68 protein-coding genes (2 of these 68 running past the window's edge) are annotated in these 54,427 nt (G+C 59.0%); 10 read left to right on the top strand and 58 right to left on the bottom strand.

Annotated features, from left to right (window positions below):
• Positions 1–25, bottom strand: the 5' end (the start) of a protein-coding gene (locus tag KTN04_RS11140) for a GGDEF domain-containing protein (protein WP_217335305.1). It extends 1,265 nt beyond the left edge of the window; the window shows 25 of its 1,290 coding nt (coding positions 1–25); its start codon is at positions 23–25; its stop codon lies beyond the left edge, outside the window.
• Positions 1–255, bottom strand: the 5' portion of a protein-coding gene (locus KTN04_RS11135; RefSeq protein WP_217335304.1) for a hypothetical protein. Its footprint begins 48 nt before the window's first position; 255 of the gene's 303 nt are visible here — the first part of the coding sequence; its start codon is at positions 253–255; the stop codon falls past the left edge of the window. The genes KTN04_RS11140 and KTN04_RS11135 overlap by 73 nt, the downstream gene beginning before the upstream one ends.
• 242 nt (positions 256–497) lie before the next feature.
• Between KTN04_RS11135 and KTN04_RS11130 the strand changes: the two genes are divergently transcribed.
• Complete coding sequence (locus KTN04_RS11130) at positions 498–1,220, top strand: metal-dependent hydrolase (protein ID WP_254262512.1); 723 nt, start codon at positions 498–500, stop codon at positions 1,218–1,220.
• Positions 1,221–1,864: 644 nt separating this feature from the next.
• Here the strand turns inward: KTN04_RS11130 and KTN04_RS11120 are convergent.
• From KTN04_RS11120 to clpB, 3 genes are all read right to left on the bottom strand, one after another.
• On the bottom strand, positions 1,865–3,397 hold the full coding sequence (locus KTN04_RS11120) for an ATP-binding protein (protein WP_217335302.1): 1,533 nt from the start codon (positions 3,395–3,397) through the stop codon (positions 1,865–1,867).
• A 337-nt stretch (positions 3,398–3,734) separates the two neighbouring features.
• Positions 3,735–4,028 carry a hypothetical protein gene (locus KTN04_RS11115; RefSeq protein ID WP_217335301.1) on the bottom strand — a complete coding sequence of 98 codons (294 nt, stop codon included), beginning with the start codon at positions 4,026–4,028 and terminating at the stop codon, positions 3,735–3,737.
• A 149-nt stretch (positions 4,029–4,177) separates the two neighbouring features.
• On the bottom strand, positions 4,178–6,754 hold the full coding sequence (gene clpB / locus KTN04_RS11110; protein ID WP_217335300.1) for an ATP-dependent chaperone ClpB: 2,577 nt from the start codon (positions 6,752–6,754) through the stop codon (positions 4,178–4,180).
• Between the two features lie 231 nt (positions 6,755–6,985).
• On the opposite strand from clpB, the gene KTN04_RS11105 reads away from it, so the two are divergent.
• Positions 6,986–8,905 carry a PhoX family protein gene (locus KTN04_RS11105; RefSeq protein WP_217335299.1) on the top strand — a complete coding sequence of 640 codons (1,920 nt, stop codon included), beginning with the start codon at positions 6,986–6,988 and terminating at the stop codon, positions 8,903–8,905.
• A 228-nt stretch (positions 8,906–9,133) separates the two neighbouring features.
• Entirely contained in the window at positions 9,134–9,466 is a 333-nt protein-coding gene (locus KTN04_RS11100; protein WP_217335298.1) for a glycine zipper domain-containing protein, read from the top strand.
• Between the two features lie 35 nt (positions 9,467–9,501).
• Here the strand turns inward: KTN04_RS11100 and pgeF are convergent, their stop codons facing one another.
• Positions 9,502–10,230 carry a peptidoglycan editing factor PgeF gene (pgeF, locus tag KTN04_RS11095; protein ID WP_217335297.1) on the bottom strand — a complete coding sequence of 243 codons (729 nt, stop codon included), beginning with the start codon at positions 10,228–10,230 and terminating at the stop codon, positions 9,502–9,504.
• Positions 10,227–11,195, bottom strand: coding sequence for a 23S rRNA pseudouridine(1911/1915/1917) synthase RluD (rluD, locus tag KTN04_RS11090; RefSeq protein ID WP_217335296.1), 969 nt, complete (start codon positions 11,193–11,195; stop codon positions 10,227–10,229). Before rluD ends, pgeF begins: the two co-directional genes overlap by 4 nt.
• Before the next feature lie 134 nt (positions 11,196–11,329).
• Here rluD and KTN04_RS11085 point away from each other — a divergent pair, with 134 nt between their 5' ends.
• On the top strand, positions 11,330–12,310 hold the full coding sequence (locus tag KTN04_RS11085) for an outer membrane protein assembly factor BamD (protein ID WP_217335295.1): 981 nt from the start codon (positions 11,330–11,332) through the stop codon (positions 12,308–12,310).
• 78 nt (positions 12,311–12,388) lie between these two features.
• Here the strand turns inward: KTN04_RS11085 and KTN04_RS11080 are convergent, their stop codons facing one another.
• The 8 genes from KTN04_RS11080 to murJ form a co-directional block, all read right to left on the bottom strand.
• On the bottom strand, positions 12,389–14,017 hold the full coding sequence (locus tag KTN04_RS11080) for an NAD+ synthase (RefSeq protein WP_217335294.1): 1,629 nt from the start codon (positions 14,015–14,017) through the stop codon (positions 12,389–12,391).
• Positions 14,018–14,034: 17 nt separating this feature from the next.
• The gene (gene thiO, locus KTN04_RS11075) at positions 14,035–15,141 is read right to left on the bottom strand and encodes a glycine oxidase ThiO (protein WP_217335293.1); all 1,107 of its coding nucleotides are present in this window, start codon (positions 15,139–15,141) and stop codon (positions 14,035–14,037) included.
• A gap of 66 nt (positions 15,142–15,207) precedes the next feature.
• Entirely contained in the window at positions 15,208–15,747 is a 540-nt protein-coding gene (locus KTN04_RS11070) for a GspH/FimT family pseudopilin (RefSeq protein ID WP_217335292.1), read from the bottom strand.
• A gap of 79 nt (positions 15,748–15,826) precedes the next feature.
• Positions 15,827–16,261, bottom strand: coding sequence for an FKBP-type peptidyl-prolyl cis-trans isomerase (locus KTN04_RS11065; RefSeq protein WP_217335291.1), 435 nt, complete (start codon positions 16,259–16,261; stop codon positions 15,827–15,829).
• Positions 16,262–16,276: 15 nt separating this feature from the next.
• Positions 16,277–16,783 (bottom strand): signal peptidase II, encoded by a 507-nt coding sequence (gene lspA / locus KTN04_RS11060; RefSeq protein WP_217335290.1) that lies wholly within the window; start codon positions 16,781–16,783, stop codon positions 16,277–16,279.
• Positions 16,783–19,599 carry an isoleucine--tRNA ligase gene (gene ileS, locus KTN04_RS11055; RefSeq protein ID WP_217335289.1) on the bottom strand — a complete coding sequence of 939 codons (2,817 nt, stop codon included), beginning with the start codon at positions 19,597–19,599 and terminating at the stop codon, positions 16,783–16,785. The genes lspA and ileS overlap by 1 nt, the downstream gene beginning before the upstream one ends.
• A gap of 24 nt (positions 19,600–19,623) precedes the next feature.
• On the bottom strand, positions 19,624–20,562 hold the full coding sequence (ribF, locus tag KTN04_RS11050) for a bifunctional riboflavin kinase/FAD synthetase (RefSeq protein WP_217335288.1): 939 nt from the start codon (positions 20,560–20,562) through the stop codon (positions 19,624–19,626).
• An 81-nt stretch (positions 20,563–20,643) separates the two neighbouring features.
• Positions 20,644–22,137, bottom strand: a complete 1,494-nt coding sequence (gene murJ, locus KTN04_RS11045; RefSeq protein WP_254262515.1) for a murein biosynthesis integral membrane protein MurJ — start codon at positions 22,135–22,137, stop codon at positions 20,644–20,646.
• 251 nt (positions 22,138–22,388) lie between these two features.
• Between murJ and rpsT the strand changes: the two genes are divergently transcribed.
• A complete protein-coding gene (gene rpsT / locus KTN04_RS11040; RefSeq protein WP_217335286.1) occupies positions 22,389–22,655 on the top strand; it encodes a 30S ribosomal protein S20 in 267 nt (88 codons plus the stop codon).
• 64 nt (positions 22,656–22,719) lie between these two features.
• On the opposite strand, the gene proB is transcribed toward rpsT, so the two are convergent.
• From proB to rplU, 4 genes are all read right to left on the bottom strand, one after another.
• Positions 22,720–23,823, bottom strand: a complete 1,104-nt coding sequence (proB, locus tag KTN04_RS11035; protein ID WP_254262511.1) for a glutamate 5-kinase — start codon at positions 23,821–23,823, stop codon at positions 22,720–22,722.
• A 36-nt stretch (positions 23,824–23,859) separates the two neighbouring features.
• Positions 23,860–25,059: an Obg family GTPase CgtA gene (gene cgtA / locus KTN04_RS11030; RefSeq protein WP_217335284.1), complete on the bottom strand. Its 1,200-nt coding sequence runs from the start codon at positions 25,057–25,059 to the stop codon at positions 23,860–23,862.
• 149 nt (positions 25,060–25,208) lie between these two features.
• Positions 25,209–25,466, bottom strand: coding sequence for a 50S ribosomal protein L27 (gene rpmA, locus KTN04_RS11025; protein WP_217335283.1), 258 nt, complete (start codon positions 25,464–25,466; stop codon positions 25,209–25,211).
• A 24-nt stretch (positions 25,467–25,490) separates the two neighbouring features.
• Positions 25,491–25,802, bottom strand: coding sequence for a 50S ribosomal protein L21 (gene rplU / locus KTN04_RS11020; protein ID WP_217335282.1), 312 nt, complete (start codon positions 25,800–25,802; stop codon positions 25,491–25,493).
• A gap of 277 nt (positions 25,803–26,079) precedes the next feature.
• Here rplU and ispB point away from each other — a divergent pair, with 277 nt between their 5' ends.
• Complete coding sequence (gene ispB / locus KTN04_RS11015; protein WP_217335281.1) at positions 26,080–27,048, top strand: octaprenyl diphosphate synthase; 969 nt, start codon at positions 26,080–26,082, stop codon at positions 27,046–27,048.
• 6 nt (positions 27,049–27,054) lie between these two features.
• Here the strand turns inward: ispB and KTN04_RS11010 are convergent, their stop codons facing one another.
• Positions 27,055–27,672, bottom strand: a complete 618-nt coding sequence (locus KTN04_RS11010) for a thiopurine S-methyltransferase (RefSeq protein ID WP_217335280.1) — start codon at positions 27,670–27,672, stop codon at positions 27,055–27,057.
• Positions 27,673–27,796: 124 nt separating this feature from the next.
• On the opposite strand from KTN04_RS11010, the gene fabA reads away from it, so the two are divergent.
• Complete coding sequence (fabA, locus tag KTN04_RS11005; protein ID WP_217335279.1) at positions 27,797–28,312, top strand: 3-hydroxyacyl-[acyl-carrier-protein] dehydratase FabA; 516 nt, start codon at positions 27,797–27,799, stop codon at positions 28,310–28,312.
• A 73-nt stretch (positions 28,313–28,385) separates the two neighbouring features.
• Positions 28,386–29,603: a beta-ketoacyl-ACP synthase I gene (fabB, locus tag KTN04_RS11000; RefSeq protein ID WP_217335278.1), complete on the top strand. Its 1,218-nt coding sequence runs from the start codon at positions 28,386–28,388 to the stop codon at positions 29,601–29,603.
• A gap of 99 nt (positions 29,604–29,702) precedes the next feature.
• On the opposite strand, the gene KTN04_RS10995 is transcribed toward fabB, so the two are convergent.
• From KTN04_RS10995 to moaA, 7 genes are all read right to left on the bottom strand, one after another.
• Positions 29,703–30,455, bottom strand: a complete 753-nt coding sequence (locus KTN04_RS10995; RefSeq protein WP_254262509.1) for a lysophospholipid acyltransferase family protein — start codon at positions 30,453–30,455, stop codon at positions 29,703–29,705.
• A 1-nt stretch (position 30,456) separates the two neighbouring features.
• Entirely contained in the window at positions 30,457–30,708 is a 252-nt protein-coding gene (gene moaD, locus KTN04_RS10990) for a molybdopterin converting factor subunit 1 (RefSeq protein ID WP_217335277.1), read from the bottom strand.
• Positions 30,705–31,190, bottom strand: coding sequence for a cyclic pyranopterin monophosphate synthase MoaC (gene moaC / locus KTN04_RS10985; RefSeq protein WP_217335276.1), 486 nt, complete (start codon positions 31,188–31,190; stop codon positions 30,705–30,707). Before moaC ends, moaD begins: the two co-directional genes overlap by 4 nt.
• Positions 31,187–32,308 (bottom strand): 1-acyl-sn-glycerol-3-phosphate acyltransferase, encoded by a 1,122-nt coding sequence (locus tag KTN04_RS10980; RefSeq protein WP_217335275.1) that lies wholly within the window; start codon positions 32,306–32,308, stop codon positions 31,187–31,189. Before KTN04_RS10980 ends, moaC begins: the two co-directional genes overlap by 4 nt.
• 75 nt (positions 32,309–32,383) lie before the next feature.
• On the bottom strand, positions 32,384–33,580 hold the full coding sequence (locus tag KTN04_RS10975; RefSeq protein WP_217335274.1) for a molybdopterin molybdotransferase MoeA: 1,197 nt from the start codon (positions 33,578–33,580) through the stop codon (positions 32,384–32,386).
• Positions 33,577–34,071 (bottom strand): molybdenum cofactor biosynthesis protein B, encoded by a 495-nt coding sequence (moaB, locus tag KTN04_RS10970; RefSeq protein WP_217335338.1) that lies wholly within the window; start codon positions 34,069–34,071, stop codon positions 33,577–33,579. Before moaB ends, KTN04_RS10975 begins: the two co-directional genes overlap by 4 nt.
• Before the next feature lie 55 nt (positions 34,072–34,126).
• Positions 34,127–35,122, bottom strand: a complete 996-nt coding sequence (gene moaA / locus KTN04_RS10965) for a GTP 3',8-cyclase MoaA (RefSeq protein WP_217335273.1) — start codon at positions 35,120–35,122, stop codon at positions 34,127–34,129.
• A 125-nt stretch (positions 35,123–35,247) separates the two neighbouring features.
• Between moaA and KTN04_RS10960 the strand changes: the two genes are divergently transcribed.
• Positions 35,248–35,622: a SirB2 family protein gene (locus tag KTN04_RS10960; protein ID WP_254262508.1), complete on the top strand. Its 375-nt coding sequence runs from the start codon at positions 35,248–35,250 to the stop codon at positions 35,620–35,622.
• Positions 35,623–35,643: 21 nt separating this feature from the next.
• On the opposite strand, the gene rfbD is transcribed toward KTN04_RS10960, so the two are convergent.
• Both rfbD and ssb read right to left on the bottom strand, forming a co-directional pair.
• The gene (gene rfbD / locus KTN04_RS10955; RefSeq protein ID WP_217335271.1) at positions 35,644–36,555 is read right to left on the bottom strand and encodes a dTDP-4-dehydrorhamnose reductase; all 912 of its coding nucleotides are present in this window, start codon (positions 36,553–36,555) and stop codon (positions 35,644–35,646) included.
• A gap of 178 nt (positions 36,556–36,733) precedes the next feature.
• Positions 36,734–37,264 (bottom strand): single-stranded DNA-binding protein, encoded by a 531-nt coding sequence (ssb, locus tag KTN04_RS10950; protein ID WP_217335270.1) that lies wholly within the window; start codon positions 37,262–37,264, stop codon positions 36,734–36,736.
• A gap of 144 nt (positions 37,265–37,408) precedes the next feature.
• Here ssb and uvrA point away from each other — a divergent pair, with 144 nt between their 5' ends.
• Positions 37,409–40,234, top strand: a complete 2,826-nt coding sequence (gene uvrA, locus KTN04_RS10945) for an excinuclease ABC subunit UvrA (protein WP_217335269.1) — start codon at positions 37,409–37,411, stop codon at positions 40,232–40,234.
• Between the two features lie 108 nt (positions 40,235–40,342).
• Here uvrA and rplQ read toward each other — a convergent pair whose 3' ends face one another.
• The 29 genes from rplQ to KTN04_RS10800 form a co-directional block, all read right to left on the bottom strand.
• Entirely contained in the window at positions 40,343–40,738 is a 396-nt protein-coding gene (gene rplQ / locus KTN04_RS10940; RefSeq protein WP_217335268.1) for a 50S ribosomal protein L17, read from the bottom strand.
• Between the two features lie 38 nt (positions 40,739–40,776).
• On the bottom strand, positions 40,777–41,781 hold the full coding sequence (locus KTN04_RS10935; protein WP_217335267.1) for a DNA-directed RNA polymerase subunit alpha: 1,005 nt from the start codon (positions 41,779–41,781) through the stop codon (positions 40,777–40,779).
• 25 nt (positions 41,782–41,806) lie between these two features.
• Entirely contained in the window at positions 41,807–42,427 is a 621-nt protein-coding gene (rpsD, locus tag KTN04_RS10930; protein WP_217335266.1) for a 30S ribosomal protein S4, read from the bottom strand.
• A gap of 15 nt (positions 42,428–42,442) precedes the next feature.
• The gene (gene rpsK, locus KTN04_RS10925; protein ID WP_010324082.1) at positions 42,443–42,832 is read right to left on the bottom strand and encodes a 30S ribosomal protein S11; all 390 of its coding nucleotides are present in this window, start codon (positions 42,830–42,832) and stop codon (positions 42,443–42,445) included.
• A gap of 19 nt (positions 42,833–42,851) precedes the next feature.
• Complete coding sequence (gene rpsM / locus KTN04_RS10920; protein WP_217335265.1) at positions 42,852–43,208, bottom strand: 30S ribosomal protein S13; 357 nt, start codon at positions 43,206–43,208, stop codon at positions 42,852–42,854.
• A gap of 140 nt (positions 43,209–43,348) precedes the next feature.
• Positions 43,349–43,465 (bottom strand): 50S ribosomal protein L36, encoded by a 117-nt coding sequence (rpmJ, locus tag KTN04_RS10915; RefSeq protein WP_007021200.1) that lies wholly within the window; start codon positions 43,463–43,465, stop codon positions 43,349–43,351.
• 17 nt (positions 43,466–43,482) lie between these two features.
• On the bottom strand, positions 43,483–44,808 hold the full coding sequence (secY, locus tag KTN04_RS10910) for a preprotein translocase subunit SecY (RefSeq protein ID WP_217335264.1): 1,326 nt from the start codon (positions 44,806–44,808) through the stop codon (positions 43,483–43,485).
• Positions 44,809–45,243, bottom strand: a complete 435-nt coding sequence (gene rplO, locus KTN04_RS10905; protein WP_217335263.1) for a 50S ribosomal protein L15 — start codon at positions 45,241–45,243, stop codon at positions 44,809–44,811.
• 13 nt (positions 45,244–45,256) lie between these two features.
• The gene (gene rpmD / locus KTN04_RS10900; RefSeq protein WP_217335262.1) at positions 45,257–45,439 is read right to left on the bottom strand and encodes a 50S ribosomal protein L30; all 183 of its coding nucleotides are present in this window, start codon (positions 45,437–45,439) and stop codon (positions 45,257–45,259) included.
• A 3-nt stretch (positions 45,440–45,442) separates the two neighbouring features.
• Positions 45,443–45,946, bottom strand: a complete 504-nt coding sequence (gene rpsE, locus KTN04_RS10895) for a 30S ribosomal protein S5 (protein ID WP_217335261.1) — start codon at positions 45,944–45,946, stop codon at positions 45,443–45,445.
• Between the two features lie 11 nt (positions 45,947–45,957).
• A complete protein-coding gene (gene rplR, locus KTN04_RS10890) occupies positions 45,958–46,308 on the bottom strand; it encodes a 50S ribosomal protein L18 (RefSeq protein WP_217335260.1) in 351 nt (116 codons plus the stop codon).
• A gap of 9 nt (positions 46,309–46,317) precedes the next feature.
• Positions 46,318–46,851: a 50S ribosomal protein L6 gene (gene rplF / locus KTN04_RS10885; protein ID WP_217335259.1), complete on the bottom strand. Its 534-nt coding sequence runs from the start codon at positions 46,849–46,851 to the stop codon at positions 46,318–46,320.
• Between the two features lie 11 nt (positions 46,852–46,862).
• Complete coding sequence (gene rpsH / locus KTN04_RS10880; RefSeq protein ID WP_217335258.1) at positions 46,863–47,255, bottom strand: 30S ribosomal protein S8; 393 nt, start codon at positions 47,253–47,255, stop codon at positions 46,863–46,865.
• 80 nt (positions 47,256–47,335) lie between these two features.
• Entirely contained in the window at positions 47,336–47,641 is a 306-nt protein-coding gene (gene rpsN, locus KTN04_RS10875; RefSeq protein WP_217335257.1) for a 30S ribosomal protein S14, read from the bottom strand.
• A gap of 14 nt (positions 47,642–47,655) precedes the next feature.
• Positions 47,656–48,195, bottom strand: coding sequence for a 50S ribosomal protein L5 (rplE, locus tag KTN04_RS10870; RefSeq protein ID WP_217335256.1), 540 nt, complete (start codon positions 48,193–48,195; stop codon positions 47,656–47,658).
• 14 nt (positions 48,196–48,209) lie between these two features.
• Positions 48,210–48,533 (bottom strand): 50S ribosomal protein L24, encoded by a 324-nt coding sequence (gene rplX / locus KTN04_RS10865; protein WP_217335255.1) that lies wholly within the window; start codon positions 48,531–48,533, stop codon positions 48,210–48,212.
• Between the two features lie 102 nt (positions 48,534–48,635).
• Entirely contained in the window at positions 48,636–49,004 is a 369-nt protein-coding gene (gene rplN / locus KTN04_RS10860; protein WP_010324094.1) for a 50S ribosomal protein L14, read from the bottom strand.
• Between the two features lie 88 nt (positions 49,005–49,092).
• Entirely contained in the window at positions 49,093–49,356 is a 264-nt protein-coding gene (gene rpsQ, locus KTN04_RS10855) for a 30S ribosomal protein S17 (RefSeq protein ID WP_106591412.1), read from the bottom strand.
• Positions 49,353–49,547 carry a 50S ribosomal protein L29 gene (gene rpmC, locus KTN04_RS10850; protein ID WP_217335254.1) on the bottom strand — a complete coding sequence of 65 codons (195 nt, stop codon included), beginning with the start codon at positions 49,545–49,547 and terminating at the stop codon, positions 49,353–49,355. Before rpmC ends, rpsQ begins: the two co-directional genes overlap by 4 nt.
• The gene (gene rplP, locus KTN04_RS10845; protein WP_091826405.1) at positions 49,547–49,960 is read right to left on the bottom strand and encodes a 50S ribosomal protein L16; all 414 of its coding nucleotides are present in this window, start codon (positions 49,958–49,960) and stop codon (positions 49,547–49,549) included. Before rplP ends, rpmC begins: the two co-directional genes overlap by 1 nt.
• Before the next feature lie 11 nt (positions 49,961–49,971).
• Positions 49,972–50,652, bottom strand: coding sequence for a 30S ribosomal protein S3 (gene rpsC, locus KTN04_RS10840; RefSeq protein WP_217335253.1), 681 nt, complete (start codon positions 50,650–50,652; stop codon positions 49,972–49,974).
• A 25-nt stretch (positions 50,653–50,677) separates the two neighbouring features.
• Complete coding sequence (rplV, locus tag KTN04_RS10835; RefSeq protein WP_456085651.1) at positions 50,678–51,010, bottom strand: 50S ribosomal protein L22; 333 nt, start codon at positions 51,008–51,010, stop codon at positions 50,678–50,680.
• Between the two features lie 8 nt (positions 51,011–51,018).
• A complete protein-coding gene (gene rpsS, locus KTN04_RS10830) occupies positions 51,019–51,297 on the bottom strand; it encodes a 30S ribosomal protein S19 (RefSeq protein WP_010324100.1) in 279 nt (92 codons plus the stop codon).
• Between the two features lie 12 nt (positions 51,298–51,309).
• Positions 51,310–52,137, bottom strand: a complete 828-nt coding sequence (gene rplB / locus KTN04_RS10825; RefSeq protein ID WP_217335252.1) for a 50S ribosomal protein L2 — start codon at positions 52,135–52,137, stop codon at positions 51,310–51,312.
• 14 nt (positions 52,138–52,151) lie between these two features.
• The gene (gene rplW, locus KTN04_RS10820) at positions 52,152–52,448 is read right to left on the bottom strand and encodes a 50S ribosomal protein L23 (protein ID WP_217335251.1); all 297 of its coding nucleotides are present in this window, start codon (positions 52,446–52,448) and stop codon (positions 52,152–52,154) included.
• Positions 52,445–53,050 (bottom strand): 50S ribosomal protein L4, encoded by a 606-nt coding sequence (rplD, locus tag KTN04_RS10815; RefSeq protein WP_217335250.1) that lies wholly within the window; start codon positions 53,048–53,050, stop codon positions 52,445–52,447. Before rplD ends, rplW begins: the two co-directional genes overlap by 4 nt.
• Before the next feature lie 11 nt (positions 53,051–53,061).
• On the bottom strand, positions 53,062–53,700 hold the full coding sequence (gene rplC, locus KTN04_RS10810; protein ID WP_217335249.1) for a 50S ribosomal protein L3: 639 nt from the start codon (positions 53,698–53,700) through the stop codon (positions 53,062–53,064).
• A gap of 111 nt (positions 53,701–53,811) precedes the next feature.
• Entirely contained in the window at positions 53,812–54,123 is a 312-nt protein-coding gene (gene rpsJ, locus KTN04_RS10805) for a 30S ribosomal protein S10 (protein ID WP_181736727.1), read from the bottom strand.
• Positions 54,124–54,322: 199 nt separating this feature from the next.
• Positions 54,323–54,427, bottom strand: a 105-nt coding sequence (locus KTN04_RS10800; RefSeq protein WP_456085652.1) for an EF-Tu C-terminal domain-related protein, incomplete at its 5' end; no start/stop codon positions are given.

Raw genomic sequence — 54,427 nt, 5'->3', positions numbered from 1 at the left:
GATCATACTGACTTCGATATGCCATTCTGCAACGACAGCCTCGACAATATTGAACGGGCTTTCACTATATTCGCTCAGCTCGGCAAGCTCCACAGGCAGATGTCGCACCCACCAGACATCCAGCACTGCAACACATTCGCTTTCGTACAGATCAAGATCGATGCCGCGCAGGGCGTGAACCTGCACCTCCCCCATCTGATAGCTCTTGGTGACACCTTGGGCGTGGAAAACAGGGTTTGAAGCAGAAGCTTTCAAGTCGGGTTTCCGTATACGCTGCATCCAAGAGTGAATGCATGAACCTCATCGCCAGAGCGCGCGACTAGATACAGTGTAGTTGGTGACTGCGAGGATGCTTTCTTTTCAAGACGGTCACTCTCTTTGGAGCACGACTTGTAGAGGCTAAGAAGGTTGTTAGGGGACCGCCCCCCTTTTTCCCCGAACAAGAGTGGCTTAACGTGGTCTCACCGCATGTCGCGGCGACAGCGCGGCGACTGATTATGGCAGGGCTGCCCGCCGGGACAGGCCCCGAGATGGAACACGATATCCAAATGGCTAATTTCAATACACATTTCTTCGGCGGTGCCGTTACATCCTGTGTGCTGACCTCCACCCTACTGCTGACCGGATTATTTACGCCCGGTCAGGGCATGAGTCTCTGGGTCGCGGGAACGGTCGCCAGTCTGGCACCTGACCTCGACTCGGATACCACCGGCATTCTGAAAGGACTCTTCAGCGCTCTTGGCGTCATGGCATCTTTTGGTGTTCTGTTCAGCTTCCCGGATCTGCCGTTACTGCACCTGTGGGGCGCCATGCTCGCCGCCTTCATGCTGGTCCGCTTAGGCCTGCTGCAACTCTTCGCCCATCTGACCGAACATCGTGGCTCATTTCATTCTCTGCTGGCGGCCGTCAGCTTGGGACTGCTGGCCGCTTTCCTGTGCTGGCGCTTCACCACCCAAGGCATCGATTTTTCATGGGCACTGGGCGTGATGGTGGTTGCCGGCTATCTGGTGCACCTCATTCTTGACGAATGCTATGCCATCAACCTGGCCGGTCTGGAGTTCAAACGCTCCTTCGGAACCGCCTTAAAACCGGTGAGCCTCGATAATTGGTGGGCCAGCGGCATCTTTCTTGTGATCGCCATTTACTGCGCACTTCAGTTGCCGCTGCCTCATAAACTGCCGAGTGAAGTTCTCAGAATCGCCAGTGCTGATCTGGCGTGACGGTTAGCAATACGGGCTGGTTTGTTACCACCTCAATAGGCGCATGGTCATCACAATGACCATAACTAAAAGGGGTCTGCCCCCTTTAAGTTATCTCCCTTGTCTTCCGGGCGATCTCTCGCGGGTAGTGCATCATGAAAGTTGTCAGATGTCTTCCAGGCAGGAACTGGCGGTGTGTAGTCGGCCTTTGGAGCCGTACACAGAATATTCAACAAGCTGCATTTTGTGAATGTATCGTGGGCAATTGGGAAAGATCCGTTCCGCTTTAACGCGAATAATGAACACGGATCCCGGATACTCTGCCCGTAGCGGGTCGTCAGCGCTTACCTGCGCTTTGCCATTGACCCGAATTCTCTGTGCATTTTCGAAGTCGATAAACAGTAACCCAATGTAAGGATTCAAATCCGCCTTCCTCTCATGTGGGCAACATCTAAATTAATCTATACCCCGACTAAAATAGAATAAAATATATACCTCTCCTTTTAACCCAAAAGTTTTCAAGAAGAGTCACCAATACTAACAAAAAAGAGAGCAGAAAAGCCGCTAAAATGCGGCTTAAACCTAGTACCTACGAGAGACATGTGTCAGATTAATACTGTCACTGTGCATATATATAATTAAAATTTAAAAGTAACATATGCAGATTATTTATCTTTAATCACTCGAGTTATTTCATTCATGTACACATTTAGCTTTTTTAAAACATAATCAGCAACAACATGTGGCTCTGATCGATTAGTGTGATGAAACTCAATACAAACTTGCTTATGGGGCATATCTACAAAAATATCAGGTATAATATTTTTAAGCCAAGGGTGTTTCCGATCCGATTCATATTCATATGGCCCCAAATCACTCATTGCTTCCGCAATCGATTTATTAATAACTTTATCACTACCCCCAGTAGACGAACCCACCCACTTTGCAATTTTTTCAAATGCAGGTGCTGATTGTTCAAGAGCAACTGCAGCAGGCCCCCCTCTTCTTTTACCTGCTGCAATAACTTCACCAATAATTTGCCCATACATAGGTGATTTTTCTAATGTCCTTTTTGCTTTTGACTTATTCTTCCAGCCTATAGGAACGCCTTCGCGCTCAATAATTTCAATTAACTCAGAGCTGCTTGAATAAGAATAAGCACATGATACTAATGTATTGGTTGGTAGATACATGATCCTGGTTTTAATAGAACCATAAAGTGCTAACTGTAAACGAGATGCATCCCACTGAGCACTGCGCTGGTTATCACGAATATATTCATAGATTTTATCATGGATAACAGACCAGTTATCTTCCAGGCGGTCAGTACGCCTCGAAAACCCTGAAACTACACTTTCTGCTAATGGATAAGAAAAAACAAACCAAACCTCTGTACTTTTTGGTATGTTTTTCCTTAGTTTATCTTGATAACCTGATTCAGTTTTCCACTTATCACGAACCATTTCTATATATTCTCTCATGGTTCTTTCAATACGTGGTCTTTTAAGTAAGTTTTCTTGCAGTTCTGCAAGAGTATCATAAGTCAAGCCAAACTCAGCAAGTTCCTTGCCATCATTTAATACACTAATTGTGCGAGAGGTTATGTCTTTGAACTTTTCAAAGCTAGGACCAGAGAAATTTACAACCTCATTCCCTCTAACAAAGATTGACCTTGATATTTCATATGAATATGACTGCATTAGATCAACATCTTCTTGCCTAGTAACTGGCCACAAGATGAGCATTGGCGAGTTACGGAGAACAGCGTTCAGTTGTCGGAAAAATCCGCGAACATCTTTATCTTCAAAGTCATCAATAGTTTCAAGATAGTTGATTATCAAGCAAGTTGGACCACGATCTCGCTTTGTTCTAGCTTCAGTTTCATACTTCTTTATTTCTAGGAGAAGACCTCTTAGACCATCAATCGTATAGTCATTAGCATTTAGATCAATTACATCACGCAGACCGATATGTTTTTTCCAAGAAATAGACTTCAGAAACGTAGATTTTCCAGAACCAGGTTCACCAAGAATAAACGCCAGTTTTCCTGCAGTTCCAGAAGATTTTGCTAATAGACTTATCTGTTGCTCAACATCTGGAAGCGGCTCAATAAACTGCATAAGTTTATTGTTAAGATCTCCAGACTCAAGCTGGGAAGATATTTCTTCAAATGTTGAGAATAGCACTAGATCAGTCATCTAAAATCCCTTTTTAAAACCACGAAAAATTTAAAAAACCTAATCTTATAAAATCTTCAAAGACAGATACTTTTGCCTTAAAATAAGAAATAATTCAATACTATACCTAAAGCTAGCCTAAACCCCAATACTCACCAGGCAGCCGAGTATCATAGACTTACAGGGTTTAAGGAGCATGACTGTTTGAGCCACGCAGGGAAGCCGCAGGCCTGCCCCGTGGGGGTGTCTTTTCTTTTGGATACTTTTCTTTGGACAAGCAAAGAAAAGTCTCTCGTCCCGTCAGGGGCGAAACGCAGACAACAAAAAGCCCACCGATCTCTCAGCAGGCTTTTTCTCCCTAAGCGGATAGCTGTTCCGGCTCATACTCCCCGGCCAGGCGCCGCACAGCGACAAGGGACGGTGCCCTTACATGGCAGTAGCATTCAGCGTCCTCATGATTACCGGCCTTGTGCGCGGCCATGCCTTCATCGTGCAGCTGCATGACCTTGCTGCGCACGTCGTCGCTCACCTGGATATTGGCAAGTCCGTTCTCGATCGCTTTGGCATCCTGCGGACAGTGGTAGGCCAAAGCCGGTGCAGACAGAGCGGACGCCACCAGTGCGGTAACGAACATGGTTTTTATTCTGGACATGATTCACCTCTCATTCGAGTGATAATCAGCCATTTGAGTATAATGCAGCTGACCCTGCCCCCGTTTCAGTACCGCTTTAACGTAAAAAAGCCCACCGATCGCTCGGCAGGCTTTTTCTCTTCGGGCGGATAGCGGTTCAGGCAAAAGCCTTACCGGAAGGTAAACTCCCCGGCCTCTACATCCACCACGATCTCCCGACCGGGCTCGTACTCACCAGCCAGCAACCGCTGCGCCAGCGGGTTCTCGATCCACTGCTGGATCGCCCGCTTCAGCGGACGCGCGCCGTAGATCGGCTCGAAGCCCACTTCCACCAGCTTGTCCATGGCGGTGCCGGTCAGCTTGATGCTCAGCTCGCGCTCGGCCAGGCGACGACGCAGACGGTCCAGCTGGATCTCGGCGATCCCGGCCACCTGTTCCTTGCGCAGGCTGTGGAATACCACCACCTCGTCGATACGGTTGATCACCTCGGGACGGAAGTGAGTGCCCACGGCTTCCATCACCGCCTGCTTCATCAGGGTGTAGTCGTCGTCATCGCTGTAGTTCTGGATCAGGTCAGAACCCAGGTTGGAGGTCATCACCACGATGGTGTTGCGGAAGTCCACGGTACGACCCTGACCATCGGTCAGGCGACCGTCTTCCAGCACCTGCAGCAGGATGTTGAACACATCCGGGTGCGCCTTCTCCACCTCGTCCAGCAGCAGCACGGAGTACGGCTTGCGACGCACCGCTTCGGTCAGGTAACCGCCCTCTTCGTAACCGACATAGCCCGGAGGCGCCCCGATCAGACGCGCGACGGAGTGCTTCTCCATGAACTCGGACATGTCGATGCGCACCATGGCGTCCTCGGTATCGAACAGGAAGCTGGCCAGCGCCTTGCACAGCTCGGTCTTACCCACCCCGGTCGGGCCGAGGAACAGGAAGGAGCCGTTGGGGCGGTTGGGGTCCGACAGACCGGCACGGGAGCGGCGCACGGCGTTGGATACGGCCACCACGGCTTCCGCCTGACCGACCACGCGCGTGTGCAGTTCATCTTCCATGCGCAGCAACTTCTCGCGCTCGCCTTCCAGCATCTTGTTGACCGGGATGCCGGTCCAGCGTGAGACGACCTCGGCCACCTCCTCTTCGGTCACCTTGTTGCGCAGCAGCTTGTGCTCTTCCGCCTGCTGTTCAGTGCTGTCGGCGGCCTGCAGCTGCTTCTCCAGCTCGGGAATGCGGCCGTACTGCAGCTCGGACATCTTGCCCAGATCACCGGCGCGGCGCGCCTGCTCCATCTCAACACGGGCCTGGTCGAGCTGCTCCTTGATCTGCTGCGAACCCTGCAGACTGGCCTTCTCGGCCTTCCACACCTCTTCGAAGTCGGCGTACTCCTTCTCCAGGTTTGCGATGTTGTGCTCCAGCTCTTCCAGACGCTTGCGTGAGGCTTCGTCCTTCTCCTTCTTCAGCGCTTCACGCTCCATCTTCAGCTGGATCAGGCGGCGGTCGAGACGGTCCATCTCTTCCGGCTTGGAGTCCATCTCCATGCGGATGCGCGAGGCGGCTTCGTCGATCAGGTCGATCGCCTTGTCCGGCAGCTGGCGGTCGGTGATGTAACGCTGGCTCAGCTTGGCCGAGGCGATGATGGCGGAGTCGGTGATATCGACACCGTGGTGCACCTCATAGCGCTCTTTCAGGCCACGCAGGATGGCGATGGTGTCCTCTTCGGACGGCTCATCGACGATCACCTTCTGGAAGCGGCGCTCCAGCGCGGCGTCCTTCTCCACGTACTGGCGGTACTCGTCCAGGGTGGTGGCACCGACGCAGTGCAGCTCGCCGCGCGCCAGCGCCGGCTTGAGCATGTTGCCCGCGTCCATGGCACCTTCGCCCTTGCCCGCGCCAACCATGGTGTGTAGCTCGTCGATGAACAGGATGACCTGCCCTTCCTGTTTGGCCAGTTCGTTCAGCACCGCCTTCAGGCGCTCCTCGAACTCGCCGCGGAACTTGGCCCCGGCAATCAGCGCGCCCATGTCCAGCGACAGCACTTTCTTGCGCTTGAGCCCTTCCGGCACTTCACCGTTGACGATGCGCTGCGCCAGCCCTTCGACGATGGCGGTCTTGCCCACGCCGGGCTCGCCGATCAGCACCGGGTTGTTCTTGGTGCGGCGCTGCAACACCTGGATGGTACGGCGAATCTCGTCGTCACGGCCGATCACCGGGTCCAGCTTGCCGGACTCGGCGCGTTCGGTCAGGTCGATGCAGTACTTGTCCAGCGCCTGGCGGGTCTCTTCCGCATTGGGGTCGCTCACGTTCTCGCCTCCGCGCATGTTGTTGATCGCATTTTCCAGTGACTGACGATTCACGCCGCAGTCTTTCAGCACCTTGCCAGCATCGCCCTTGTCGTCCAGCATGGCCAGCAGCACCAGCTCGCTGGCGATGTACTGGTCGCCGCGCTGCTGCGCCAGCTTGTCGGTCAGGTTGAACAGGCGCGCCATGTTCTGTGACAGGCGGATCTCGCCGTCCGGGCTGCTCACTACCGGCAGGCGGTCGAGGGCTTCGCCGACCTTGGCGGTCAGGGTCATGCGGTCGGCACCGGCCTGGCGCAGCAGCGGTGCCACCGAACCGTTCTGCTGCTGCAAGAAAGCGGCCAGCAGATGGATCGGTTCCATCATGTTGTGGTCCTTGCCCACCGCCAGTGACTGGGCGTCGGACAGGGCTTCCTGAAGTCGTGAGGTAAATTTGTCGGGTCGCATGAGGTCTCCTGTGGATCTCTCTGTGCCGGGGTCCGACACACGCAGTCAGACGTTTCGGCGTTTCTGTTACCTCTATAGATAGGGCCAGTTGTTGCCGCTTCAAGATGACGCGGCAATTAAATTAGTCATTTCTTATACAGAGGTCGACTTTCTTATTTCTGTAATAGCACACTGCTACAACATTGCGCTGATCAATGGCTGAACGCCTCAACCCAACACAGGAACCGTGACATGAGTCAGCACGACCACTTTGACCCCGAAGATCATCCGGAACTGGAACAAACCGATTTCGACCGCCTGACCGCCAAGGGCGCGAGCCGTCGCAACTTCCTGCGCGGTGGTGCGGCGGCCATGGGCCTGTTCCTGGCCGCCAGCCCGCTGGCACAGGCCGTAGCCGCCGCCACCCGTCCCGAACCGAGCAAGCTGATCGGCTTCAAGGCGGTTCCGGCCAGCACCGCCGACACCTTTGTAGTCCCCGAAGGCTATGTCGCCAAGCCGCTGATTGCCTGGGGCGACCCCATCCTCAAGGGCGCCCCCGCCTTTGACGCGTCCGGCACCCAGAACGCCGCCGCCCAAGCTGGTCAGTTCGGCGACAATACCGATGGCATGAGCTTCTTCCCGCTGGGTGACGACCGTGCCCTGCTGGCGGTGAACAACGAGTACACCAATCAGGAGTACCTCTTCGCGCATCAGGGCAAGCAGGCGCTGACCGCCGACGAGGTGAAAAAATCCCAGGCGGCGCACGGCGTGTCCATCTTCGAGATCCGCCGTAACGCCAAGGGCGAATGGCAGGTGAATCGGGATTCCGACTACAACCGCCGCATCACCGCCTACACGCCGATGGATCTGACCGGGCCGGTGGCGGGCCATGCCCTGATGCAGACCGCCGCCGACCCCAAAGGCACCCGCGCGCTGGGCACCTTCAACAACTGCGCCAACGGCGAGACCCCCTGGGGTACTTACCTGACCTGCGAGGAGAACTTTCACAAGTACTTCGCTTCGGCGCAGGATGACGTTGAGCTGCCCCAGCGCGACACACGCTACGGCCTGAAGGCGAGCAACCGCGACTATCAGTGGTACCGTCACGACGAGCGCTTCGACCTGGCCAAGCACCCGAACGAACCGCACCGTTTCGGCTGGGTAGTCGAGATTGATCCGATGGACCCGACTTCGACCCCGAAAAAGCGCACCGCACTGGGCCGTTTCAAGCATGAGAATGCGGCGCTGACCATCGACCCGTCCGGTCATGTGGTGGTGTACCTCGGTGACGACGAGCGCGGCGAGCACCTGTACAAGTTCGTCTCCAAGGGCACGTACAACCCGGACAACCAGCAGGCCAACCGTGATCTGCTGGAAGAGGGCACCCTGTACGTGGCACGCTTCTCGGCCAACGATGGCGAGATCAAGGGCCAGGGCGAGTGGATCGAGCTGACGCACGGCAAGAACGGCCTGACCGCCGCCAACGGCTTTGCCGACCAGGCGGAAGTGCTGATCTTCGCCCGTGAGGCCGCCACTCAGGTGGGCGCCACCACCATGGACCGCCCGGAATGGGTCGCGGTACACCCCGACAACAAAGCGGTGTTCTGCACCCTGACCAACAACAAGCACCGCGGCGTGGCAGGCAAAAACCAGCCGGTGGGCGGCCCCAACCCACGCGCCAACAACAACTATGGCCAGATCGTGCGCTGGTGGCCGCATAACGCCAGCCATGTGGACAGCCGCTTCGACTGGGATCTGTTCGCCATCGCCGGTAACCCGACCGTTGCCGACGGTCTTTATGCCGGCAGTGACAACATCACCGCCGACAACATGTTCAACAGCCCGGATGGCCTTGGCTTCGACAACGCCGGTCGCCTCTGGATTCAGACCGATGGCAAATACTCCAACAAGGGCGAGTTCGCCGGCATGGGCAACAACCAGATGCTCTGCGCCGATCCGCAGACCGGCGAGATCCGCCGTTTTGCCACCGGCCCCATCGCCTGCGAGATCACCGGCCTGGCGTTCTCGCCGGACCAGCGCAGCGTGTTCATCGGCGTGCAGCACCCGGGCGAAAAAGGCGCTCCGTCCCATTTCCCGGCAGGCGGCAATAGCAAGCCGCGTTCCACCATCATGGTGGTCCAGCGCAAGGATGGCGGCGTGATCGGCGCCTGATTCCCTACCTGCCCTCCCAGGCCGCCCGCTGGGCGGCCTTTTAGGTGATGGAGGCCACCACACCAGCCACACGGATCGATCTCTTCATCCGCAATTCAGTTGCGCTGTTGTTTCATGTCCTCGATCCACCACGGCCGGACAGGGACGGATGGCCGTGCCTGACGATTGCACGACATCCACCAACCCTCAGGCCCGCACACTGTCGGTGCCGATCAGGAGAACGTATTTGTGAACAAAGCAATGATTGCGGCCGCCGTATTGGCCCTGCTGCCCGGTATGGCCCTGGCCGATAACCTGACCCGTGATTCCGCCATCGGTGGTGCCGTGGGCGGTGCCATTGGCGGTGCCATTGGTGCAGAACTGGGCGGTCGTGACGGTGCCGTTGTCGGCTCCGGCGTGGGTGCCGCGGTAGGAACCGCCATCAACACCCGCGAGTACCGCGATGATGACCGCCGCGATGATTATCACCGCGACCGTCACTATGAAGATCGTCGTTACGAAGACCGTCGCTACCGCTCAAGCTTTTGCCCGCCTGGACAGGCCAAGAAGGGCCGCTGCTGAGCAGCCCTGACCGCCGCATCCCAATACGGCCGCGTCTATTCGATCCAGATCAGGCTGGCCATGCGGCCGGTCTGACCGTCACGGCGGTAGGAAAAGAACTGTTCCGGTTCATCATGCGTGCAGGCATCCCCGCCCCGGATGCTGCCGATGCCCGCCGCCAACAGACGGCGACGCGCCAGCGCATAAAGGTCGGCCAGCCAGCGCCCCTCATGCCCCGGTGAGGGCTGAAAAGCCAGTTCGGCTCCGGCATCAACGGCCAAAAACGCATCCCGCACCTCTGCCCCCACCTCGAATGCTGCCGGCCCGATGGCCGGCCCCAGCCAGGCAGTCACCTGCTCTGGCGCATCGAACACCGCCAACGTGGCTTCGAGCACACCGTTGAGCAGCCCGCGCCAACCGGCATGCGCCGCCGCCACACAGTGCCCGTCCACCGCGGCAAACAGCACCGGCAGACAATCCGCCGTCATCACTGTACACACCACGCCGGGCGTGCGCGTCCAGCAGGCGTCGGCTTCACGCACCATGCCATCACTGTGCGCTTCAACCACCTGCACGCCATGTACCTGGCGTAGCCATTGCGGCGTCTGAATCCCCAGCACTTGCGCCAGCCGGTGCCGGTTTTCAGCCACGGCCGCCGGGTCATCCCCGACGTGGTCACCCAGGTTGAGGCTGTCCCAGGGCGGCCGACTGACGCCGCCGTCGCGGGTGGTATTCAGGGCCTGAACGCCGGGGGCGAGCGGCTGCAAGGGACGGATCAGCTTCATAGTTCGTAGTCGTACTCGTCGGCGTCACGTTTCAGCACCGCCAGCAGGTGCTGCATGTCTTCAGGCAGGTCCACTTCCCAGGACACTAGCTCTCCGGTGCCCGGGTGCCAGAGCTCCAGTCGCTTGGCATGCAGCGCCTGACGGCGGAAGTTGCGCAGCGCCTTGTGCATGGCCGGGCTGCAGCCCTTGGGCAGGCGGAAACGGCCACCATACAGCGGATCGCCCACCAGCGGGTAGTTGATGTGTGCCATATGCACGCGGATCTGGTGGGTACGGCCAGTCTCCAGCTTCAGTCGGATATGGGTATGGGCCCGGAACTTCTCCAGCACGCGGTAGTGCGTGACCGCTTCCTTGCCCAGCCCGACCACAGCCATCTTCTGGCGGTGCTTGGCATGGCGCCCCATGGGCTCGTCAACGCAGCCACCACCGGTCATGACACCATGCACCACGGCTTCATACTCACGCCCCATGCTGCGTTCCTGCAGCTGGGATACGATCTCGGTCTGGGCCGCGATGGTTTTGGCCACGACCATCAGGCCGGTGGTGTCCTTGTCCAGACGATGGACAATGCCGGCACGCGGTACCTGGGCAATATCCGGGCAGTGATGCAGCAGTGCGTTCATCAGCGTACCGCTGTCGTGCCCTGCCGCCGGGTGGACCACCAGTCCGGCCGGCTTGTTGATCACCAGGATATCGTCATCTTCGTGGATGATATCCAGCGGTATAGGTTCGGCTTCGTGATGCTCGATACGCGCCAGTTCGGTGCGCACCTCGATCCGTTCACCGCCGTTGAGCTTGTCACGCGTACGCTTGACCTCGCCATCAACCTTGAGTGTCCCCTCCTTGATCCAGCCCTGAATGCGCGAGCGGGAATAGTCGGGAAAAAGCTGGGCGGCGGCCTGGTCCAGGCGCATGCCGAACATCTCGGCCGGTACCTGTACATCGAGTTGTAGCTGTTCTGACATCTGTATGCTTCTTCGTCGGCGGGTGTTTTGGCATGGGCTCCGGTTATGTTTAAATAGACCGGAAACTATTGGCCAGTATAACTGAATCCGGCCAGTCACGCCGAGTCCGGCTCCAGTATCAGGAACGATCAATCATGCGACCCTTGAAAGTCTTCGCCACAGTGGTGCTTTTCAGCCTGCTCTCTGCCTGCTCCGGGTTGGGAGGGGACAAGGAAGTGGTGGCTCCGGATGTGCCCGAGCAACAGTTATACGATGATGCCCTGAGCGCGCTGCAGGCCGATAACTACAGCCTGGCCATCGAAAAGCTGCAGCTGCTGGAAGCGCGTTATCCGTTCGGTCGCTACTCCGAACAGGCTCAGCTGGAACTGATCTACGCCTACTTCCGCAACTATGAACCGGAATCCGCCCGCGCCGCGGCCGACCGCTTCATTCGTCTGCATCCCAACCATGACAACGTGGATTATGCCTACTACCTCAAGGGGTTGACCGCCTTCGAGGAAGATCGCTCCTTCTTCGAGAAGTACCTGCCGATCGATGTCAGCCAGCGCGACCCCGGTGCTGCTCTGGACTCCTTCGAAAGTTTTTCCACCCTGCTCAACCGCTATCCCCAGAGCGAGTATGCGCCGGATGCCCAGAAGCGCATGCAGTATCTGAAAAACCGTCTGGCCACCCACGAGATCCACGTGGCGGCCTACTACATGAAACGTGAAGCCTGGGTGGCCGCCGCCAACCGGGGCCGCTATGTGGTGGAAAACCTGCAGGAAACTCCGGCCGTACCCGATGCACTGGCAATCATGGCCGAAGCCTACACCGAGCTGGGCATGCATGACCTGGCCAACAACGCACGCGAAGTGCTGACGTTGAACTACCCGGATTACCGGGTGCGTCCGTTCAAGAAGGAGCGCGCTACCCTGACGCAGGCCGCTACCTTCGGCCTGCTCGGCGGTGAAGAACCGGCCGAGCCGGCCCGGCCAATTCCGCTGGCGGACCGTCAGCGTGCCGAAGCCCGCGAACGTGCTGCCGCTGACGAGCAGCAGGAAGAACGCTCCCTGTTCAGCCGCATGACCTTCGGTGTCTTCGATGACGAGGAACAGGACGAAGACAGCACCCGGTAAGCGGCCTGCCCCGAATCCCCCCACCCAACGCAAAAGGGCCAGCATCTGCTGGCCCTTTTGCGTTGGGTGGGTTGCGGATCAGATCCCCGCCTTCCAGCCCGAGGTGATCGGATAGCGGCGATCACGGCCGAAGCCGCGCTGGGTCACGCGCGGGCCGATCGGTGCCTGACGGCGCTTGTACTCGTTGATATCCACCAGACGGATCACCCGGTTCACATCAGCCGCATCGAAGCCTTCATCGATGATCGCCTGGGCGGAGTAATCACGCTCCACGTACAGCTCCAAAATGCGGTCCAGCACGTCGTAGTCCGGCAGGCTGTCCTGATCGGTCTGATCCGGCGCCAGCTCGGCCGAGGGCGGCCGGTCGATGACCCGCTGCGGAATCACCGGCGACAGCGTATTGCGGTAGCGCGACAGCTGATATACCAGCGTCTTGGGAATATCCTTGAGCACATCGAAGCCACCGGCCATGTCACCGTAGAGCGTGGAGTAGCCCACGGCCATCTCGCTCTTGTTGCCGGTGGTGAGTACCAGGTAGCCCTTCTTGTTGGAGATCGCCATCAGCAGCACGCCGCGACAGCGCGCCTGCAGGTTTTCCTCGGTCGTATCCGGGGCATAACCCTTGAGCTGCGGCTGCAGCTGCTGCATAAAGCTGTCGTACAGCGGCTCGATGGAAATGACGTCGTACTGGATGCCCAGGGCATTGGCTTCGGCTTCGGCGTCTTCCAGACTCATGGAAGAGGTCCAGCGGAACGGCATCATCACCGCTTCCACCCGATCGGCACCCAACGCATCCACCGCGACAGCCACGGTCAGCGCCGAGTCGATACCACCGGACAGGCCCAGCACCACGCCCTTAAAGCCATTCTTGTTGACGTAATCACGCACCCCGGTCACCAGCGCCTGGTAGACACTGGCATCGCGGCCCAAGACGGGTTGAGAGGGCTGTTCCGCACTCAGCGTGCCCGAAGCGGGATCGAAGCAGGCCGTATACAGCGCCTCCTCGCAGTGAGCACCGCAGAACAGGGTTTCCCCCGTGGCGGAGACCAGCAGCGAGTTGCCATCGAAAATCAGCTCGTCTTGTGCTCCGGTCTGGTTGAGGTACACAATCGGTGCCTGCAACTGCTGCGCGCGCTGCGCCACCACATCGGCACGCTGCTCAGGCTTGCCCATATGATAAGGCGAGGCGTTGAGGCTGAGCACCAGATCAACATCCGCCTGGGCCAACTGTTCGGTGGGCGCACTGTGCCAGATATCTTCACAGATGCTCAGACCGATACGCACACCCCGGTGCTCGAACACACCGGGCTGACTACCGGCGACGAAGTAACGCTGCTCGTCGAATACCTGGTAATTGGGCAGGCACTGCTTGGCATATTCGCCGATCAGCTCGCCGTCACGGATTACGCCCGCCATGTTGTAGAGGGCACCCTCCACGTAGCGCGGATACCCCAGCACCAGCGTAATGCCCTCTACTTCGGCCTTGATCCGCGCCAGTGCCTGCTCGATGCGCGGCTCTAGGCTGGGGCGCAGCAGCAGGTCTTCCGGCGGGTAGCCGCTCAGGGCCAGCTCAGGAAAGAGCACGAGATCAGCCTGGTGCTCATCCCGTGCCTTGAGGGCGGTGTCTATAACGCGGCTGGTATTGCCGGGGATATCCCCGACCAGCAAGTTCAGCTGGGCCATCAGGACCCGTATCGGTGTGCTCATCGATCTCCCGCTACTTCTCAGCGTGCTGTTAAACGTCCAGCCGGAGAGTATGCATCAGGATCGATCACGGGTGAACGCTCCAGCAGCAGATCGGCCAGCAATCGGGTCGAGGCCGGGGCCAGCACCAGGCCGTTGCGATAGTGGCCGGTGTTCAGGTGCAGCCCCTGCCAGCCCGGCACCGCACCGATGAACGGCACGCCTTCCGGCGACCCCGGGCGCAGCCCGGCCCAGTGGTGCTCCACTTCGTAGTCGGCCAATTCCGGCACGATACGGGTGGCGGTATCGAACAGCGAGCGGCTGGCCTCTTCGGTGGTAGTCTTGTCGAAGCCGACATGTTCCAGGGTGCTACCCACCAGAACCCGGCCATCGCTGCGCGGGATCACGTAGCGCCCGTCCAGCATCACCACCCGATCGACGACGCCGGGTACGGCGTTGAACACCATCATCTGGCCGCGCACCGGCTCCACCGGCAGGCTCAGGCCCAGCTGCGCCAACAGCTCGCCGCTCCAGGCACCACCGGCCAGAATCACCTCCTTGGCCTTGTGCTCGCCCTGCTCAGTCTTGACGCCGGTGACGCGCTCGCCAAAGGTGCTGAACCCGATCACTTCGCTGTCTTCGCACAGGGTGATGCGCGGGTTGTCCTTGACGCTCAGGCGCAACGCCTGCCCCAGGCGCGGATTGCGAATGCTGGCCACTTCCGGCATCCACAGGGCCGACTCGAACCCCGGCGCCACGTGCGGCTCGGTGCGGTAGATGAACTCGGCATCGACCTTGGTCAGCGGACGGTGGAAGCGGCGTGCCCAGTCCAGCGCGGTCTGTTCCTCGCCGTCTTCCACGTTCAGCATCAGCATGCCCTTCTGGCGCAGTTCCGGGTCACAACCGGTTTCGTCCAGCAACTCTTGCGACAGGTGCACATAGCTGCTCTGTGACCAGAGCGCCAGCGCGGTAATTTCATCCCGGTAACGCCAGGGATACAGCGGCGATACGATGCCGCCGCCGGCCCAAGAGGCTTCACGGGCGCTGCGGCCACGCTCGATCACTTTGACACTGGCTCCGGCCTGCGACAGCAGACGAGCCGTCATCAGGCCGATAACACCGGCCCCTACAATCAGAAAATCGGACATGAATCGACGCTCCCTCATTACGTCTATGCCGGACCGTACCCCTTGTACAGTCCCTGTTGATCAAGTTCAGGGGGCTTTGCGCACCACACGGGCCCGCCCGAGCAATGACACCACAACCTGATGTTCGTGGTCGGTATTGGGGGCGCGGATGACAAAGGTGCCGTTGGAACCACCCAGCGCCGTGCCATCCGGCTGGTAAACCAGCGAGTCGCCCCGATTCCAGAGTATGGTCGCAGCTGATGAAAAGTTCGCAACGTAAAACACCGTTTCGTCATTACTCACTATCCGGTTCTGATCCAGATCAACGAACAACAGGGCACCGGTCCAATTGCGGCTGCCCTGCCGACGGCTGCCCTGGCATTGCGCGCCGTCATCGCTGGCACACATGACCACTCGACGGTTGCGCATCAATGCGGCCGAGCGGGCTTGGGACAACAAGCTGACGATATCGGCTTCGGTCGCGCCCAGGCGGCTAGATGCCACCAGCTGGGTAAAGGATGGGGGACCCAGCGCGGCCAGAATGCTGAGAATGGTTACGGTGAGCAACAGCTCGACCAGCGTCAGTCCCCGCTGGCGGGGGACGGACGGCTTGGGCTGATCTTCCATGATCAACGTCTCCTGTGGGTAATGAAGCGGCTTGTCCTTAAGCCGCACCCTCAGAGACTGGTTAAATTACACTCAGCTGTCAAGCCGCCTCGATGGCCTTAATTTCGACCTCGAAGATCAGGGTTTTGCCGGCCAGAGGGTGGTTGAAATCCACGGTGACCTTGTCGTCGTTGAAGTCAGTGATCACGCCGGGCAGTTCACCGCCCGGCTCCTGGAAAGAAACCACCAGGCCCGGCTCCAGATCCATGTCCTTGAACTGGCTGCGCGGCATCACCTGAATATTGCTCGGGTTGTGCATGCCGAAACCACGCTCCGGGGCGATGGTCAGCTCAGCATGTTCACCGGCCTTGAGCCCCAGCAGGGCCTGTTCGAAGCCTTCCGGAATATTGCCATCGCCAAAGGTAAAGCTCACTGGATCGGCATCAAAGTTGCTGTCGATCAGCTGGCCGTCTTCCAGTTTAATGGCGAAGTTCATCGTAATGGCCGTATCCGGACCAATAACGGTGTCTGTCATGCGTTGGTTCCTGTCTCAGTCAGTCTCGTTGCCGCCCAAAAAGAACATGTCGATCAGCAGCAAAATGGTGCCCAGCGTGATGGCACAGTCGGCAATGTTGAACGCGGGAAAGTAATACCCGGACCAGTGCAGCGAAATAAAATCGATCACGTGGCCATGTACACTACGGTCAAACAGGTTACCCAGAGCACCGCCCAGCACCAGTGCCAGGCCGGTGGCCAGCGCCGTTTGCGTGACCGGCGTACGCCGCATCCAGTGCAGCAGGAAGGCGCTCATGCCCACGGCGATGGCGACAAACAGCCAGCGCTGCCAGCCCCCGGCCGAGGCCAGGAAGCTGAACGCCGCACCGGTGTTGTACAGCAGGGTCAGATCGAACACCGGCAGCAGCGGCACCGGGTCGGCATAGCTCAGTCGGGTGTCGGCCAGATACTTGCTGGTCAGATCGACCACGATCACCAGCAGCGTGAGCCAGAGCCAGCGCAGTGCGCTGGCCCGGAGGGCAAGGGGGGCTGCAGCGTTCATCAGGCGAAGTCGCGCTGTTCGCCTTCGCCGTCCACGTTGCTCACGCAGCGGCCGCACAGATCCGGGTGCCCCTCGTGGCGGCCCACGTCTTCACGGTGGTGCCAGCAGCGGCCACACTTGGCATGACCGGATGCGGCAACAGCCACTTTCAGGCCTTCCACGTCGGTCACACGGGCGTCACCGGCTTCGCTCAGCGGCTTGAGGGTCGCTTCGGAGGTGATCAGCACGAAGCGCAGTTCGTCACCCAGACGGGCCAAGTCGGCATGCAGGTCGTCATCCACGTACAGAGTCGCTTCCGCGGCCAGGGAGGCCTTCACCAGCTTCTCGTTGCGGGCGTCTTCCAGACACTTGTTGACCGCATCCTTCACGCTCATCACGCGCTGCCAGAACTCACGGCCGAAGGGATCGTCCTCGGCCAGCTCGAACAGGTCTTCATACCAGGTGGCCAGCAGCACAGAATCCTTGCGCTCGCCCGGCAGCACTTCGTAGATCTCTTCGGCGGTGAAGCTGAGGATCGGCGCGATCCAGCGCACCAGCGCCTGCGCGATATGGAACAACGCGGTCTGGCAGGAACGGCGCGCCAGAGAATCGGCCTGGGTGGTGTACTGACGGTCCTTGATGATGTCCAGGTAGAAGCCGCCCAGCTCCTGCACGCAGAAGTGGTGCACCTGCTGGTAGACATCGAGGAAGCGGTAGCTGTCGTAGGCCGCGATTACCTTCTGCTGCAGACGTGCTGCGGCATCCACCGCCCAGCGGTCCAGCGCCAGCATCTCTTCCGCCGGCAGGCTGTCGCGGGCCGGTTCAAAGCCGTTCAGGTTAGCCAGCAGGAAGCGCGCGGTGTTGCGGATACGGCGGTAGCTGTCGGCGGTGCGCTGCAGGATTTGCTTGGACACGGCCATCTCACCGGAGTAATCGGTGGAGGCCACCCACAGGCGCAGGATGTCGGCGCCCAGGCTGTCGGTCACTTCCTGGGGCGCGATCACGTTGCCCAGCGACTTGGACATTTTGTAGCCCTTCTCGTCGACGGTAAAGCCGTGGGTCAGGACCTGTTTGTAGGGTGCGCAGCCGTTGATGGCGATGGAGGTTTTCAGCGACGACTGGAACCAGCCGCGATGCTGGTCAGAACCTTCCAGGTACAGGTCCGCCGGGAACTTGAGGCCATCACGGGTGCGCAGCACTGCGTGGTGGGTGACACCGGAGTCGAACCAGACATCCAGGGTGTCGGTGACCTTGTCGTAGTCGGCCGCTTCATCGCCCAGCAGCTCCGTGGCATCCAGCTCGAACCAGGCGTCGATGCCGCCCTGCTCGATCTTCAGCGCCACCTGCTCGATCAACTCGGCGGTACGCGGGTGCAGTTCACCGCTCTGCTTGTGAGTGAACAGGGTGATCGGTACGCCCCAGGTACGCTGACGGGACACACACCAGTCCGGGCTCTGATCGACCATGGATTCGATGCGGTTCTGGCCCCATTCCGGGAACCACTGCACGCCCTTGATGGCGTCCATGGCCTGACCTTTCAGCTGCTTGGCATCCATGGAGATAAACCACTGCGGCGTGGCACGGTAGATCAGCGGGGTTTTGGTGCGCCAGCAGTGCGGGTAGCTGTGCTGGAAGCGCTTCAGATGCACCAGTTTGCCTTCACGCTCCAGCGCATCGCACACCGGGCCGTCCGCCTTGTAGACGTGGACGCCGGCAAACTCGCCGGCGGCATCGGTGTAGGTACCGTTGGCCTGCACTAGGTTCAGCGTTTCAAGGCCGTACTGCTGACCGACCACGAAGTCTTCCATACCGTGATCGGGCGCGGTGTGAACGGCACCGGTACCGGCATCAGTGGTGACGTGATCACCTAGGATCAGCGGCACCTGCTTATCATAGATCGGGTGCTTCAGCTGCAGCAGTTCCAGCGCGCTGCCGTTGCAGGTGGCCAGCACGTCGAACTTGTCCACACCCCAGCGTGCCATGATGTCGTCAACCATCTCCGCCGCCAGCACCATGCGATCCACGCCCTGCTCGGTATGGGCTTCCACCAGCGCGTAATCCAGCGCACCGTTGACGGAAACGGCCTGGTTGGCCGGGATGGTCCAAGGGGTGGTGGTCCAGATCACCACGGAGACCGGTGCGCCACCTGCAGCGGTACCGAACAGTGCCAGTACCTTGTCCTGATCAACGAAGGTGAAGCGCACATCGATGGCGGTGGAGGTCTTGTCCTGATACTCCACTTCTGCTTCGGCCAGCGCGGACTGGCCCACGACACTCCAGTACACCGGCTTGTAGCCTTTGACCAGATGACCGTTTTCGATGATCTTGCCCAGGGCACGCACGATGTTGGCTTCGGTGTCGAAGTTCATCGTCAGGTAGGGGTTGTCCCAGTCGCCCAGTACGCCCAGACGGATGAAATCGGCCTTCTGACCCGCGACCTGCTCGGCGGCATACTCGCGGCACTTCTGACGGAATTCACGGTAGGGCACCTTCTCGCCGGCCTTGCCGATGAGGGTTTCAACCTTGTGTTCGATGGGCAGGCCGTGGCAGTCCCAGCCCGGCACGTAGGGGGCATCAAAGCCACTCAAGGTCTTGGACTTGATGATCATGTCCTTGATCACCTTGTTGACCGCATGACCGATGTGAATGTTGCCGTTGGCATAGGGAGGGCCGTCATGCAGGATGAACGGCTCTCGGTCCTTGCCCGCTTCACGCAACTGACGATACAGGTCGATTTCATTCCAGCGCGCCAGACGAGCCGGCTCACGCTTGGGCAGGTTGCCACGCATCGGGAATGCCGTTTCCGGCAGATTCAGTGTTGCTTTGTAGTCGGTCATAACAGGTCGCTTCCAGAGGTAGGGTCAGTCCCGGCCCGCCCGGTCGAACCAGGCGCGGACATGTTCAATATCGGTTTCGATCTGGGCCTTGAGCGCGTCAAGGCCGTCAAAGGCGCGTTCGTCACGGATGAAGTGCAGAAATTCGACCCGCATCAGGCGGCCGTAGATTTCTTCACCGTGGTAGTCCAGCAAGTGGACCTCCAGTACCGGCTGGCGGCCATGAACCGTGGGCCGCATGCCCACGTTGCAGACACCGGCCAGGCGCTGACCATCGAAATGGGCATGCACGGCAAACACCCCGCGCAACGGGCAAGGATGGCGGTGCATGCGCACATTGGCGGTGGGCACACCCAGCTGACGGCCAAGCTTCTGGCCGTGCATCACCCGTCCGGTCACGGCATAACGCCAGCCCAGCAGATGTTCGGCCAGGTCGAAGTCGTTGCGCTGCAGGGCCGCCCGAATGCGCGTGCTGCTGACACGCTCATCGGCAATGGCAAAGGTGGCCGTGTTGGCCACGCTGAAACCGTGACGCTCCCCGGCCTCGCACAGCATGTCAAAATCGCCGCGGCGATCGCAGCCGAAGCGGAAGTCGTCGCCCACCACGAAGTGCTTCACCGCCAGTCCCTGCAGCAGCAACTCATCGATAAAGGCTTCCGCGGACAGATTGCGCAGGCGGGTGTTGAAGGTCAGGCACAGCACCCGGTCGACCCCTTCAGCTGCCAGCAGGCGCACCTTCTCATCAAAACGGGTCAGGCGCGGCGGCACCTTGTCACCACCGAAGAACTCACGCGGCTGCGGTTCGAAGATGATCGCCACGCTGGGCAGCCCCAGCGCGGCGGCCTTGGCCTTGACCTGAGCCAGCACCTTGCGGTGCCCCAGGTGCACGCCATCGAAGTTGCCGATCGTGGCAACGCAGCCACGGTGTCGGTCACGCAGATTGTGTAAGCCTCGTATCAGTTCCATGCAGTTGCTGAGCCAGCGCCAGAAATATGGACTGCGCAGTATATCGTACTCTGGCCACGGCGAGTACCGCTCACAAAGTGTTCAGCCACGCAAGTGATGCAGGCGCAGACCGGTGGCCACCAGAGACAGGCCGTAGGCCCCCCCGCCAGCCAGCACCAGCAGCGTCATCCACTGTACCCGAGTCCAGAGATCGGCCGCCAGCCAGTCGCCCAACTGGTATTGAATCAGTAGCAAGGTGCCTACCAGTACAGCCGATGCACTGAGCAGGCGAAACAGCATCTGGCCCCAGCCCGGCTGCCAGCGGAACACGCCTTCCTTGATCAGGCCATGCAGCAGCCAACCGGCATTCATAAACGCCGACAGCGAAGTCGCCAGCGCCAGCCCAGCGTGATCCAGCGGCCAAACCAGGATCAGGTTGAACACCATGTTGGCGACCATGGCCTTCACCGCAATGCGCACTGGCGTGCGCGTATCCTGGCGGGCAAAGTAACCCGGCGCCAGCACCTTGATCAACATGAACGCCAGCAGGCCGAAGGCATAGGCCCTCAGACTCATGGCTGCCATGAGCACGTCACGGTCGGTCATCTGCCCGTAGTGGAACAGCGTCGCGATCAGCGGCTCCGCCAGCAGCGCCAGCGCCAACGCCGCGGGCACGCCGATCAGCAAAATCATGCGGATGCCCCAGTCGAGCATCTGCGCGAAACGCTCGGGGTTCTGCGCCGCATGGGTACGCGACAGGCTGGGCAGGATCACCGTGGCGATCGCAATGCCGAACACCCCCAACGGCAGCTCGGACAGGCGATCGGAGTAATACAGCCAGGACACGCTGCCGGTCTGCAGGAAAGATGCCAGCACCGTATCCAGCAACAGGTTTATCTGCGCCACCGAGACACCGAACAGCGCCGGCAGCATCAGCCTGAGGATGCGGCGCACGCCCTCGTCACGAAAACCGGGCTGAGGCACCGGTAGCAGGCGCAACCGGGCCAGAAACGGCAGCTGGAACAGCAGCTGCACCGCTCCGGCCATGAGCACGCCCCAAGCCAGCGCCATCACTGGCGTCTCCAGCAGCGGGCTGAGCCAGACCGCCGAGCCGATCAGACAGAGGTTGAGCAGCACCGGGGTAAAGGCCGGTACAGCAAAGCGTTCGTAACTGTTAAGAATGGCACCGCAGAAGGCGGTCAACGAAATCAGCAGCAGGTAGGGGAAGGTGATTCTGAGCATGTCGGCGGCCAGCGTGAACTTTTCACCACCGGCCATGTAGAAACCGGGGGCAAACAGCGCCGCCAGCAACGGGGCGCCAATCACAGCCAGCACGGTGACCGCGACCAGCACCGACCCCAGCGCCCCGGCCACCCGATGCACCAGCTGCTGCACCGCTGCCAGATCACGCTGGGTGCGGTATTCCGACAGTACCGGCACGAAGGCCTGGGAAAACGCCCCCTCGGCAAACAGGCGGCGCAGGAAGTTGGGAATTTTGAAGGCTACGAAGAAGGCGTCAGCACTACCGCTGGCGCCAAAATAGCCGGCGATCACCACATCACGCACCAGCCCCAGTACGCGCGACAGCAGGGTCATGATCCCGACCACGCCGCTGGAGCGCAGCAACCCTGCACCTGCTTTTTTTGCCTGTTCCGCCACAATTTTTCCTTACAGCTCTGCCGAATGTGCGCCGATCATAGCTTTGATTACAAAACAGACAAAGTCCGGTGTCGAAACCGGGTCATTTGGTTGACATCCTGCATGGGGACAGGAATAATGTCGCGTCTAATTTTTCGGCATTACATCGCCGTATTCTGATCAACCCTAATCATTGAAGGAGCCGGATCGTGGCTAATTCCGCAGGATCCAAAAAACGCGCTCGTCAGGCGGAGAAGCGTCGTCAGCACAACGCTAGCCTGCGCTCCATGGCGCGCACGTACATCAAAAAAGTCTTCGCTGCTATCGACAGCGGCGACCAGGCAGCTGCACAGGAAGCTTTCAAGGTCGCTCAGCCGATCATGGATAGCTCCGTGAACAAGGGCATCTTTCACAAGAACAAGATCGCCCGCACCAAGAGCCGCCTGAGCGCTCGCATCAAGGCAATGGCTGCTTAAGCCTACGTCTGATCAGCACAAAAAAACCGGCTTCTGCCGGTTTTTTTGTATCTGCCCACTGACATCACGCCAGCACCAGATTATCTCGGTGCACCAACTCCGCCTCACCCATGAAGCCCAACACCCCTTCGATATCGCGACTGGGACGCCCAATGATGCGCTGCGCATCTTCCACGCCATAGTTGGCCAGTCCGCGCGCCACTACCCGGCCGCACTCATCCAGCATCATCACCATCTCGCCACGGGAAAAGTCTCCACTGACGGAACGCACGCCCGCCGGCAGCAAACTCTTGCCACGCTCGGTCAGCGCCGCCACGGCACCGGCATCCAGCACCAGAGAACCGCGCGCCTGCAGATGACCGGCGATCCATTGCTTGCGGGCCGCCATGGGTTCACACTCTGGCAGCAACAACGTACCCACCTGTTCGGCGGCATGCAGCTTGAGCAGTACATCAGGCTCGCGCCCACTGGCGATCGCCGTCAGCGCCCCGGAACGTGCCGCCAGCTTGGCCGCACGCACCTTGGTGGCCATACCGCCCCGCCCCAGCTTGCCACCGCCACCCGCCATGGCAGTCAACCGCTTGTCGCCGGCCATCGCCTCGCTGATCAGCTCGGCATCGGAGTTACTGCGCGGATCGGCGGTGTACAGGCCATGCTGGTCAGTCAGTAGAATCAGCACGTCCGCTTCCACGGCATTGGCCACCAGCGCTCCCAGAGTATCGTTGTCGCCGAAACGGATCTCGCTGGTCACGACGGTGTCGTTCTCGTTGACCACCGCCACTACACCCAGCTCGATCAGGGTACGCAGAGTAGAACGAGCATTAAGATAGCGCTTGCGGTTGGACATGTCGTCGTGCGTCAACAGCACCTGAGCGGTGTGCAGGCCATGACGACGGAAGTTGGTCTCATAGGCCTGCACCAGCCCCATCTGCCCCACGGCAGCGGCCGCCTGGAGGCGGTATACCTCCGACGGCCGCTCAGACCAGCCCAGGCGCGTCATACCCTCGGCTACGGAGCCAGAAGATACCAGCACCACCTCCACACCCCGACGGGTCAATTCCACCAGCTGATCGACCCAGCCGGCGATAGCGATCTGATCCAGCCCCTGACCATCATTGGTCAGCAGCGCACTGCCGATCTTGACGACCCAGCGTCCAGACTGGGCCAAGCTTTTACGTCCCGCAGTCACCTTGCTCTTACTCCGTCAGCGCACATACTCCACTTCGACGTCGTAGTCATCATCGTCGAAGTCATCATCATCCAGATCATCTTCCGCCTCGCGACGCGCCCGCATTTCGGCCCGCATGCGACGCAGGTTTTCGCGGGCCTCTTCGTCGATCAGCGCACGAATACGACGCTCTTCGTCCAGCAGCTCCGGATTCTCGACAATCGCCTCGGCACGCGCATCCAGAAACTCCTGCAGATCATGCACCAGCGGCATCAGGCCGGTCTTGTTCAGTGCCGATACGCGGTACACTGGGCCGTCCCAGCCCAGAGCGTCAATCACCGCCTGACAGGCCGCATCCTGCTCATCTTCCGGCAGCATATCGAGCTTGTTCAGCACCAGCCAGCGAGGCTGATCCGCCAGGGTCGAACTGAACTTTTCCAGCTCGCGCACGGCAGTCACGGCAGCTTCGGCCGGCGTGGTGTCATCCCAGGGCGCCATATCCACCAGATGCAACAGCACACGGTTGCGCGCCAGATGCTTGAGGAAGCGAATCCCCAGGCCGGCACCTTCGGCCGCGCCTTCGATAATGCCGGGGATATCCGCCACCACGAAGCTGCGATGCGCCTCGGTACGCACCACACCCAGGTTAGGCACCAGCGTGGTGAAGGGGTAGTCCGCCACCTTGGGCTTGGCCGCCGAGATGGAACGGATCAGCGTCGACTTGCCGGCATTGGGCAACCCCAGCAGACCCACGTCAGCCAGCACCTTGAGTTCCAGTCGCAGGTTGCGCAGCTCACCGGCACTGCCCTTGGTGGTCTGGCGCGGCGTACGGTTAACACTGCTCTTGAAGCGCGTGTTGCCCAGCCCGTGCCAGCCACCCTGGGCGATTTTCTCGCGCTGACCAATTTTGGTCAGGTCCGCCAGCACCTCATTGGTATCCACGTCCACGACGGTGGTGCCCACCGGCACCTTCAACACCAGGTCTTCGCCCTTGGAGCCGGTGCAGTTGCGACCACTGCCGGACTCGCCGTTCTGGGCGTTATAGCGGCGCGTGAAGCGGTAATCGATCAGCGTGTTCAGCGACTCGTCCGCTTCCACGAAGATGGAGCCGCCGTCACCACCGTCACCACCATCCGGGCCGCCTTTCGGAATGTATTTCTCACGCCGGAAGCTCAGACAGCCGTTACCACCCTTGCCAGCTTCCACCGTGATGGTCGCTTCATCGACAAATTTCATCTTTACCTCCAACCTGATTCATTCCGGGCATGCCCTGAAGGATACACCCTGACAGCACCCACCACAGCCTCTTGGCATGCGCGGAGCCGAGTACACAACGAAAAAAGCTCCGCCTGGGCGGAGCTTTTTAACGCGCACACATTCGCTGCTTAGGCAGGAACGATGCTTACGTATTTACGGTTGTTCGGACCCTTGGTCTCGAACTTCACAACGCCGTTGGCGGTTGCGAACAGGGTGTGGTCCTTGCCCAGACCAACATTCTCACCGGCGTGGAACTTAGTGCCACGCTGACGAACCAGAATGTTGCCAGCCAGAACTGCCTGACCACCGAAACGCTTTACGCCCAGACGCTTTGATTGTGAGTCGCGGCCGTTACGCGTTGAACCACCAGCCTTCTTATGAGCCATTCTTCAATCTCCTAATTCGGTTACTCAGGCACTGATGCCAGTGATCTTGACTTCAGTGAACCACTGACGGTGGCCCTGACGCTTCATGTGGTGCTTGCGGCGACGGAACTTGATGATGTTGACCTTTTCGCCACGGCCGTGACCGACCACTTCAGCAGACACTTTGGCACCGTCTACAACCGGCGCGCCGACCTTGATGTCGTCGCCGTTGCCGACCAGCAGGACGCGGTCGAATTCAAAGCTGGAACCTGCGTCAGCCGCCAGTTTTTCCAGCTTCAGAGTCTGTCCTTCCTGCACACGGTACTGCTTACCGCCGCTTACGATTACTGCAAACATGCTTTTCTCCAAGGTTTCACCTGCCCGGCTACTGGATACGAAACCTACTTCTAATGGCCGAAATCCGCAGATTTCTGGCACCCTATGGTAGGGAGCGTCGGTGGACAGGTTCGAGGCGCGGGATTTTACGCCATTTGCACACTTTTTAGCAAGCTGTTTTGCGCGCACCCAGCCCCCGCCATAGCCGAAATCACGCCGCCTCGGGCGCCTGACTTGACACTCCCGGGAGCGCCGCCTAGCATGCGGCGGGTGTTCAGTCCACATACAGACCCCGTCGATGCAGCCACATCAGCTAAATCCGGCGATTGAGCCGCAGTTCAATGCCGTCACCGACTACATCCTCAACCATTTGGGTTCCAACGTCCCGCTGGTGGAGAGGATCGGCCACTACATTGTCTCCGGCGGCGGCAAGCGCATTCGCCCCCTGCTGGTTTTGCTCAGTGCCAATGCCTGTGGCTACAAGGGCGAGCAGCATGTTCCACTGGCCGCCATTATCGAATTCATCCATACCGCAACGTTGCTGCACGATGATGTCGTGGACAACTCGGAGCTGCGCCGCGGTAACGCCACCGCCAACGCCAAGTGGGGCAATGCGCCCAGTGTTCTGGTCGGCGATTTCCTGTATTCGCGCTCGTTCCAGCTGATGGTGGAGATCGGCCGCATGGAAATCATGCAGGTGATCTCCAACGCCACTACCGTGATCGCCGAAGGCGAGGTGCTGCAGCTGCTCAACCAGCGCAACCCGGACACCACCGAAGAGTCCTACATGCAGGTGATCCTCGGCAAGACCGCCATGCTGTTCGAGGCCGCTACCGAAGTGGGCGCCATCCTGGCCGATGCCTCGGACGCTGAACGCGAGGCCATGCGCCTGTACGGCCGTCATTTGGGCATCGCTTTCCAGATCGTCGACGACCTGATGGACTACCTGTCCGACAGCGCCACCATGGGCAAGAACGTGGGTGATGACCTGGCCGAAGGCAAGGCGACCCTGCCGCTGATCCATGCCATGCGCGTGGGTACGGACGAGGAGCGCAAGCTGATCCGTCGCGCCATCCGCGAAGGCGGCCTGGATGACCTGCAGCCGGTGATGGACGTGGTTCAGCGCACCGGAGCCATCGACTACACCCGCCAGCAGGCGCAGGCCGAACTGGACAAGGCGGTCCAGGCGCTCGAGGCCCTGCCGGCCAGCTCTTTCCGCGACACCCTGGTCACCCTGACCGAACAGGCGCTCGGCCGTACCAGCTGAGCTGCCTTACTGGCGCGTGAGGCGATACACCACTTCACGCCGCCCAGACTCCACTTCTGCCTGATCCAGACGCACCAGCGTGAATGCCGGCTCGAACAGCCTGCGCACTTCCGCTTCGGGCACCGAAAACGGCGGCCCTTCGCTGCCGGTCAACTCCAGCGTCACCAGCAGCATCTCCACGCCGGCGGGCAACTGCTCGCGCAGGTGCGCGGCATAGGCCTTGCGCATCGCCGGCGGCAGGGCAATCAGCGCCGCGCGGTCATAGACCGCTGCCACCTCACCCCAATGCTCCCGCCCCAGTGCGAACAGGTCGGCACTCCACAGGGTAATGCCGTCGCGAGTACGGGTATGGCCCTCAGGCACGGCGACCGGCGTCACCCGCACCCCCTGCTCCTCGAAGAAATCACGACAGGCCAGATCACTCAGTTCTACGCCGACTACTTCGTGCCCCTGCTCCCGCAACCAGAGCATATCGCGCGACTTGCCGCACAGCGGTACCAGCACCCGGGCACCTGCCGGCAGCCGCAACCGTGGCCAGTAACGGCACAGCCAGGCATTGATATCCGTCTGGTGAAAGCCGATACGTCCCTCTTTCCAGCGAGTGTGCCAGAATGCATGTTCCACGGTTTGAGCCCTCCTCGGTGTGCGCTTGATGAGCAAATTACATGACTCAGCTCGTGCCTGAAAGGCAGTGAAACGGTATAATCGCCGAAATACTGATGAAAAACCTCTGGATATACGGTTTCTTATGACACGACCTTCCTCATTTGAACGCGAAGAGCTGCTGCAGTGCGGTCACGGCGAAATGTTCGGCCCCGGCAATGCACAGCTGCCGGTCGGCAATATGCTGATGCTGGACCGCATCCTTGACATCAACACCGATGGCGGCCAGTTCGGCAAGGGCGAGATCATCGCCGAACTGGATATCCGTCCTGATCTCTGGTTCTTTGACTGCCACTTCCCGGGTGACCCGGTGATGCCAGGCTGTCTGGGCCTGGACGCCATGTGGCAGCTGGTCGGTTTCTTCCTTGGCTGGCGCGGCAACGAAGGCCGTGGCCGCGCCCTGGGCTCGGGTGAAGTAAAATTCACCGGCCAGGTCCTGCCCAGTGCCAGCAAGGTGACCTACCACATCGAGCTCAAGCGCGTGATCGAGCGCAAGCTGGTGATGGGCATCGCCGACGGTACAGTCGCCGTGGACGGCCGTGTCATCTACACTGCCAAGGATCTGCGTGTTGGCCTGTTCAAGCAGACCGACAACTTCTGAGCCGGAACCAAGGCTTGCGAAGACTGCCTGATAATAAGACTACATTGTTGATTGATTTGAAGAGAGGCTACACATGCGACGCGTCGTAGTGACCGGTATGGGAATCGTATCCTGCCTGGGTAACGATCTGGAGACAGTTCTGGATTCACTGAAGCAGGGCCGCTCCGGCATCAAGTTTCAGCCGGAATACAAAGAACTCGGCTTCCGCAGCCAGGTGGCCGGCAGCATCGATATCGATCTGGACAGCATGATCGACCGCAAGCTGCGCCGTTTCATGGGTAATGCTTCCGCCTACGCCTACCTGGCGATGAAGCAGGCGATTGAGCATTCCGGCCTGGCCGAAGACCAGGTCTCCAACGTCCGTACCGGCCTGATTGCTGGTTCTGGCGGCGCCTCTTCCGCAGACATCGTGGAAACCGCCGATATCCTGCGCAGCAAGGGTGTGCGCCGTGTCGGTCCCTACCGCGTCACTCGCACCATGGGCTCGACCGTATCCGCCTGCCTGGCCACGCCGTTCAAGATCAAGGGCGTGAACTACTCCATCACCTCGGCCTGCGCCACCAGCGCGCACTGCATCGGCAATGCCATGGAACAGATCCAGCTGGGCAAGCAGGACGTGATCTTTGCCGGCGGTGGTGAAGAGCTGCACTGGTCCCTGAGCGTCATGTTTGATGCCATGGGTGCCCTGTCCAGCAAGTATAACGACACCCCGGAAAAAGCCTCCCGTGCCTACGACGCCAACCGTGACGGCTTCGTCATTGCCGGCGGCGCGGGTATGCTGGTACTGGAAGAGCTGGAGCACGCCAAAGCGCGTGGCGCCAAGATCTACGCCGAGCTGACCGGTTACGGTGCTACGTCCGACGGCTACGACATGGTGGCGCCGTCCGGTGAAGGCGCCATCCGCTGCATGCAGCAGGCCATGGCAACCGTGGACGGCCCGATCGACTACATCAACTCCCACGGCACCTCCACACCAGCTGGTGATATCCAGGAGCTGAAAGCGATGAAGCAGACCTTCGGCGATGACATGCCACCGGTCAGCTCTACCAAGTCTCTGACTGGCCACTCGCTGGGCGCCACCGGCGTACAGGAAGCGATCTACTCGATCCTCATGCAGCAGAACAATTTCATCTGTGCATCGGCCAACATCGAAGAGCTGGACCCGGAAGCCGAAGGCATGCCGGTCATCACCGAGCGCAAGGACGGTGTCGAGCTCAAGCGCGTCATGTCCAACAGCTTTGGCTTTGGCGGTACCAACTCGACGCTGGTCTTCGAAAAATACGACGCCTGATACGACGATCAAGACCGATAAAAAAAACCGCTCACTCGAGCGGTTTTTTGGTTTTGGACCCGGCACAACGGGCTTGGGATCCGATGCCCCTGAGCGCTATCAGTCCAGACTGCCCTGCTTGCGCATGGTCGTTTCCAGCCACTCGCTGGCAATCTGATGCACCTCTTCCACGCTTTTGCCTTGGGTAGCGATCGCCGGACCGACGGCCACTTCGATAGTGCCCGGGTACTTGATGAATGACTTGCCGGGCCAGAACAGGCCGGCATTGTGCGCCACCGGGATCATCGGCACCTCACTGCTCACCGCCAGCATGGCACCGCCCTTGTTCCACTTGCCCAGCTGACCCACCGGCACGCGGGTCCCCTGGGGAAAGATCAGCAGCGGAATGCCGTCGGCCAGCCGCGCCTTGCCCTGCTCCAGCAACTGCTTGAGCGCACCGCGGCGCTTGCTGCGGTCTAGCGCGATCGGCTTGAGCAGCGCCAGCGCCCAGCCGAAGAACGGAATGCGCAGCAGCTCCTGCTTGAGCACCACGGCCTGCGGACGCACCAGCAGCTGGAAATAGAGGGTTTCCCACTCACTCTGATGGTTGGCGATGACCACGTAGCTGCCCTCTGTGGGCAAATGCTCGCGGCCGCTGACCCGCACCTTGACGCCACAGCAGATGCGCAGCCAGGCGATGTAGAAGTAGTTGATCAGGGTCAGAAACCTGAAACGGGCCCGAAACGGCAACAGCGGGCCGATGATCAGGCAAATGGCGGAAAACACGATCGTGACCGGATAGAAACCGGCGTAGTACAGCAACGAGCGCACGAACAGCAGCGGCGTCGCCTTGGGGGGGGTGGCAGCAGTCAACTCAGCCTCCTGTTACCGGTGGGAAAAAGGCCACCTCGTCCTGTTCTGACAGCTGAGCCTGCGGCCCTGCCACTTCCTGATTCAAGGCCATGATCAGATCCGGCGCCGTCAGCACGCTGGCCCAGGGCTCGCCGCGCTGCCGGGCCAGCCAGTCCACCAGCTGGCCCAGCGTGGCCACGTCGCTGGGCTTGTCCAGGATTTCCTCATCACAGCCCAGCTGTTCGCGAACGCGGGCAAAGTAAACCAGTTTCATTGCGAATCCTCCCGGCGCCAGTCGCCGCTTTTGCCGCCGGTCTTTTCGACCAGCTCGATGCCACTGATGCACATGCCCTTGTCTACCGCCTTGCACATGTCATACAGTGTCAGTGCCGCCACACTCACCGCCGTCAGCGCCTCCATTTCGACACCGGTCTGGCCGCTCAGGCGACAGCGCGCCTCGATCCGCACCCGATTGTGTTCAACCTCGGGCGTCAGTTCCACCTTGACCGAGCTGAGCATCAGCGGATGACACAGCGGAATCAGGTCAGGCGTTTTCTTGGCTCCCTGGATACCGGCGATACGGGCCACCGCGAGCACATCACCCTTGGGGTGGCCGCCCTGCTGAATCATGGCCAGGGTATCGGGCTGCATCTCGACCCAGCCGCACGCCAGCGCTTCGCGCACCGTCACGGCCTTGTCACTGACATCGACCATGCGAGCCTGGCCGCGGGCGTCGAGGTGGGTCAGTTCACTCATAATGACTCCTGTTCAGCCTTGCGCTGATTGATCACCGGGTTGGCATACATCTGCTGCAGGAACGGCCGTGCTTCGGCTTCCACCGCTGCCAGGCGTGCCTCGAATGCCTGCTGCTGTTCGTCACTGACCGGCTCGCCGGCCGCGGCCAGGTTGCTCGGATGCAGGCGATAATTCAGATAAATCTGGCGGTCGATCTCGGCCGCCAGCTGCTCCGGCGACTCGAACTCGCCACTCAGCGGCGTCCCGAAGCCAACATGGACAGCGCCCTTGTCACCGGTAATGCCGCGCACGATACTGCTGATGTCCTCGAACTCGGACTTCTCGTAAGCACCGTGCAACGCTACCGCCGCCAGCTCCTGTGCTTTGAGGGCATCACAGGGGTCCAGCTCGTAGGAGATGGCCACCGGCACGATATTCAGCCGCGACACCATTTCGCTCAGGGAGCGCTGCTTGCGCTGCGACATGTAGAGCATTTTCATCAGCGCCGGATCGGTCCGGTCATGGCCGTCCTTGGCCCGGCCTTCGCGCTGGGCGATCCAGACCGAGTGACCGCTGGTGATGCTGTAATCAATATAGCTCGACAGCTGCGTCAGTGCCGTCATCATCTCGCGCCCCTTGGCCGAACGGTTGACGATGAAGCTCTTGTTCAGCCGCATCAGGTCGGATACATAGGGCTTGCGCAGCAGGTTGTCACCGATGGCGATGCGCACCGTGGACATGCCGCCCTGATAACGCACCCAGTTGACGAAGGCCGGGTCCATGGCGATGTCCCGGTGGTTGGACACAAACAGGTAGGCTTCATTCGGGTCCAGTCGCTCCAGCCCCGAGCAGCTGACCCGGGTGGTGGTGCGGCCGATCATTTTCTGCATGTAGTCGGCCACCAGCATCTGGAAACCGTGCACATCTTCGATATCACCGACCCGCGCCGCCACGGCGATCCGGACCAGTGGCCGCAGCAGCCAGCCCAGCGGGCCGGAGGCGGTGGGAAACTGGTAACGGGTCAGGGCCGAGATGCACTCGTCATCGCGGATCAGGCGCTGCAGCACCACTTCAACTTCATTGTCCCGGTAGGGGCGGATCGACTGGTAGGGATCTTTGGCCAGGCTCTGAGCATTCATTCGCGAGTATCAGCCTCTAGCTGCTGAAAAAACGCACATTTTACCCTGTTGGCGTATGGATTTGCACACGGTGCCTCATGCCGACAGCAGGCTGAACGGCAGGAACGCCAACGGCTGCCCCTCGACCACGGTGGTCTGCGCCGGAATATGCGCCAGCCCCGCGGCCTGCAGGCTGTTGCTGAGCACGCCCGAGCTCTGGTTACCCTGGGGCACTAGGCGCCCCGCGTCCAGCCGTACCCGCAGGTATTCGTCACGCCCGATCGGCTGCGTACGGGTAAATCCGGCCGGCAGCGGCAGTGCCTGGACGGGCTGCGGCGTCAGCCCCTGCAGCCGACGCAGGGCCGGTAGCGCCAGCAGGTAGAAGGTCACCAGGCTGGAGGCCGGATTGCCGGGCAGACCGATGAACGGCGTGCCCTGCACCTGGCCCGCCGCGAAGGGCTTGCCAGGCTTGAGTCGAATGCGCCAGATCTGCAGCTCACCCAGCGCCTCGACCTGCTGGCGCACATGATCCTCCTCGCCCACCGACACGCCGCCGCTGGACAGAATCAGATCGGCGTCCGCCGCGGCCTCGCGCAGCGCCTGCGCCGTGGCCTCGGCCGTATCCGCCACCTGCCAGGTGCGGATTGAGGTGACGCCGCTCTGCTGCAGCAAGCCGGTCAGCAGAAAGCGGTTGGCATCGAAAATCTGCCCCGGCGCCAGCGGCTGGCCGGGCTGTACCAGCTCATCACCGGTGGACAGCAACGCCACGCGCAGCGGTCGATAGACGTCGACCCGGTCGATGCCCGCCGATGCCAATACGCCCATCGCCTGAGCCGACACCCGTTCACCGGCCGCCAGCAACGGCTGGCCGGCCTGCAGATCCTGCCCCCGGGGGCGGATGTTCTGCCCCGCCTGAACCGGCACAGGGATGTATACCCGTTCGCCGTCCTGGCGGGTGTCTTCCTGCATGACCACGGCATCGGCACCGGCCGGAATCGGGGCCCCGGTGAAGATACGTGCCGCCGTGCCCGGCTGCAGCGGCGCCGGTGCCGTTCCGGCCGGAATCCGCTGGGACACGGGCAGGTTATCAGTCCCGTCCAGGTCGGCCGTGTTCAGCGCATAGCCGTCCATAGCACTGTTGGCTTCCGGCGGGACGGCTACGCTCGCCTGCAGCGGCTTGGCCAACACCCGTCCCCAGGCATCCGCCAGCGCCAGGGTGTCCCTGGCCGTCGGTGCCGGCATCATCGCCAGCAGCTGCTCGCGCGCGTCATCCAAAGGCAGCAGCGGATTCATGTGCGTGCCTCCCGCGCCGCCTGCAGCAGGCCCACGAAGTTGCAGGGCTTGAAGCGGCTGTCCAGCTGCTCGGCCAGCAGTTCGTCCCAGCCGGTGGCACAGGCACCGGTAGAACCGGGCAGACAGGCGATCAGGGTGCAGTTGGCCAGTCCCGCCAGCGCCCGCGACTGAATGGTGGACGTGCCGATGTCACGGCGGGAGATCTGTCGAAACAGTTCGCCAAAACCATCAATCTGCTTGTCCAGCAGGGGCGCCACCGCTTCCGGCGTTGAGTCGCGCAGGGCAAAGCCGGTCCCGCCGGTGGTGATGACCACCTGTATGCCAGCATCGGCAATCCAGGCCGACAACCGGGCCCGGATCTGATAGATGTCATCAGCCACGATGGCCCGGTCCGCCAGGCGGTGTCCCGCCTGCTGCAAACGCTCGACCAGCAGATCACCGGAGCGATCGGTTTCGGGGGTGCGGGTATCGGAGATGGTCAGTACCGCCATCTCCAGCGGCTGCAGGCTGTTGTCACTCACCGGTGTTCCTCATCGATTGCGGGGCCTAGCCCCCGGTCATGTTCATGAAACGCAGAATCTGCGGTTCCTCATCCAGGTCGAAATGATGGCGCTCGGGCTTGAGTTGCATGGCGTCGATGATGGCCTGACGCAGCATATCCTCGTGACAGTCGGGTTGCCGCAGCAGCGCGCGCAAGTCAACCGCGTGCTCGTTTCCCAGACACAGCAGCAGACGTCCTTCGGCTGTTAACCGCACCCGATTACAGTCGCCACAGAAATTATGGCTGTGCGGCGAAATGAAGCCAACCCGAATATCGCTGTCGGGCATGCGATAGTAGCGCGAGGGACCACCGCTGCGCTCGGCACTGGGGGTCAGCTGATACCGCGAGGCCAACCGCGCTCTAAGGGTGTCGCTGGAACAAAAGGTTTCAGCACGGCCATGATCGCTGATCCGGCCCAGCGGCATCTCCTCGATAAAGCTGATATCCAGCCCGTGGCGGCGCGCAAACGCCACCAGTGCCGGCACTTCATCGTCATTGCGCCCGTTGAGCACCACGGTATTGAGCTTGATACGGTCGAAGCCAGCGGCCCGGGCCGCATCGATGCCCGCCAGCACCTGAGGCAGACGATCGGTGCGGGTCAGGCGGCGAAAGCGTTCGGCATCCAGGGTGTCCAGGCTGATGTTGAGGCGGTTGACGCCGGCCCTTTGCAGGGGCTTGGCAAAACGTGTCAACTGCGAGCCGTTGGTGGTGATCGACAATTCCACCGGCAGCGCGCCCAGGCGTTCCACCAGCCACATCAGATCACGCCGTACCAGGGGCTCACCGCCGGTCAGGCGGATCTTGCGCACCCCCAACGTGGTGAACACCTGCGCTAGACGCAGCAGCTCTTCCAGCGACAGTACCTGCTCGCGTGGCAGAAACTGCATGTCTTCGCCCATGCAGTAGACACAGCGGAAATCACAGCGGTCGGTAACCGACAGCCGCAGGTAGTGAATTTGGCGACCGTAAGGGTCAATCAGGTCGGTATTGGTCTGGCTCATGATGCAAAAGACCCCATTGGCCGGTTATAGTTCGTGCCCAGGGAACCTGCGCAGTTCGCGCCGGTCAGGCACTCATGTGCCAACACCCACATGCTGAAAGGATGGGACCGACCTTGAATACGTACATGATTCTCAAACATAGCCACCTGCTGATGGTGGGCCTCAGTATCGTACTGTTTCTGCTGCGGGCCTTCATGCTCTACACCTGGCCGCGGGCGCTGAATACACGCTGGCTGAAAATCGTTCCGCATGTGATCGATACGCTGCTGCTGCTCAGTGCGATTGGTCTTATGCTGGTCATCGAACAGTATCCGCTGACACACCCTTGGCTGACAGCTAAGGTCGTCGGCCTGCTGGCCTACATCGGCTTTGGTACGATCGCCCTGAAACGGGGTCGCAACCTGAAGACCCGTAGCCTGGCACTGCTGGCGGCCCTGCTGAGCCTGGGGTATATCCTGGCGGTTGCCACGACCCGTTCGGCCAGTCTGGGGCTGTTCTAATCCGGGATAGGGGCGGCGGGCCTAGTGCTCGCCGTAAATTTCGCGCACGACCCGCTGCAGTTCGCTGCGCCAGGGGCGCTGACGAATACCGAAGGTAGCCAGCAGCTTGCGACATTTGAGCACCGAGGACGCCGGCCGCTGCGCCAGTGCGTTGAGATTGGCCGCTGCAACCGGCTTGAGCTGCTGCACCTTCAGCTCTTCATATTGCCGCGCCGCTGCCAGCAGGGCTTCACAGAAACCATACCGGGTGGTGATTTCAGCCCCACAGTAGTGATACGTCCCCCACACATTGATGCCACAGGTAAGCTGACGCAGGATGGCCAGTATCACGCGCGCCACATCATCAGCCGAGGTCGGGCAGCCGCGACGGTCATCCGCCGCCTCAATCACGGCTTCATGCCGCGCCCGCTCCAGCATGCGCAGCAGATAATTGTCACCGCGCGCACTGAAGATCCAACTGACCCGCAGGATCAGATGCTGCGTCAGCGCCCGGCGTATGGCTTCCTCCCCTTCCCACTTGCTGCGCCCGAACACACCCAGCGGCGAGGCCTCGTCGTCCTCACTGTAGCCGCTGGCATAGTGACCATCGAAGACATAGTCGGATGACAGTTGCAACAAAGGTATACTCAGGGCGGCACAGGCCTGCGCCAGTTGTCCGACGCCATCCCGATTCACCGCCATGGATCGGTCGGGTTGCCGCTCCGCCGCATCCACCCGATTGAATCCGGCACAGTTGACGACATAATCCGGCAGATGACGGCTCAATTGATCCTGGATGGCCGAGGCATCGGTAATATCCAGCTGACGACGGTTGAGCGGCACGGGCTCGATCCCCGGCGCCTGCTCCAGCAGTTCGGTCAGCGCATGACCCACCTGCCCTGCGGCTCCCAGGATGACAACTTTGGCTGAGGTGGTATAGACACTCGCTGACATACTCGGATGTATCGACCTGTACGACTGAATGAGAAGAATTGTGCTGTTGCGTGATGCTTCGAGCATACCCCAAAGCGAACAGCTACACACCCGTCAGCGGGGAAAAAATGCCACCTCTGAACGACGAAAGCCCCGCACGAGGGCGGGGCTTTCCAAGGCGCAGAAGCGATCGGGCAACTCAGAACGGAATATCGTCGTCGAAGTCGTCAAAGCCCGGCGCCGGCTGCTGGGGCGGCTGCTGGGGCTGTGACGGTGCCGACGGCTGCGGCGCGGGCTGGCGACGCGGCGCCTGCTGCGGCTGGCCATAGCCCATGGGGTCATTGTTCTGCTGGGGATAACCGCCGCCCTGCTGATAGCCGCCGCCTTCACCACCACGGCTGTCTAGCATCTGCATTTCATTGGCGACGATCTCGGTCGTGTAGCGGTCCTGACCGTCCTGCCCCTGCCACTTGCGGGTACGCAGTGAGCCTTCGATATAAACCTTGGAACCCTTGCGCAGGTACTCGCCGGCGATCTCCGCCAGACGGTTAAAGAATACGATCCGATGCCACTCGGTACGTTCCTGCATCTGGCCGGTTTGCTTGTCCTTCCAGCTTTCACTGGTGGCCAGGTTAACGTTGGTCACGGCGTTGCCGCTCGGCATGTAACGCACTTCCGGGTCGGTGCCCAGGTTACCGATAAGAATTACCTTGTTGATACCACGCGCCATCTTTGTCTCCAGTTGATCCGGTTGTTGCCAGCCGCAGCTCCTTGCCGCAACGATACGGTGCTGAGGATAGCATAAGCACAGCGGTTTTGGCTGTCCCGGCAAACCTCTATAATGCTTCTTTTTGCCAGTTACAGCGGAGCAGTAATGGACAAAATTCTGGTCAGGGGTGCTCGTACCCACAACCTGAAAAATGTTGACCTTGATATTCCGCGCGACCAGCTGATCGTGATCACCGGCCTGTCCGGATCCGGCAAATCCTCGCTGGCGTTTGATACGCTCTATGCCGAAGGGCAGCGGCGTTACGTGGAATCCCTATCAACCTACGCTCGCCAGTTCCTGTCGATGATGGAAAAGCCCGATGTAGACCATATCGAAGGCCTTTCCCCCGCCATCTCCATCGAACAGAAGTCCACCTCACACAACCCCCGCTCCACGGTGGGGACCATCACCGAGATCTACGACTACCTACGCCTGCTGTTTGCCCGTGCCGGCGAACCGCGCTGCCCCGAGCATGACCTGCCACTGGCCGCACAGACCGTCAGCCAAATGGTCGACCAGGTACTGGCCCTGCCGGAGGGCAGCAAGGTGATGCTGCTGGCGCCCATGGTACAGGGCCGCAAGGGCGAGCACCTGCACCTGCTGGGCCAGTTGCGCAGCCAAGGTTTTGTTCGCGCCCGCATTGATGGCCTGGTGGTGGACCTGGATGATGCACCGGCCCTGGACAAGAACCGCAAGCATGACATCGAAGTGGTGATCGACCGCATCAAGGTACGCGATGACCTGCAGACGCGCCTGGCCGAGTCCTTCGAAACCGCCCTGGAACTGGCCGACGGCATCGCCAAGGTCGCGCCCATGGAAGAGGGACTTGAGGAGATGGTGTTCTCCGCCCGCTTTGCCTGCCCAAGCTGTGGCCACAGCATCCAGGAACTGGAGCCGCGCCTGTTCTCGTTCAACAACCCCCATGGCGCCTGCCCGTCCTGCGACGGTCTGGGCGTACGACAGTACTTCGATCCGCGCAAGCTGGTCCAGGATCCGAGCCTGACCCTGGCCCAGGGCGCCATTCGCGGCTGGGACAAGCGCAGCCTGTACTACTTCCAGCAGCTGCAGGCCGTTGCCGAACATTACGGCTTCAACCTGGACACCCCCTTTGAGGCGCTGACAGAGTCCCAGCGCGAGCGGGTGCTGCACGGCAGCGGCCGTGAGGATGTCGCCTTCTATTACCGCAATGATCGCGGCGAACGGGTCAAGAAACTGCATCCGTTCGAGGGGGTGATCAACAACCTGGAACGCCGCTATCGTGAAACCGAGTCCGAAAGCGTGCGCGAGGACCTGGCCAAGTTTCTCAACATGCAGCCCTGCCCGTCATGCCACGGCAGTCGTCTGCGCCGTGACGCCCGCCATGTCTATATCGATGAGCACACGCTGCCGGAGATTGTGCGCCTGCCCATCGGTCAGGCGCAGCAGTATTTCCAGAACCTGCACCTGAGTGGCAAGCAGGGCGAAATTGCCGAAAAGATCCTTAAGGAGATCCGTGACCGCCTGACCTTCCTGGTCAACGTAGGACTGGACTACCTGTCGCTGGAGCGCAGTGCCGAAACCCTCTCCGGTGGCGAGGCCCAGCGTATTCGCCTTGCCAGCCAGATCGGCGCCGGGTTGGTCGGGGTGATGTATGTGCTGGACGAGCCGTCCATCGGCCTGCATCAGCGCGACAACGAACGCCTGCTGGAAACCCTGAAACACCTGCGCGACCTGGGCAATACGGTGATCGTGGTCGAACACGATGAGGATGCCATTCGCATGGCCGACTACCTGATTGATATCGGTCCCGGCGCCGGTGTGCACGGCGGCCGTGTCATCGCTGCCGGTAAACCGGAACAGATCATGTCCACGCCGGAATCGGTCACCGGCCAGTATCTCAGCGGCGCACGCTGCATCGCCGTGCCGACCAAGCGCACGCCGCCCGACCCCGAGCGCATGCTCCGCCTGCGCGGCGCACGCGGCAACAACCTCAAGGGCGTCGATCTGGCAATACCGGTGGGACTGCTGACCTGCATTACCGGCGTATCCGGTTCCGGCAAGTCGACCCTGATCAACAATACCCTGTACCCGGTTGCAGCGACCGAGCTGAACCACGCGACAACACTGGATGCTGCGCCGTATGACGGCATTGAGGGACTGGACCTGTTCGACAAGGTAATCGATATCGATCAGAGTCCAATCGGACGCACGCCCCGCTCCAACCCGGCCACCTACACCGGCATCTTCACCCCGATTCGGGAGCTTTTTGCCGGCACCCAGGAGGCTCGCTCGCGCGGCTACAAGCCGGGGCGCTTCAGCTTCAACGTCAAGGGCGGTCGTTGCGAGGCCTGCCAGGGCGATGGCGTCATCAAGGTGGAGATGCACTTCCTGCCCGATGTCTACGTCCCCTGTGACATCTGCAAGGGCAACCGCTACAACCGCGAAACCCTGGAAGTGAAATACAAGGGCAAGAGCATCGATGAAGTGCTGGACATGACGGTGGAGGATGCGCGCGAGTTCTTCGATGTCATCCCGGCACTGGCACGGCGCCTGCAAACCCTGATCGATGTGGGCCTGAGCTATATCCGCCTGGGGCAGGCCGCAACCACGCTGTCGGGGGGCGAAGCACAGCGCGTCAAGCTGGCCCGCGAACTGAGTAAGCGTGACACCGGCAAGACCCTCTATATCCTGGACGAGCCCACCACCGGCCTACACTTTTACGACATCCAGCAGCTGCTCAACGTGCTCGATCGCCTGCGCGACCACGGCAACAGCATCGTTGTTATCGAACACAACCTAGACGTCATCAAAACGGCCGACTGGGTTATCGATCTGGGACCCGAAGGCGGCAGCGGCGGGGGTGATATCATTGCGACCGGCACCCCAGAGCAGGTGGCGGCCAACCCGGCATCCCATACCGGGCGTTTCCTCAAGTCCCTGTTGAACCTTTAAACAATGTCCGGGCCTGGAAGCAGGCCCGGCTCTCGCCGCGTACAAACGACGGGCACAAAAAAACCCGGACCTTGCGGACCGGGTTTTTCGAGTACTGTACCGTAGCGATCAATCTTCTGCAGATTCGTCCGCTACAGTCTGACCTACCGGACGGTCTACCAGCTCAACGTAAGCCATCGGTGCCTTGTCGCCTGCGCGGTAGCCGCATTTCAGAATGCGGATATAACCACCCGGACGCGCCGCATAACGCGGGCCCAGCTCGTTGAACAGTTTACCAACAGCTTCGTTGCTGCGGGTACGGGAGAACGCCAGACGACGGTTGGCAACCGAGTCAGTCTTGGCCAGTGTAATCAGCGGCTCAGCAAAGCGGCGCAGTTCTTTCGCTTTAGGCAGTGTAGTCTTGATCAGTTCGTGCTCGAACAGAGACACTGCCATGTTCTTGAACATCGCTTTGCGGTGAGCACTTGTACGATTCAAGTGTCGACCAGATTTACGATGACGCATTTTCTAAATCCTTTGTAACTAGGGTTACGAAGTCAGACTCAAGAGGCAACCTTGTCATCGCCTTTCAGGCTGGCCGGGGGCCAGTTCTCAAGACGCATGCCAAGTGACAGACCTTTGGATGCCAGCACATCCTTAATCTCGGTCAGTGACTTCTTGCCCAAGTTAGGAGTCTTCAGCAGTTCCACTTCGGTGCGCTGGATAAGATCACCGATGTAGTAGATCTGCTCTGCTTTCAGACAGTTCGCGGAACGTACAGTCAGCTCCAGGTCATCGACCGGACGCAGAAGAACAGGATCAATCTCCGGTTCATTCGGCTCTGCACGGGTCTGTTCGCCGGCATCTTCAAGATCGACAAATACGACCAGCTGCTGCTGCAGGATGGTTGCCGCCCGACGGATGCACTCTTCCGGATCGATCGTGCCATTGGACTCGATGTCGATTACCAGTTTGTCCAAGTCGGTGCGCTGCTCTACACGTGCGCTTTCAACAGCGTAGGATACGCGCAGAACAGGGCTGTAGCTGGCATCCAGCTGCAAGCGTCCAATGGCACGAGTTTCGTCTTCATCGCTTACACGTGCATCAGCGGGCACATAACCACGGCCACGTGTTACACGCAGCTGCATGTTCAGCGCGGAGCCGGGGTTAAGGTGCGCGATCACATGCTCCGGGTTGGCAACCTCAACGTCCTGGTTCAGCTGAATATCACCAGCGGTCACCGGACCTGCCTCTGACTTGGAGAGAGTCAGGAGCGCTTCGTCACCGTTGTGCAGAGCGATGGCAACACCCTTGAGGTTCAGCAGGATCTCGATGACATCCTCCTGAACACCTTCGATGCTGCTGTACTCGTGCAGTACACCTTCAATCTCAACTTCCGAGATGGCACACCCCGGCATGGAAGAGAGCAGGATACGGCGCAGCGCATTGCCCAGAGTATGGCCGAACCCCCGCTCAAGCGGCTCGAGAGTCACTTTCGCACGGGTTTTGCTAATCTCCTGCACGTCGATGTGACGTGGGTATAGAAACTCGTTTACTGAACGCTGCATAGTTCCACCAGTCAAGAGTTCAAAATTACTTCGAGTAGAGCTCGACGATCAGGTGCTCGTTGATGTCGGCTGACAGATCACTGCGTTCCGGCTGGGCCTTAAAGGTCCCTTCCATTTTTGCAGCGTCGACTTCAACCCACTCAACCGGAGCACGCTGAGCGGCCAGTTCCAGTGCGTGTTTGATGCGCAGCTGGTTTTTGGCCTTCTCGCGAACTGCCACTACGTCGCCAGCCTGTACCTGGTAGGAAGGAATGTTCACAACCTGACCGTTGACAGTAATCTGACGATGGGAAACAACCTGACGTGCTTCGGCACGGGTAGAACCATAACCCATGCGGTATACAACGTTGTCCAGGCGGCCTTCGAGAAGCTGCAACAGGTTTTCACCGGTTGAGCCCTTGCGACGGGCAGCTTCTTTGTAGTAACCACGGAACTGACGTTCCAGCACACCGTAGATACGACGTACTTTCTGTTTTTCACGCAGCTGCAGACCGTATTCAGACAGGCGGCCGCGACGGGCACCGTGAACACCGGGTACTGCTTCTGCTTTGCACTTACTGTCAAGCGCGCGGACACCACTCTTCAGGAAGAGATCAGTGCCTTCACGACGGGACAGCTTGCACTTAGGTCCAAGATAACGAGCCATATTACCGTCTCCAGATTAAACGCGACGCTTCTTCGGCGGACGACAACCGTTGTGCGGAATCGGTGTCACGTCCGTGATGTTTGTGATCTTGTAGCCACAGCCGTTCAGTGCACGGACTGCAGACTCACGACCCGGCCCCGGGCCCTTCACAAACACGTCGAGGTTTTTCAGACCGTATTCCAGAGCTGCCTGACCGGCACGCTCAGCTGCAACCTGTGCAGCAAACGGTGTGCTCTTACGAGAACCACGGAAGCCTGAACCACCGGAAGTTGCCCAGCTCAGAGCGTTACCCTGGCGATCGGTAATGGTGATGATAGTGTTGTTAAAAGAAGCATGGATGTGCGCGAGGCCATCCGCTACCTGCTTTTTAACCTTTTTACGAGTGCGATTACCTGGCTTAGCCATATTCGGAAATTCCTATCGCTTACTTACGGATCGGCTTGCGCGGGCCTTTACGGGTGCGCGCATTCGTCTTGCTGCGCTGACCACGCACCGGCAGGTTGCGACGGTGACGCAGGCCGCGGTAGCAACCGAGGTCCATAAGACGCTTGATGTTCATGTTGACTTCACGACGCAAGTCGCCTTCAACGGTCAACTTGGCAATTTCACCACGAACATTATCGAGCTGCTCTTCGGACAGTTCTGCAACCTTGGTGCTCGGCGCGATGCCGGTAGCTTCACAGATCTGTTGTGCAGTCGTGCGGCCAATCCCGAAAATGTAAGTCAGAGAAATTACCGCATGCTTATTGTCAGGAATATTGACGCCAGCTATACGGGCCATTCAATGTACTCCATATTAAGTGTTCTGGGAGAGATGCTCACCAGAACCAGTCATTCTTTAGTTCGTGGAAGGCGCGCAATACTACACCCTGATCAAAAATAAATCAAGGATACGCACCTCCACTCCCGGCCAGCTGTGGATTAACCCTGGCGCTGCTTGTGACGGGGTTCCACTTTGCAGATCACGCGCACGGAACCGTTGCGGCGTACGATCTTGCAGTTACGGCAAATCTTTTTAACAGATGCGCGTACTTTCATGATCCACCTCGTTAGGCTTAGCGCAGCAAACCTGCGCCGCCTTTAAGATTCGATTTTTTCATCAGGGACTCGTACTGGTGTGACATCAGGTGAGACTGCACCTGTGCCATAAAGTCCATCACCACAACCACCACGATCAGCAGTGAAGTACCGCCGAAGTAGAATGGCACGTTCCACGCCACCACCAGGAACTGGGGCATCAGTGAAACGGCTGTGATGTAGAGCGCACCAAACAGCGTCAGGCGGCTCAGCACGGAGTCAATGTACCGTGCAGACTGGTCACCCGGACGGATCCCCGGAATAAAGGCACCTGATTTCTTCAGGTTATCTGCCACGTCACGCGGATTGAAAACAATCGCCGTGTAGAAGTAGCAGAAAAATACAATCGCAATTGCGAACAGCAAAATGTACAGCGGCTGACCCGGCCCCAGGGCCAGAGCAACGTCCTGCAACCATTCCATGCCTTCGGACTGACCGAACCACTGCCCCATTGAAGCTGGAAACAGCAGGATACTGGACGCGAAGATCGGCGGAATAACACCGGCCATATTGACCTTCAGCGGCAGGTGGCTGGACTGGGCCGCATAGACACGACGCCCCTGCTGACGCTTGGCGTAGTTGATGGTAATGCGGCGCTGACCGCGTTCCATGAACACCACAAAGCCAACAGTAGCAACCGCCATGACAGCGATGGCCAGCAACGCCAGGATATTGAGATCACCCTGACGTGCTGCTTCAAAGGACTGGCCGATCGCACTGGGCAAACCCGCCACGATACCGGCAAAGATCAGAATGGAGATGCCGTTGCCGATGCCGTGCTCGGTGATCTGCTCACCCAGCCACATCAGGAAAACAGCACCTGCAACCAGGGTCACCACAGCCACGAAATAGAAGCTGAAGTCTGCCATGAAGGCAACGCCTTGGTTAGCCAGGCCGACCGCCATGCCAAACGCCTGCAGGGTCGCAAGAACGACCGTGCCGTAACGTGTGTATTGGCTGATTTTACGCCGACCGGCCTCACCCTCTTTCTTCAACTGCTCCAGCTGGGGGCTCACGACGGTCATCAACTGCATAATGATAGAGGCAGAGATGTAGGGCATGATACCCAGTGCCAGGATCGACATACGCTCCAGAGCACCACCCGAAAACATGTTGAACAGACTGAGGATGGTTCCCTGGTTCTGATCAAACAGCGCAGCAAGGCGATCAGGGTTGATACCGGGGACGGGGATATGCGCCCCGATACGGTATACGATGATCGCAATCAGAACGAATCTGAGTCGAGCCCAAAGCTCTTTCAAACCGCTCTGCATGCCTGCCGGTATTTGTCCTTGTTTAGCCATTTACGCCTCGACTTTGCCGCCAGCAGCCTCGATCGCAGCCTGTGCACCTTTGGTCACTTTCAGACCTTTAACGGTGACTGCCTTGTTGATCTCACCAGACAGAATCACACGTGCAGACTTGATCTCTTCACGGATGATATCGGCCTGTTTCAGCGCAGCCAGGTCGACAACGTCAACACCGGCAGCGGCCAGTTCGTTCAAACGAACTTCTGCCACGTAACGCGCCTGACGGGACGTGAAACCGAATTTCGGCAGACGACGCTGAATCGGCATCTGACCGCCTTCAAAACCCGGATTGACGCTGCCGCCAGAGCGGGATTTCTGACCCTTGTGGCCACGGCCACAAGTTTTACCCAGACCGGAGCCGATACCACGACCGACACGCTTGGGAGCGTGCTTGGAACCAGCGCCCGGGCGCAGAGTATTCAAACGCATTGGGTGACTCCTCTTACTCGCCTTCTACACGAACCATGTAGTTGACTTTGTTGATCATGCCACGCACAGCCGGGGTATCTTCCAGCTCAACGGTGTGACCGATACGACGCAGACCCAGACCTTTGACAGTCTGAATGTGCTTCGGCAGACGACCGATAGTGCTGCGCACCAGGGTAACCTTGAGTGTGTTCGCCATGGTTTAACCCTCCAGAATGTCTTCTACGGACTTGCCACGCTTGGCTGCAATGTCTTCCGGAGCAGACATCTGCTTCAGACCATTAACAGTTGCGCGTACCACGTTCACCGGGTTGGTAGAGCCGTAGCACTTGGCCAGTACGTTATGCACACCTGCCAGTTCCAGTACCGCACGCATCGCGCCACCGGCGATAACACCAGTACCTTCGGAAGCGGGCTGCATGTATACACGGGAAGCACCGTGACGGGCTTTAACCGGGTACTGCAGAGTGTGACCGTTCAGCTGCACGCTAACCATGTTGCGACGAGCCTGCTCCATCGCTTTCTGGATAGCAACAGGTACTTCGCGCGCTTTACCGCGACCGAAGCCAACGCGACCGTTACCGTCACCAACGACAGTCAGCGCTGTGAAACCGAAGATACGACCGCCTTTTACCACTTTAGCGACGCGGTTTACCTGAACCAGCTTCTCTTGCAGTTCACCGTCTTTCTGTTCGTGATTTGCCATAATAGAAACCTTTAGAATTCCAGGCCGCCTTCGCGAGCAGCATCAGCAAGAGCTGCAACACGACCGTGGTATTTAAAACCGGAGCGGTCAAACGCTACCTTGGATACGCCGGCTTCTTTAGCACGGCTGGCGATCAGAGCACCCACTTTCTTGGCTGCTTCGATGTTACCGGTAGCACCTTCACGCAGATCCTTTTCTACTGTAGAGGCAGAAGCCAGAACCTGGCTGCCGTCAGCAGAGATAACCTGCGCGTAAATGTGACGAGGAGAGCGGTTCACGCAAAGGCGAACAGCGCCCTGCTCGCGCATCTGCATGCGCGAACGACGCGCACGGCGAATACGAGCTTGTTTTTTAACGTTCATGACCCTGCCTTACTTCTTCTTAGCCTCTTTACGGCGTACATATTCATCAACATAACGAACACCCTTGCCCTTGTAAGGCTCCGGCGGACGGAATGCGCGAATTTCTGCAGCCACCTGACCAACGCGCTGCTTGTCAGCACCGCTCACGACGACTGTCGTGTTGTTGGGGGTTTCGGCAGTAACACCTTCGGGCAGTTCGTAATCGATCGGGTGAGAGAAGCCCAGCGTCAGGTTCAGGACATTGCCCTTAGCCTGTGCGCGGTAACCAACACCCAGCAGTGTCAGGGTCTTGGTAAAACCTTCGCTAACACCAACCACCATATTGTTGACCAGTGCGCGCGTAGTACCTGTCAGCGCCATGGACTGCTTGGCGCCATCACGCGGAGCAAATACCAGCTGACCTTCAGCCTGCTCAACTGTCACCGCCGGGTGCATGTCCAGCTCGAGCTGTCCCTTGGCACCTTTGACAGCCAGAGACTGGCCTGCCAGCTTGACTTCAACACCTGCCGGTACAACTACGGGTTTCTTCGCAATTCGTGACATTGGAATACCTCTTAGAAGACCGTGCAGATAACTTCACCACCGATGCCTGCCTTGCGAGCAGCACGATCAGTCATGACGCCTTTGCTGGTAGAGATGATTGCGATACCCAGGCCGTCTGCCACCTTCGGCAGTTCTGCTGCGTTCTTGTAGATACGCAGAGACGGGCGGCTAACGCGCTTGATCTCTTCGATAACCGGCTTGCCTTCGAAATACTTCAGTTCGACAGACAGTACAGGTTTTACATCACCTTCAACAGCGAAGTCGGCGATGTAGCCTTCATCCTTCAGCACAGTTGCGATAGCAACCTTCTGCTTGGAAGACGGCATGGCAACATGGGCTTTTTCAGCCATGTGTCCATTGCGGATACGGGTAAACATATCCGCGAGGGTGTCTTGCATACTCATGCGATTAACGTCCTCTTAAGTGCAGCGCGGTGCGGTAGCAAATCAATCTGCCCTGACCACCGTGCTTACCGTTTGCAAGCTTACCAACTTGCCTTCTTCAGGCCCGGAACATCTCCGCGCATTGCAGCTTGACGCAGCTGGTTACGGCACAGACCGAACTTGCGGTAAACCGCGTGCGGACGACCAGTAACCTGGCAACGGCGCTGCTTGCGCACCGGACTAGCATCACGCGGCAGCTTCTGCAGCGCGATCTGTGCATCCCAAACATCGTCTTCAGAGCTGTTCGGGCTTGCGATAATTGCTTTGAGTTCAGCGCGCTTTGTAGCGTACTTGGACGCCAGCTTTTCACGCTTGAGCTCACGCTGGATCATTGAAACCTTGGCCATTTGAAACCCCTGCCTTATTTCTTGAACGGGAACTGCAGAGCGGACAGCAGTGCACGACCTTCGTCGTTGTTCTTCGCGGTGGTGGTGATGGTGATATCCAGACCACGCAGTTTATCGACCTTGTCATAGTCGATTTCCGGGAAGATGATCTGCTCTTTCACGCCCATGCTGTAGTTGCCACGACCATCGAAAGATTTCGGGTTCAGGCCACGGAAGTCACGGATACGCGGAATGGAAATATCTACCAGGCGATCCAGGAACTCCCACATCTGCTGACCGCGCAGAGTGACTTTACAACCAATCGGCCAACCTTCACGCACCTTGAAGCCCGCGATGGACTTGCGCGCCAGGGTAACGACCGGCTTCTGACCAGCAATAGCAGTCATGTCGGCAACAGCGTTTTCCAGCTGCTTCTTGTCACCCAGTGCTTCACCCACACCCATGTTCAGGGTTACTTTGGTCACACGGGGAACAGCCATAACATTCGGGCAGTTCAGCTCGTCTTTCAGCTTCTGCTTGATCTCGTTTGCGTAAAGCGCTTTCAATCTTGACATTGCACCAACCTCTCTTACTTATCACCGCCGACGACTTCGTCGGTGGACTTGAAGAAACGTACCTTGGTGCCGTCTTCAAGCAGCTTGAAGCCTACACGATCACCTTTACCGGTCTTCGGGTTGAAGATCGCAACATTGGAAGTCGCGATAGCCGCTTCCTTCTCAACGATGCCACCTTGCTGACCCAGCATCGGGTTCGGCTTCTGGTGTTTTTTGATCATGTTGATGCCAGAAACGATCAGGCGATCGTTCTGCAGCACGCGCATAACCTTACCGCGCTTGCCCTTGTCTTTTCCTGCGATAACGATGACTTCATCGTCGCGACGAATCTTACGCATTATTTTACCTTGCCGTTTCCTGCTACCCTCTCATGCTCAAAAACGCCAAACCCTATCGGGAGTGGCGTTTTTATCACAAGACCTGTCTCATCAAGAGCGGTCTTAGAGCACTTCAGGCGCCAGGGAAATGATCTTCATGAACTTCTCGTTACGAAGCTCACGCGTTACTGGCCCGAAGATACGAGTACCGATCGGAGCATCGTTGGCGTTCAACAGAACCGCAGAATTGGTATCAAAGCGGATCAGTGAACCGTCCGGACGACGGACACCCTTACGAGTACGTACTACGACAGCCTTAAGTACCTGGCCTTTCTTAACCTTGCCACGCGGAATTGCTTCCTTGACGGTCACCTTGATGACGTCGCCAACAGAGGCGTAGCGGCGGTGAGAACCACCCAGGACCTTAATACACTGCACACGCTTGGCGCCGCTGTTGTCAGCAACATCAAGCATCGTTTCAGTCTGAATCATGGTCTACTCCACAAACTGTATATACCGTCACCGCAACCACTGATGTCAGCTGCGGTGAACTGGCGTAATGGAGCAAAGGCGCACTAGTTTACACCTTTGCTGCACGCTCTTCAATGCGAACAAGCGACCAGGTCTTGGTCTTTGACAGCGGACGGGATTCGGCGATAGTCACCAGATCACCCATCTGACACTCATTCTTCTCATCGTGAGCATGCAGTTTGGTGGAGCGCTTCACAAACTTACCGTAGATCGGGTGTTTTTCCTTACGCTCAACCAGAACTGTGATGGTTTTATCCATCTTGTCACTGACGACCTTACCGGTCACAGTCCGAGTACGTTTTTCCGCGCTCATTTAGTCACCTGCTTTTCGTTCAGAAGAGTCTTAACGCGAGCGATGTCGCGACGAACCTGACCGAGCAGGTGAGTCTGTGCCAGCTGGCCAGTCGCTTTCTGCATACGCAGGTTGAACTGGTCCTTCAGAAGGCCCAGCAGAGCCTGCTGAAGCTCTTCTACGGACTTGTCACGCAGTTCAGTAGCTTTCATTACATCACCGTCCGCTTAACAAAAGTTGTAGAAACCGGCAGCTTGGCAGCAGCCAGCGCAAAAGCTTCCGCAGCCAGCTCTTCGGGCACACCGCTCATTTCGAACAGAACCTTACCCGGCTGGATCTGGGCTACCCAGTACTCCACGCTACCCTTACCTTTACCCATACGTACTTCCAGCGGCTTGGTAGTGATCGGCTTGTCCGGGAAAACACGGATCCAGATCTTACCACCACGCTTGACGTGACGGGTCATGGTACGACGGGCCGCTTCGATCTGGCGAGCAGTGATGCGGCCGCGACCGGTCGCTTTCAGTGCAAACTCACCAAAGCTGACCTTGCTGCCGCGCTGTGCCAGGCCACGGTTGCGACCTTTCATTACCTTGCGGTATTTCAGTCGTTTCGGTTGCAGCATTGACGTCTACCTCACTTACCTTTCTTCTTGGGCGCGTTCTTCTCGGCACGTACCTGTTCGATACCACCGAGGATCTCGCCCTTGAAGATCCAGACTTTAACGCCAATCACACCGTAAGTGGTGTGGGCTTCGTAGGTAGCGTAATCGATGTCCGCACGCAGAGTGTGCAGCGGTACACGACCTTCACGATACCATTCAGTACGCGCAATCTCGGCACCGCCAAGACGACCGCTAACCTGAATTTTGATGCCTTTGGCGCCCTGACGCATAGCATTCTGAACCGCGCGCTTCATGGCACGACGGAACATCACACGACGCTCCAGCTGGCTGGCAACGCTCTGCGCAACCAGTTTGCCGTCCAGATCCGGCTTGCGTACTTCTTCGATGTTGATGTGAACAGGCACACCCATCATCTGAGAAACAGCGTTACGCAGCTTTTCGACGTCTTCGCCTTTCTTGCCGATCACGATACCCGGACGCGCCGTGTAAATAGTGATCTTGGCATTCTGTGCCGGACGCTCGATCTCGATGCGGCTAACAGATGCATTTTTCAGCTGCTCATCCAGGTACTTGCGCACCTGAAGGTCATTCAGCAGCTTTGCAGAGTATTCAGCCTTGTCGGCGTACCATACAGAGGTATGGTCCTTGACAATTCCAAGCCGAATACCGGTCGGATTGACTTTCTGACCCATATTGAACTCTCCTAGCAATCAGCTCTTAGTCGGCCACCTTGACGGTGATATGTGACGTGCGCTTCAGGATGCGGTCAGCGCGGCCTTTGGCACGCGGCATGATGCGCTTCATGGTCATCCCTTCATCAACGAAGACCGCTGATACGCGCAGGTCGTCAATATCGGCACCTTCGTTGTGCTCCGCATTCGCGATAGCAGACTCCAGAACCTTCTTGACCAGGTGCGCACCTTTCTTCGTGCTGAACGCCAGGATATTCAGAGCTTCGCCCACAGATTTACCACGGATCTGATCAGCGACCAGTCGGGCCTTCTGGGCGGAGATGCGGGCGCCTGTGTGCTTGGCGATAACTTCCATCATCTACCCCCTTACTTCTTCTTGGCCTTCTTGTCGGCTGCATGACCGCGGTATGTACGTGTCGCAGCGAACTCGCCCAGTTTGTGGCCGACCATGTCTTCGGTAATGAAAACCGGGACATGCTGACGACCGTTATGTACTGCAATAGTGAGACCGACAAACTGCGGGAACACAGTTGAACGGCGTGACCAGGTCTTGATCGGACGACGTTCGTTAGCCTCGATTGCAGCTTCTACCTTCTTCAACAGGTGAAGGTCAATGAACGGACCTTTCTTCAGTGAACGTGGCACAGCTGATTCCTCTTATTTAGCCTGACGACGGCGTACGATCAGTTTATCAGTACGCTTGTTCTTGCGAGTCTTGTGGCCCTTGGTCGGTACGCCCCACGGAGTAACCGGATGACGACCACCAGAGCTACGACCCTCACCACCACCGTGCGGGTGATCAACCGGGTTCATCGCCGCACCGCGAACGGTCGGACGAACACCACGCCAGCGCTTGGCACCAGCTTTACCCAGCTGACGCAGGCTGTGCTCGGAGTTGCTCACTTCACCCAGAGTAGCGCGGCACTCGGTCAGTACCTTGCGGGTTTCGCCAGAACGCAGACGCAGAGTCGCGTATGCACCTTCACGTGCTACCAGCTGTGCAGAGGTTCCTGCTGAACGCGCGATCTGAGCGCCTTTACCCGGCTTCAGCTCAACGCAGTGAACAGTACTACCCAGCGGAATGTTGCGCAGCGGCAGAGTGTTACCGATTTTGATGTCAGCATCGTCACCAGAGATGACGCGCGCACCCGCCTGCAGACCTTTCGGCGCAATGATGTAGCGACGCTCACCGTCGGCATACTTCACCAGCGCGATGTTGGCAGAACGGTTCGGATCGTATTCCAGGCGCTCGATGATGCCTGCAATGCCGTCCTTGTTACGACGGAAGTCAATAATACGGTAATGGCTCTTGTGACCACCGCCGATGTGACGCGTCGTGATGCGACCGTTGTTGTTACGACCACCGGTCTTGCTTTTCTTCTCGACCAGCGCAGCAAACGGCTTGCCCTTGTGCAGACCTTCGCTGACCACCTTAACGACATGACGACGTCCAGCAGAGGTCGGCTTTGCTTTAATAACTGCCATGGTTCAACCCCTCGTTATTCGCCTGCCAGGAAATCGATTTCAGAGCCTTCGGCCAGACGAACGTACGCTTTGCGAACATCGCTGCGCTTACCCATGCCACGCATGGTGCGCTTGGTTTTACCCTTGATGTTCAGAACGTTAACGCCTGCAACCTTGACATTGAACAGCTCTTCAACAGCTGCCTTGATTTCCGGCTTGGTTGCGTCTTTAGCCACACGGAAAACAACCTGCTCGCTGCCTTCAGCTACGATGGTGGCCTTTTCAGAGATGTGCGGTCCGAGCAGCACTTTGTAAATGCGTTCCGGGTTCATGCCAGCACCTCCTCAATTTTCTTCAGAGCAGGCACTGTCACCAGGACCTTCTCGAAACCAACCAGGCTAACCGGGTCGATACCTGCCGCATCACGCACGTCAACGTGCGGAACGTTACGGGCAGCCAGATACAGATTCTGCTCGACGTTTTCGGTGATCAGCAGGGCATTGTCCAGCTTGAGTTCTTCAAGCTTGCCAACAAACTGCTTGGTCTTCGGTGTTTCCAGCTGGAAGTCTTCAACAACAACCAGACGCTCCTGACGAACCAGCTCAGACAGAATGCAGCGCATCGCAGCACGGTACATCTTCTTGTTTACTTTCTGAGCAAAGCTGCGCGGCTGAGCAGCGAAGGTAACACCACCGGCACGCCACAGCGGCGAACGGCTGGTACCTGCACGTGCACGACCAGTACCCTTCTGACGGAAAGGCTTGGCGCCACCGCCGGAAACAGCGGAACGATTTTTCTGCGCTTTGGTGCCCTGACGGCCAGCTGCCATGTAAGCAGTAACCACCTGGTGAACCAGCGCTTCATTGAACTCTTTACCAAATGCCAGATCGGATACTTCGACCGATCCAGTGGCTCCAGTCAGATTCAGATTCATGCCAATCCTCCTCAGGCGCGTGCTTTAACAGCAGGTTTAACGATGACATCGCCGCCAGTGGCGCCCGGGATTGCTCCCTTGACGATCAGCAGGTTGCGCTCTGCATCAACGCGCACGACTTCGAGAGTCTGCACGGTGCAACGCTCGGCACCCATGTGACCGGCCATCTTTTTGCCTTTGAAGACACGACCCGGGGTCTGGCACTGACCAATGGAACCCGGAGCACGGTGAGAAATGGAGTTACCGTGAGTCGCGTCCTGAGTACTGAAGTTCCAGCGCTTAACGCCGCCCTGGAAGCCCTTACCCTTAGATTGACCGGTAACGTCAACTTTCTGACCTGCTTCGAAGCGCTCAACAGTCAGCGCGTCGCCGACGTTGATTTCCTCGCCACCATTCAGACGGAACTCCCACAAACCGCGACCGGCTTCGACGCCCGCTTTGGCAAAGTGACCTGCTTCCGGCTTGCTCAGGCGATTAGCCTTCTTGCTGCCAGTAGTCACCTGTACCGCTGCATAACCATCAGCTTCGACAGTCTTGACGCTGGTTACACGGTTCGGTTCCATTTCGATGACGGTGACTGGCACGGACACGCCATCTTCAGTGAAGATGCGGGTCATACCCGCTTTACGTCCGATAAGTCCTACAGACATGTTTTTACCTCTTGCCAGTTGTGTACGGGGCTGTCACCCACTATGGCTGCCCTTTTCAGGTGCATTCCACAAATAGCGCTTCATTAATTGAATAATTCTGCGCAGTGCGTATTAGCCGAGGCTGATCTGCACTTCAACACCCGCTGCGAGATCCAGCTTCATCAGTGCGTCGACAGTTTTTTCTGTCGGCTCAACGATGTCCAGGACACGCTTGTGCGTACGAATTTCATACTGGTCACGCGCGTCCTTGTTGACGTGCGGGGACACCAGTACGGTGTAACGCTCTTTGCGGGTAGGAAGTGGGATCGGACCACGCACCTGAGCACCTGTCCGCTTGGCAGTCTCAACGATCTCCTGAGCGGATGAGTCGATCAGGCGATGATCAAAAGCCTTCAGACGAATTCTGATTTTTTGGTTCTGCATTCTGATCACGCATTTCCTGTAAGTTTTTTTACGGCAATAGCCGACCACCCCTCGGATGAAGGGGACGCAAATTTTACTCAGAGAGCCGGTTAGCGTCAACCAAAAGTTTAAATTTTAACCAACTCCTGCTGCCACCCGTCAGCCAGACACAAAAAAGCCCTCCGAGGAGGGCTTTTTTCAACTCAAGTCAGCGAGAAAATCACTCGATGATCTTGGATACCACGCCGGCACCGACGGTACGACCACCTTCACGGATGGCGAAGCGCAGACCTTCTTCCATCGCGATCGGGTTGATCAGGGTAAC

It is taken from the genome of Marinobacterium weihaiense (assembly GCF_019061305.1).
Taxonomy (GTDB): Bacteria; Pseudomonadota; Gammaproteobacteria; order Pseudomonadales; family Balneatricaceae; genus Marinobacterium; species Marinobacterium weihaiense.
This window is presented reverse-complemented; position numbering and strand designations above follow the sequence as displayed.

Bases quoted from the DNA above. Each gene is read 5' to 3' on its own strand.
- KTN04_RS11130 (WP_254262512.1), top strand. From the start codon at position 498: ATGGCAGGGCTGCCCGCCGGGACAGGCCCCGAGATGGAACACGATATC.
- KTN04_RS11120 (WP_217335302.1), bottom strand. From the start codon at position 3,397: ATGACTGATCTAGTGCTATTCTCAACATTTGAAGAAATATCTTCCCAG.
- KTN04_RS11115 (WP_217335301.1), bottom strand. From the start codon at position 4,028: ATGTCCAGAATAAAAACCATGTTCGTTACCGCACTGGTGGCGTCCGCT.
- clpB (WP_217335300.1), bottom strand. From the start codon at position 6,754: ATGCGACCCGACAAATTTACCTCACGACTTCAGGAAGCCCTGTCCGAC.
- KTN04_RS11105 (WP_217335299.1), top strand. From the start codon at position 6,986: ATGAGTCAGCACGACCACTTTGACCCCGAAGATCATCCGGAACTGGAA.
- pgeF (WP_217335297.1), bottom strand. From the start codon at position 10,230: ATGAAGCTGATCCGTCCCTTGCAGCCGCTCGCCCCCGGCGTTCAGGCC.
- rluD (WP_217335296.1), bottom strand. From the start codon at position 11,195: ATGTCAGAACAGCTACAACTCGATGTACAGGTACCGGCCGAGATGTTC.
- KTN04_RS11085 (WP_217335295.1), top strand. From the start codon at position 11,330: ATGCGACCCTTGAAAGTCTTCGCCACAGTGGTGCTTTTCAGCCTGCTC.
- KTN04_RS11080 (WP_217335294.1), bottom strand. From the start codon at position 14,017: ATGAGCACACCGATACGGGTCCTGATGGCCCAGCTGAACTTGCTGGTC.
- thiO (WP_217335293.1), bottom strand. From the start codon at position 15,141: ATGTCCGATTTTCTGATTGTAGGGGCCGGTGTTATCGGCCTGATGACG.
- KTN04_RS11070 (WP_217335292.1), bottom strand. From the start codon at position 15,747: ATGGAAGATCAGCCCAAGCCGTCCGTCCCCCGCCAGCGGGGACTGACG.
- KTN04_RS11065 (WP_217335291.1), bottom strand. From the start codon at position 16,261: ATGACAGACACCGTTATTGGTCCGGATACGGCCATTACGATGAACTTC.
- lspA (WP_217335290.1), bottom strand. From the start codon at position 16,783: ATGAACGCTGCAGCCCCCCTTGCCCTCCGGGCCAGCGCACTGCGCTGG.
- ileS (WP_217335289.1), bottom strand. From the start codon at position 19,599: ATGACCGACTACAAAGCAACACTGAATCTGCCGGAAACGGCATTCCCG.
- ribF (WP_217335288.1), bottom strand. From the start codon at position 20,562: ATGGAACTGATACGAGGCTTACACAATCTGCGTGACCGACACCGTGGC.
- murJ (WP_254262515.1), bottom strand. From the start codon at position 22,137: ATGACCCTGCTGTCGCGCGTACTGGGGCTGGTGCGTGATGTGGTGATC.
- cgtA (WP_217335284.1), bottom strand. From the start codon at position 25,059: ATGAAATTTGTCGATGAAGCGACCATCACGGTGGAAGCTGGCAAGGGT.
- rpmA (WP_217335283.1), bottom strand. From the start codon at position 25,466: ATGGCTCATAAGAAGGCTGGTGGTTCAACGCGTAACGGCCGCGACTCA.
- rplU (WP_217335282.1), bottom strand. From the start codon at position 25,802: ATGTTTGCAGTAATCGTAAGCGGCGGTAAGCAGTACCGTGTGCAGGAA.
- ispB (WP_217335281.1), top strand. From the start codon at position 26,080: ATGCAGCCACATCAGCTAAATCCGGCGATTGAGCCGCAGTTCAATGCC.
- fabA (WP_217335279.1), top strand. From the start codon at position 27,797: ATGACACGACCTTCCTCATTTGAACGCGAAGAGCTGCTGCAGTGCGGT.
- fabB (WP_217335278.1), top strand. From the start codon at position 28,386: ATGCGACGCGTCGTAGTGACCGGTATGGGAATCGTATCCTGCCTGGGT.
- moaD (WP_217335277.1), bottom strand. From the start codon at position 30,708: ATGAAACTGGTTTACTTTGCCCGCGTTCGCGAACAGCTGGGCTGTGAT.
- moaC (WP_217335276.1), bottom strand. From the start codon at position 31,190: ATGAGTGAACTGACCCACCTCGACGCCCGCGGCCAGGCTCGCATGGTC.
- KTN04_RS10980 (WP_217335275.1), bottom strand. From the start codon at position 32,308: ATGAATGCTCAGAGCCTGGCCAAAGATCCCTACCAGTCGATCCGCCCC.
- KTN04_RS10975 (WP_217335274.1), bottom strand. From the start codon at position 33,580: ATGAATCCGCTGCTGCCTTTGGATGACGCGCGCGAGCAGCTGCTGGCG.
- moaB (WP_217335338.1), bottom strand. From the start codon at position 34,071: ATGGCGGTACTGACCATCTCCGATACCCGCACCCCCGAAACCGATCGC.
- moaA (WP_217335273.1), bottom strand. From the start codon at position 35,122: ATGAGCCAGACCAATACCGACCTGATTGACCCTTACGGTCGCCAAATT.
- KTN04_RS10960 (WP_254262508.1), top strand. From the start codon at position 35,248: ATGATTCTCAAACATAGCCACCTGCTGATGGTGGGCCTCAGTATCGTA.
- rfbD (WP_217335271.1), bottom strand. From the start codon at position 36,555: ATGTCAGCGAGTGTCTATACCACCTCAGCCAAAGTTGTCATCCTGGGA.
- ssb (WP_217335270.1), bottom strand. From the start codon at position 37,264: ATGGCGCGTGGTATCAACAAGGTAATTCTTATCGGTAACCTGGGCACC.
- uvrA (WP_217335269.1), top strand. From the start codon at position 37,409: ATGGACAAAATTCTGGTCAGGGGTGCTCGTACCCACAACCTGAAAAAT.
- rplQ (WP_217335268.1), bottom strand. From the start codon at position 40,738: ATGCGTCATCGTAAATCTGGTCGACACTTGAATCGTACAAGTGCTCAC.
- KTN04_RS10935 (WP_217335267.1), bottom strand. From the start codon at position 41,781: ATGCAGCGTTCAGTAAACGAGTTTCTATACCCACGTCACATCGACGTG.
- rpsD (WP_217335266.1), bottom strand. From the start codon at position 42,427: ATGGCTCGTTATCTTGGACCTAAGTGCAAGCTGTCCCGTCGTGAAGGC.
- rpsK (WP_010324082.1), bottom strand. From the start codon at position 42,832: ATGGCTAAGCCAGGTAATCGCACTCGTAAAAAGGTTAAAAAGCAGGTA.
- rpsM (WP_217335265.1), bottom strand. From the start codon at position 43,208: ATGGCCCGTATAGCTGGCGTCAATATTCCTGACAATAAGCATGCGGTA.
- rpmJ (WP_007021200.1), bottom strand. From the start codon at position 43,465: ATGAAAGTACGCGCATCTGTTAAAAAGATTTGCCGTAACTGCAAGATC.
- secY (WP_217335264.1), bottom strand. From the start codon at position 44,808: ATGGCTAAACAAGGACAAATACCGGCAGGCATGCAGAGCGGTTTGAAA.
- rplO (WP_217335263.1), bottom strand. From the start codon at position 45,243: ATGCGTTTGAATACTCTGCGCCCGGGCGCTGGTTCCAAGCACGCTCCC.
- rpmD (WP_217335262.1), bottom strand. From the start codon at position 45,439: ATGGCGAACACACTCAAGGTTACCCTGGTGCGCAGCACTATCGGTCGT.
- rpsE (WP_217335261.1), bottom strand. From the start codon at position 45,946: ATGGCAAATCACGAACAGAAAGACGGTGAACTGCAAGAGAAGCTGGTT.
- rplR (WP_217335260.1), bottom strand. From the start codon at position 46,308: ATGAACGTTAAAAAACAAGCTCGTATTCGCCGTGCGCGTCGTTCGCGC.
- rplF (WP_217335259.1), bottom strand. From the start codon at position 46,851: ATGTCACGAATTGCGAAGAAACCCGTAGTTGTACCGGCAGGTGTTGAA.
- rpsH (WP_217335258.1), bottom strand. From the start codon at position 47,255: ATGAGTATGCAAGACACCCTCGCGGATATGTTTACCCGTATCCGCAAT.
- rpsN (WP_217335257.1), bottom strand. From the start codon at position 47,641: ATGGCCAAGGTTTCAATGATCCAGCGTGAGCTCAAGCGTGAAAAGCTG.
- rplE (WP_217335256.1), bottom strand. From the start codon at position 48,195: ATGTCAAGATTGAAAGCGCTTTACGCAAACGAGATCAAGCAGAAGCTG.
- rplX (WP_217335255.1), bottom strand. From the start codon at position 48,533: ATGCGTAAGATTCGTCGCGACGATGAAGTCATCGTTATCGCAGGAAAA.
- rplN (WP_010324094.1), bottom strand. From the start codon at position 49,004: ATGATTCAGACTGAAACGATGCTTGATGTTGCTGACAACAGCGGCGCC.
- rpsQ (WP_106591412.1), bottom strand. From the start codon at position 49,356: ATGAGCGCGGAAAAACGTACTCGGACTGTGACCGGTAAGGTCGTCAGT.
- rpmC (WP_217335254.1), bottom strand. From the start codon at position 49,547: ATGAAAGCTACTGAACTGCGTGACAAGTCCGTAGAAGAGCTTCAGCAG.
- rplP (WP_091826405.1), bottom strand. From the start codon at position 49,960: ATGCTGCAACCGAAACGACTGAAATACCGCAAGGTAATGAAAGGTCGC.
- rpsC (WP_217335253.1), bottom strand. From the start codon at position 50,652: ATGGGTCAGAAAGTCAATCCGACCGGTATTCGGCTTGGAATTGTCAAG.
- rplV (WP_456085651.1), bottom strand. From the start codon at position 51,010: ATGATGGAAGTTATCGCCAAGCACACAGGCGCCCGCATCTCCGCCCAG.
- rplB (WP_217335252.1), bottom strand. From the start codon at position 52,137: ATGGCAGTTATTAAAGCAAAGCCGACCTCTGCTGGACGTCGTCATGTC.
- rplW (WP_217335251.1), bottom strand. From the start codon at position 52,448: ATGAACCCGGAACGCATTTACAAAGTGCTGCTCGGACCGCACATCTCT.
- rplD (WP_217335250.1), bottom strand. From the start codon at position 53,050: ATGAATCTGAATCTGACTGGAGCCACTGGATCGGTCGAAGTATCCGAT.
- rplC (WP_217335249.1), bottom strand. From the start codon at position 53,700: ATGTCTGTAGGACTTATCGGACGTAAAGCGGGTATGACCCGCATCTTC.
- rpsJ (WP_181736727.1), bottom strand. From the start codon at position 54,123: ATGCAGAACCAAAAAATCAGAATTCGTCTGAAGGCTTTTGATCATCGC.